The following is a 57,671-nucleotide window of genomic DNA, read 5'->3' as shown; positions in this document are numbered from 1 at the left end:
ATGCCGAGGCCCAGCCGGGTCCCGGTGCCGCCGGCCAGCACCACGGCCACTGTCCGCGACGGCCGCCAGGGTACGGGGGTCTCCGTTGCGGCGTCCGGGCCAGTGGTCTGGTCCTGCGTCATTGCCGGATCCTCACTCTCGTCGAATGCGTTAACGGAAGGTTCCGCCCGAGCGGCGACGGAATGAACCTTAACGCGCGGACCGCGCCGCCCCAACGCGGGCGGCGCGGTCCCCCTGGTGCCGCGTCGGTGCTACTTCTTGTTCGCGTACGCCTCGTATGCCCGGATGACCTCGTCGGTGGGGCCGTCCATCCGCAGGACGCCCGATTCCAGCCAGAGGGTCCGTTCACAGGTGTCGCGCACCGAGGAGAGCTGGTGGCTGACGAGGAACACGGTGCCGGCACCTTCGCGCAGCTCCCGTACCCGCTGCTCGCTGCGCTTGCGGAAGCCCTTGTCGCCGGTGGCGAGCGCCTCGTCGATGAGCAGCACGTCGTGCTTCTTGGCGGCGGCGATGGAGAACCGCAGCCGGGCCGCCATGCCGGAGGAGTACGTGCGCATCGGCAGGCTGGCGAAGTCACCCCGCTCGTTGATCCCGGAGAAGTCGATGATCCCCTGGGCCTGCTTGGCGACCTCGTCGGGATGCATGCCCATGGCCAGGCAGCCCAGCACGACGTTGCGCTCACCCGACAGGTCGTTGAGCAGGGCGGCGTTCACGCCCAGCAGCGACGGTTGCCCCTGGGTGTGGATGGCACCTCTGTTGACCGGCAGCAGGCCGGCGATGGCCCGCAGGATCGTGGACTTGCCGGAGCCGTTGCTGCCGATCAGCCCGATCGCCTCGCCCCGGTACGCGGTGAACGAGACGCCCTTGACGGCGTGCACCTCGCGGATGTTCGGCGCGTTCGTGCGCTTCACCAACCGGCGCAGCGCGGCCACCGGCGTGGTGCCACCACCGGCACCCTGGTGCACCCGGTAGATGATGTGCGCGTCGTCCACCACAACTGTGGGGATCCGTTCCGGCGTCAGCACGGGCAGGGCGACGGTCGCCTCGTTGGCGGCGTGCAGGGAATCAACCACGGCCGTACTCCTGTTCGCCGCGCCAGAAGTAGATGAAGCCACCGATGCCGGCCACGAGTGCCCAGCCGGCGCCGACCAGCCAGAGCTGGGTCAGCGACTCGTTGAGCAGCGGCGGCTCGTCCAGCAGCGCGTAGCGGGCCAGCTCGATGTAGACGAGCAGCGGGTTGTACTGGACCAGCGTCGATGCCCAGCCGGGCAGCCGCGAGAAGAGGCTGACGCTGTAGAGCACGCCGGAGCCGTACATCCAGGTGCGCATGAGGAACGGCATTACCTGCTTGAGGTCGCTCGCCTTGGAGCCCATGCGGGCGACGAACAGCACCACGCCGGCGTTGAACACCGCCTGTAGCAGCAGGGCCGGCACGAGTATCAGCCACTTCCACGTGATCGGCTCGCCGGTGACGAGCACGATCCCGATGAGCACCACCATCGAGGCCAGCAGCTGCTGGAACTGGGTCACAGTGGTGGACAGCGGCAGGCTGGCACGGGGGAAGTGCAGCGCCCGGATCAGCCCGAGGTTGCCGCTGATCGACTGGGTGCCCGCCAGCACCGCGCTCTGTGTGAAGTTGAAGATGAACAGACCGGTCGTCAGGTAACCGATGAAGTTCGGGATCCGGTCGTTCTGCGCCAGCACCACCCCGAAGATCAGGTAGTAGACGGCGGCGTTCGTCAGCGGCGTGAGCACCTGCCAGAGCTGGCCCAGCTTGGCGTTGCTGTACGAGGCGACCAGCTTGGCGTTGGCGTACGCGGCGATGAAGTGCCGGTAGGCCCACAGTCGGCGGCTGTACTCGACCAGGGACGGGCGCTCACCGGCGACCCGTAGTCCGTGTCGAGCGGCCAGCTGCGCCTGGGTCAGGCCCGTGTGGGGGTCGACCAGCGCGGTGGTGGCCATGGAAATGGCGCTCCGATCTTTCGTGCAGACGGGGTGGCTCGCGACGATGGAATCCTAGTGGGAAGTGTGCGCGGGGCGCCGCCTCGTCGCTGCCAGGACAGTAGTCCGAAACACGTCGGGACGCAACCGTACCGTCGTTGCGCTACGCTGGTCGGCGTGACCTGCGAGAAGAGTCTCTGGTGACGACCGAAAAGAGGCGTGCCCCTGCCGGCGCGGCGGTGCTGCGTGACGAGATCACCACCGCCATCCGCCGCGCGCTGATGCAGGAGCTCGCCGCTGTCGGCTACGGCCGGCTCTCCATCGAGGCGGTGGCCCGCCGGGCCGGCGTCAGCAAGACCGCGATCTACCGACGGTGGAACTCCAAGCTCGACCTGGTGGTGGAACTCGTCGCCGCGGCGGCGCACGGCAAACTGCCGGTGCTGGACACCGGCACCCTGCGCGGCGACCTCGCGGTCCTGTTCCAGGCGGTGGCGCACGCGCTGCGCCACCCGCTGGCCTCGCAGATCATCCCGGACCTGCTGGCCGAGGCCGCCCGCAACCCGGCCATCGACCAGACCCTGCGTGAGGTGCTGCACGCCCGTCAGCAGGAGATCGGCGGTCGCCTGATCACCGGGGCCGTGCAGCGAGGCGAACTGCCCGCCGACACCGACCCGGACGCCGCCGTCGACCTCATCGTCGGCCCGCTCTACTGGCGGCTCGCCATCGCCCGGCTGCCGCTCACCGACAGCTACCTGGACAACCTTGTCGAATCAGTTGCCGTCGCGCTCGGCGCGGGCGTTTCCCTGCCGCAGCCGAGGGTGGCGCCAGCCTCTGGCTGAGCGGCCGCGCGACACCCGCCGCGCGAGGGCCGACCATCCCGTTCGCCTCGGCTAGGCTGCCCCCTTGACACTTGGCCGTCACCAGGCCGACACCTCCCTTGATCCCCGCCCTGACGAGAAGGACGCCCGTGGCCAACGTCGACAGCATCGCCGTCGCGCCCACCGATTCGGACCCACCGTCGCGGTCCGCACAGGCACCCGGGCCGGCCGTCGGCCCCGACCGAAGCCCGGCAGCGCGGGTACGCGCGCTGGTGGCCGCCGCCCCGGCGCTGCTCACCGATGGCGCCGTTGTCGCGTTCGCGCTCTTCACCGTGATCTATCACGCGGCCTTCATCTTCGCCCTGCGTCCGTCGGTGACCTTCCGGATCTGGCTGCTCGCCTGCGTGGTGCTCGCTGTGGTGGCGCTGGTGCGTGCCCGCCGCCGCTCGGCCGCCACCGGCGCGGAAAGTGAACAGCCCGAAGCTGTCGCGTCGACCGACACGCGACCCGCCGTCGACCGCCGACTGCTGATCGGCGTGCTCGTCGCCGCCGCGGTGGCCGCGCTCACCGCCGGTGTGATCGGCACCGGCGCTGGTGTCTCCTGGTGGATTCCGGCGGTGTTCGGCCTGCTCGCGGCCATCGGGGGGATCCTGCTGCTGCGCCGGGTCTGGCTGGCTGGCCCGACGTCCACGTCGATCGGGCCGGCGCCGACCGCGGCGCAGTCGGCGTACGCGCTGGTCGTGTCGGTGCTGGTGGCGATCTCCTCGTTCTTCCTGGCCCGGAACACGCCCGACGACGTCTACTACGTCGGGAAGTCGGTCTGGATCGCCGAGCGGGATCTCATCCCGCTCAACGACTTCCTGTTCTCCGAGAACGTCCTGCCGGCGATGGGTTCGCAGCCGCCCATCCCGTCGATCGAGGTGTTCAACGGCGCGCTGGGCAACGTGCTGGGCATCCACGCCGCGTCGGCCACCTGGTATCTGATGCTGCCGATCCTGGCGGTGCTCGCGGTGCTGGCGCTGTGGCGGCTGACCCACAGGTGGGCCCCGCGCCGTCCGGTGCTGGCCTTCACCGTGGCCATCGCGTACCTCTACCTGGTCGTCGGCGGGGACGCCGCGCTGGGCACGTTCCACCTGCCCCGCCTCTACGAGGGCAAGGGCATGTTCGTCTCGGCCGTCATCCCGCTGATGTGGCTCTACCTGACCGAGTGGTTCGACACCCGGTCCCGGCGCAGCCTGGTGCTCATCGTGGCGCTCTCGATCACCGCGATCGGCCTCACCACCACTGCCGCGATCATCCTGCCGATGCTGGTCGGCGCCGCAGGCTTCGCCATGCTGCTGGTCGGGCGGTGGAAGGCCGCAGTCGTGGCGGGCGTGGCGGCGCTCGCGTACCCGATCGGCTCGCTCGTGGTGTCCCGCCTGGTCCTCGGCGGACTGAGCGCGGACGGCGCGGACGACGCCTTCTTCGACGCTGCCTACACCTACAAGCGGACGCTGACGGTCGGCGTGGTCGGGGTGATCAGCGGCCTGGCGCTCTGGTGCGGCCCGCTGCTTGCCCGTCGACGTACGCCCGCGCTGCTCACCGCCGGTGCGACGCTCGCGTTGAGCGTGCTGTTCGTTCCCGGTGTGCTGGAGACGCTGAGCGCGCTGAGCGGCATCTCGGTGGTGCTGTGGCGTGTGCCGTGGTTGCTCGCCCTGCCCACGCTGATCGGGCTGCTCTGCACGGTGCGGGTGCCGGCGCCCACGCCGTTGCTGCGACGCGCGGCGGCGGGCGGGCTCGCGGCAGCGCTGGTCGCCTCGTTCGCCATCTTCGCCACCCCGATGTGGTCGGCGACGAGCTGGGTCGAGGTGCACGACCGGCCCACCTGGAAGCTGCCCCAGCAGCGCCAGTCCATCGCCTTCTGGATCAAGGGGCTGGAACGGCCGCCGGGACTGCTGCTCGCCCCGAAGACGATCATGCGGGCGTCCCTGATCGTCACCAGCGAGGTCCGGGTCGTCCTGCCCCGCGACTTCTACCTCGTCGAGTACGACCTCGAATCCCAGTTCGCCAAGGACCGGCTGCTGCTCGCCGCTTTCGCCGACGGCACCGAGAAGCCGACGGCGACCGAGTTGGCACCGGCGCTCGACCGGCTCGACGTGGGCACCATCTGTGTCTACAACGGCAACGAGTACGCCCGTGAGATGGCGCCGCAGCTCGGTTACCAGGAGTTCGCGAAGCGGCGGGCACCCGGCGCGACGACCTGTTTCCGGCGGGCCGGCTGAGAGCATCGTCGATCGGTTCGGCCGGGCCCTGCTGCGGGGCCCGGCCGGCCGAGGTACGAGCTTTGACCGAAATGATGGTGGATACCCGAGCGACGCCTCCTTGTCCCCTCGCGTTAAGGTCGCAGTCACGCGCTGCCGGCCGTCGCACGGGAATCCGGACCACAGCCGCCGTGACCTGCCGCGCCCATGGGCATGGTCGCCCGTGCGCGGTGGGGAGTGCCGTCGACCCACCGAGGGCTCCGGCCCGTCCTGGAAAATCGTAGGGAGCGAACTCTTTGTTCGGCACGTTGACAGGCCGCCTCGGAGTGGCCGCATACAGCGCGTTGCTGGTGCTGACCTATCTGCTCATGCTCGTCGGTGGCGTATTCGGCTGGGTCGGCCTGTTCGCCGTCGCCGGGCTGGCCGCCATCCTCGGCGAGTTCGCCGTCGCCCGCTGGTCACCGTCCTCGCAGCTGCTCCTGGAGAAGGTCGGCCTGCACTGGTCGTACCGGCAGCTGACCCGCGACCTCGCGGCCGTGCTCCTCGTCGCCGCCGAGGTGCGCTTCAGTGGCGGAGAGCTGACCCTGCTGCTGGCGCTGCCTGCCGCGGTGTGGGTCGTGTCGGTCTTCGCCGGGGCGTTCTCCACAATGATCGAGCGTCGTAACCCGCTCTCGGCGATGGTGCGCAACATCGAGCTGGGCCCGCTGCGCGCCGCCCCCCAGCCGCCGGCCTGGGCGGCAGCGGTCGCCGGGGACCGGATGCCCCTGCTCAACCTGCTGCTGGTGCCGGCCGCCGTGGCCGCCGCGGTGCAGCACGATCCGACGCCGTTCTTCGTCGCTGGCGCGGTGGCGGTCGCGGCGACCGGTGTGGTGGGTGCGATCGTGGCGCTGACCTGGCTGCGCGGTCGGGGCCAGAAAGCCGGCCAGGGCACGCTGATGGCCGCCGTGCAGCGCTGGCTGGACACCAACCAGCCCGAGGTGGCGCTCTACTTCGCGGGGCCAGCCAAGGACGTCTACCAGGCCAACATGTGGCTCGCGCCGACCGAGGCGCTCAACCAGCGCGCTGTGGTCCTGCTCCGCAGCAAGGAGGCGTTCGCCGAGCTCGCCGACACCCGGCTTCCGGTGATCTGCGTACCGGCCGGGGTGGACTTCATGAACCTCGAACTCGGCAGCGTCCGTGTGGCGCTCTACGCCGCGAACGTCGGCGCGAACATCCACATGCTCCGCGAGCCGGGCACGAAGCACATCTTCGTCGGGCACGGCGACAGCGACAAGCAGGCGAGCGTCAACCCCTACAGCAAGGTGTACGACGAGGTCTGGGTCGCCGGTCTGGCGGGCCGGGAGCGGTACGCCCGGGCCGGGGTGGGGGTGCTCGACTCGGACATCGTCGAGATCGGCCGGCCGCAGCTCGCCGGTGTGCACACCTTCGGTGCCGAGTCGGTGGACCGGCCGTTCACAGTGCTCTACGCCCCCACCTGGGAGGGCTGGCTCGACGACGACCCGTACCACACCTCGCTGGTGTTGATGGGTGAGCGGATCGTCAAGGGGCTGCTGGCCACGACTCCCCGGCTGCGCCTGATCTACAAGCCGCACCCGCTCACCGGGTCGCGCTCCAAGGCGGCCCGGGCCGTGCACGAGCGCGTGGTGGCGGCCATCCGCGCCGCCGGCGGCAACCCGGATGCGGCCTCCCTGGACGGCACCGCGCACCTGGTCGTGACCGGCCGGACGCCGGCGCTGTTCGACTGCTTCAACCAGACCGACCTGCTGATCAGCGACGTGTCCAGTGTGGTCTCCGACTTCGTGCAGAGCCAGCGGCCGTACGTGGTGGCAAACCCCGCCGGCCTGCCGGAGGACGAATTCCGCAGGCAGTACCCGACGGCTCGGGCCGCGTACCTGCTCTCCAGGGACTGCGGTGAGCTGGAGAAGATCGTGACAGTGACCCGGGCCGGCGACGACCCGATGACCGAGGCGCGCCGGGAGCTGAAGACCTATCTGCTCGGCCCCGCCGAGGCGAACCCGATGGACCGGTTCCAGGAGGAGATCGCCCGCCTCTGCCGCTGACCGTACGACGACCCGCGCCCGGCCCGACACCTGTCGGACCGGGCGCTGTCGTGTCAGCCGAGCAGCGCGGCCACCGCGTCGGCGACCGGAGTGTCTGCCGGTAACGCCTGCGCCGCCACCACCGCCGTCACCGGCAGCGGACCGTACACGTGCGGGAACAGCTGCCCGCCCCGCGACGGCTCCCAGCGCAGCGCGTCGCCCAGCGGCTGCTCGTCGACGCTGAGCAGGGTGAGCCCGGTGGCGCCGGTGAAGTGCCGCCGGGCTGTCTCCACCACCTGGTCGGCGGCGGACAGGTGGATGAAACCGTCCTGCCGGTCCACGGCCGAGCCGGTGAAGCTGCCGGAGGCCCGGGCATCGTCCCAGTCGACCGTCGGCAACAGCTTGTAGATCATCTCCGCAGCCTACGTCGGCCGGTAGGCGCGTTTCGGCCGTACCGCCGCCGACGCCGGTCGCGGCCCGGCATGCTCAGGTGGAGCGGCCGTGGAGGGATGGACGATGGCGAGCTACGACGACGACTGGACCGACACCCAGCGTGCGCTGTACGACGAGTGCTACCGGGCCGGCGGTGAGTGGGCCGAGGACCCGGACACCCCGTCCGACGACGTGCAGCATGTGATCAACCTGGCCGAGGCGGACGACGACGCCTTCAACGACGCCGAGATCGACTACCCACCTCTTGTCGACGCGGTCACCCAGGCCAGCGGAGTCGACGTCACGAGCGTGCCGGCCCGCCACGACGATCCGGGGTTCCGGGGCTTCGCCGACGGCGTCCGGGACGCTGTCGCCGACGACGTCTTCGGTCTCTGATCGCGGGCGGCCGGGAGGCGGCCCTCCCGCTCGCAATGCCCTTCTGCGACCATTCGCAGGACGGCGCTGCGAGGGATGGAGGGCACGGGTGCGGATCCTGCTGGTGGAGGACGACCGTCGGGTGGCCGCAGCGCTCTCCTCCGCCCTCACCCGCCGCGGCTACGAGGTCGAGCACGCCGCCACCGTCGCCGCAGCGCTCTCCGCCGCCCCGTGCGACCTGGTGCTGCTCGACCTGACCCTGCCCGACGGAGATGGCACCGACCTGTGCCGGGAGTTGCGGCGGCGCAGCAATCAGCTCGGCATCATCGCGGTGACAGCGCGGGGCGAGGAACGCGACCGGGTGCTCGGCCTGCGCCTGGGCGCCGACGACTACGTGGTCAAGCCGTTCTCGATGGTCGAGTTGCAGGCGCGGATCGAGGCGGTGCTGCGACGGGCCGCGAACGCCGCCCCCGAGCGGCACCTCATCGAGGCGGGGACGGTACGCATCGACGTGGCTGCCCGCGCGGTGACCGTGGAGGGGCGTGCTGTCACGTTGACCCGCAAGGAGTTCGACGTGCTGCTGTCGCTGGCCCGCCAGCCGGGGGTGGCGGTGCCCCGCGACCGGATCCTGCTCGACGCCTGGGGCACCACCTGGGCCGACCGGCACACCGTCGAGGTGCACGTCGGGTCGTTGCGCGGCAAGCTGGGCGACCCGCGCCTGGTCGAGACGGTACGCGGGGTCGGCTACCGGTTGCGCGATGCGTGAGGGGCTGCCGTGCGCCGTCGACTGGTGATCAGCTACCTCCTGTTGATGGTGCTCGTCCTCGTCGCGTTGGAGAGCCCGCTGGCCATCACCCTGGCCAGTCGGGAGACCGAGCGGGTCCGCGCCGACCGGCTCGCCGACGCCACCCGGTTCGCCTCGCTGGCCGGGCCGGCGCTGCGCGGCGGCGTGCCCGGCCCGATCGCTGCGGAGCTGCGCAGCTACGACGAGTTGTACGGGATCGGCGCGGCCGTCGTCGACCGGGACCGGGACATCGTGGTCGGCTCGGCGCTCTGGCAGGCCGCCGATACCTCAACGGTCCTGGACACCGCGCTGTCCGGCCAGCAGGTCAGCGACCCCGATCTGGTGTGGCCCTGGTCGACCGGCCCGGTGGTGGTGGCGGTGCCGATCAACGACGGCGGCGAGGTGCTCGGCGCGGTGGTGATCGTGACGCCGGCCGACGAGATCCGACGGGCCGTCGTCACCTGGTGGCTGCTGCTCGCCGTGGCAGGCCTGCTCGTGGTGTTGGCGTGTGTCCTCACGGCGTTCGGGCTGGCCGGGTGGGTGCTGCGCCCGGTCACCGAGCTGGACGCGGTCACCCACGAGATCGCCGAGGGTGACCGGCGTGCCCGGGTGCAGCACCGGCTCGGCCCTCCGGAGCTGCGCCGGCTCGCGACGAGCTTCAACCACATGGCCGACGTGGTGTCCGACGTGATGGACCGGCAGCGCGCGTTCGTCGCGCACGCCAGCCACCAGCTGCGTAATCCTCTCACCGCGCTGCGGCTGCGGGTGGAGGAGCTCGGGCCCAGCCTCACCGACCCCGACGGGCGCTCCGAGCACCGGTTGGCGTTGGAGGAGACCGACCGGCTGGCGCTGGTGCTCGACGCCCTGCTCACCCTGGCCCGGGCCGAACGCGAGGAGAACGAGCGGGTCACGGTGGACGCCGCCGCGGTGGCCGCGTCCCGGGTGGCCGCGTGGACGCCGCTGGCCCGGCGTGAGTCGGTCACGCTGCGGCTCGCCGTGACGGACGCTCCGGCGTACGCCCTGACCGTGCCGACCGCCGTCGACCAGGCGTTGGACGCCCTGATCGACAACGCGGTGAAGTTCAGCGGGGCCGGCGGGGTGGTGACGGTGGCGGTGGCCTACCAGGACGAGGGGGTGGCCCTGGAGGTGCGCGACACCGGCCCGGGGATGACCGAGAGTCAGCTCGGTCAGGCCACCGAGCGGTTCTGGCGGGCGCCGGACGCGCAGAACGTCGACGGCGCCGGGCTCGGCCTGACCATCGTCGCCGTGCTTGTGGACGCGTCCGACGGTCGGCTCACCATGCGGTCGGGAAAGCCGCAGGGGCTCGTTGCCGGCCTGTGGTTTCCAGCGCCCGCACCCGTACCGCCTGCGGACGCTGTGGACGAGGAGAACCTGGCGGTCGACCTGCGGCCCACCTCGGCGCGGTAGCGAATCAGGGTTTCGCCGCCCGGTACCAGGCGGCGGCACCGGGGTGCAGCGACAGCGGGGCGGTGGCGATCGCCGAGCGGGGGCTCATCCGCCCCGCCGCCGGATGCGCGGCGGCCAGCTCGGTCCGGCGTTCCATAAGCAGCCGGGTCACCTCCCGCACCAGGCGTTCCGGCAGGTCGGCCCGGACGATCAGATAGTTCGGGTTGGCCACCGTGGTCACGGACATCACGCCGTACACGGAGCGGGGGATGTCCCGGGAGACGTAGACCTGCCCGTAGCGGACGCGCAGCAGCTCGGTCCACTCACCGAGGTCCACGATCCGGGTGGCTCTCTGCCCAGCCAGGTCATCGATGCCCCGCACCGGCAGACCGCCGGAGAAGAAGAACGCGTCGATGCGTCCGGAGCGCAGCGCGGCCACCGAGTCGTCCAGCCCGAGACGCTCCCTGTGGACTCCGTCGGGGCCGCCGAGCGCGGCCACCTCCAGCAGTCGCATGGCGGTGATCTCGGTGCCGGAGCCGGGTGCGCCCACGGAGACCCGCCGGCCGCGCAGGTCCTGGAGCGTTCGGACCGGCCCGCCGTCGGTAGTGACCAGGTGCAACTGGTCGTCGTACACCCGGGCGACCGCGTCCACCAACGGGACGTCCGCCGGGTTGGTGGGCAGCACGTCCGCCTGCGTGAAGCCCAGTTCGGCCGCACCGGAGCCGACCAGGCGGACGTTCTCCGCCGAGGCGGCGGTGACCACCACGGTGGCCCGTACCCCGGGCAGTTCCCGGTTGAGGATGGTCGCCAGGGACTGTCCGAACGCGTGGTAGACGGCGGTGGGGCTGCCGGTGGCGATGCGGATGGCCACGGGTTCGGCGCGGGCCTCCCGGCAGCCTGCGGGAAGGAAGGCCGCGATCAGCAACAGCGCGGCCGTTCCCGCGCGGCGGTGACCGACCCGGCCCGACGAGGTACGACTCACGCGGTGCACTGTGCGCCGTCGAGCGGCGGTGCGCAAGCTCGTCCCGGCGGCCGGTCGGCACGGCGGCGCGGCGTTGCCCGGTTCAGCCGGCGCGGAGTGTCACCTCCGACACCGTGCCGCGAGCCGCCTCCATCGACGCACTCCGCAGGATGCGCTCCCGGTCCGGGCCGTCGGCCACGCTCACCAGGCAGCAACCGGTACCCGCGCGGAGCACTGCCGGCACGTCCAACACGGCCGCGCCTCGGACCAGCACGGCGGCCAACTCCCGGTCGGTGATCCGTACGCCGAGGATGTGCCGCCGCACGTGGCGCCCGCCGGCCAGCAGCGCCGACCGCCACGCCGCCGCCGCGAGCCGGGACACCCACAGCCTACGGGCCGGCGAAGCGCCCGGCAGGGGACCGCCCAGCAGCTCCCGTCGGCCCTGCCACCAGCCGGCGTTCATGAGCCGGGTGTACGAGCCCCGGTGCGCCGGGGACACCTCGAGGCGGTGCAGTTCGTAGCGGCGGCGCAGACCGCCGACGGCCACCTCCTGGGTGACGGGGATGTCGAGGCGGCCGAGCAGTTGCCGCATCCGCTGGGCGGCGTCCTCCCTGTTGAATTCCACATACGGTGAGTGCGAGGGGAGCGTGGCAGCCGGCCGGGTGGTGGTGGGCGGTGCCGCGCAGCGCAGCAGGCAGGCGGCCTCGAACGCGTCGCCCAGGGTCAGCCAGTCCAGCGGAGGTGGTGTTGTCACCGGTGGGCGGGGCCGTTCGAGCAGAGCGGGATCGCGGGCCAACGGGGCTCCCTCGTCGGAGTCTGGGTTCCCCTACCGTGGCGTCTGCAGGGCCGTTGCGGAACCGTTGCCGCCCAGCCTTGAGGAAAATTTGCGGCAGCCGCCCCTACAGGTCGGTGACAACGAGGTCCACCTGCCGCATTCGGCCCGCGGTGGGTGCTTCCTCCTCGACTGTGTACTTCAGCTCGCGCAGCACCTCGACAAGCCCTGCGGCGGTTCGTGGCCGTGCCCCGGCAAGCAGCAGATCACGGACCAGCCGACCCTTTGTGGCCTTGTTGAAGTGGCTCACCACCGAGCGCACCGGAACACCGTCGACGTCGCGCTCGTGCAACACCCGCACGGTGACCGTCCGCTCGGCCAGGTCGCCGCGGGGCGTCCAGGTCGCCGCGTACGCGCCGGAGCGCAGGTCCAGCACCGGGCCTCTGCCTGCCGCGCCGGCCAGGACCGGCGCCAGCTCCCCACGCCAGTACGCCGACAGCGCCCCGATGCCGGGCAGGCGCGCTCCGATGGGGCAGCGGTACGGCGGGATCCGGTCGGCGAGACGTACCGCGCCCCACAGCCCGGAGCTGACGAGGATCGACCGGCGTGCCGCCCGCTGCGCCTCCGCCGGCAGCGACGCCAGGTCCAGCGCCTCGTAGAGCACACCTGTGTAGATCTGCGCGGCCGGCGCGGTGGCGGCCACCCGCAGTCGGGCGTTGCGGCGCAGCTCGCCGCGCTGGCCCTCGCTGAGGCCGAGCGCGGCCCGGGCCGCCTCCTCGTCCGGCCCGTCGCTGAGCGTCACCAGCGCGTCGAGAACGCGCTCGCGGGCCGGGTTCAGCTCGGGCAGCGAGAGCTTGTCCGGGTTCCACCGTCGTCCGGTGCCGGCGTCGGCCTTCCCCTCCGAGGGCGGCAGCAGGATGAGCATCGGGGTCTCCTCGACGGGCGGTACGGCGCCCCACGCGCCGGCCCGGCCAGCGTACGACCCGTCGTTACCGCCAGGGCCGTACCGGGGTGTCAGGGTGGTACACGCGATAGCCACCGACCTCCCGCACCAGCGCGGTGTCGGCCCGGTCGGCGAGCAACCCGCGCAGCCTCCGGTCCATCGGCGAGTCGGCCTCCACCACATAGCCCGGCCGCTCGGACCGCCCGACCTGCCGCCAGTACGGCCGGTAGCGGTTCTGCCCGGGGGACAGGTCGCCGTCGAGCACAGCGCACACCACCGTCTCGTCGGTGTTGAACACCAGCCGGTTGCAGGTCCAGTAGTCCCCGTACACCTCGTGGGGGCCGTGGGCGCGCAACGCGGCGGCCAACTCCCGGGCCTGGCGCTCCTCGGTCCTGGGCGCGGCGACGCCGGTGGTCGCGAAGAGCACTGTGACCACGAGCGTGGTCACCGTCAGCGCGACCAGTGCGGCGGTGGCCAGCGCGCCGGTGAGCCGGCCGAGCGCGCCCACAGTGCCCCGCCAGGCGGCGACCGCCGCCAGCCAGAGGGGCCAGAGCACCGCCGGCAGCGACAGTTGCAGCACCGACAGGTAGCGGGCGTTGTCCAACGGGCTTGTCGCCGCGAGAGGGCTGCGTACGTACGACAGCAGTGTCAACGCCGCGCCGGCGACCAGCGCGAGGTGCACCACCGGCCCGACCCGCGCGCCGCGTGGCGTGTTCGTGGCCCGGCGGTACGCGACCACCGCGAGCACCGCGGCGGCCACCAGCAGCACCGGGTAGAGCAGCCCGAACCACTGCTGCCAGCGGCCGCAGCCGTCCACCGGGCAGAGCCCGTGCGCCAGCGGCACCCCCTCCAACAGGCCACCCCGGATCCGTTCCGACCACTGCGGCATCGGGCCGGCCTTGGTGCTGACCTGCCGGAACACCGACAGGGAGTCCTCGCCCGGACCGGCCCGCAGGTTGTCCCAGAGCATCGGTGCCACGCCGACGGCGAAGCCCGCCACCAGCAGCAGACCGGACCAGCCGAGCAGGTCCCGCCGCAGCGCCCAGACCAGCGCCAGCCCGGCCACCGCCAGGTACGGAAGGATCAGCCAGTCCGACCAGGCTGCCAGCCCGACGAGCAGGCCGAACAGGGCGACGGCCAGCCGGCGGTGGCGTACGGTGCCGGCGGCCAGCCCCACGGTGATCAGCAGCATCAGCAGCACCGCCGGCTTCACCTCCGGCCGACCGCCGACGACGGTGAGCTGGTCGCGCACCACCCGTTCGGCCCCGAGCGCCAGCAGGCCCACGACGAGGACGGCGAACCACGGCGTGCAGATCCGCCGGGTGAGCCGGTAGATCAGGTAGAGGAACACCGCGTACAGGGCGAGCATCGGCAGCCGCAGCACCGGCCAGCTCGGCCCGGTCACCGCGAGCAGCGGCGCGGCGAGATACGACTCCAGCATGCCCATGTAGTGCTGGCCGTAGAGGAAGACCGGACGCTCCCGACCCTGCCCGATATGCAGGGCGGCCAGCCCGAAGGTCGCCTCGTCGCTGTTCGACGACGGCACTGTGTACAGCGTGAGGACCAGCCGGTACCCGACGCCGATCAGCCCGAACAGCAGCGCGACGAGCGCCGGCCGGTCGAGTCGCGGACGCCACCGCCCACGGTGCAGCTCTTGATGTGACACGACCACGCCCCCGTCGTCGCCCCGACGGAGTGTTTCACGTTCGCCGGGGTCGCCGAGGTGGATCGCCGCAGCCGGCCCGCTCGCGTGGCCGCTGCCGCCGACGTGTGGCAGGGTTGGCGGGTGCCACCCACTCCCGCCGGCCAGTTGGCCGTGCCGAACCTGCACCGGGCCGCGCGGTTCGAGGACGCCGTGCACCAGCTCGTGGAGCGTCGGTTGCGGCGCACCGGCTGGCGGATCAACATCATCGCGTACGCCGGCTACGGCCGCCCCGGTTGGGTACGCGTGATGTGCCGGGTGCTGCTGGGCCGTCCGGACACCCGTCAGCGGGGTCGCCTGGACAAGGTCCGCGGCTGGCGCAGCTTCACGACCCTGCCCGCCAAGCACGTCACGGTGCAGATCGAGGCCGGCGGGGTGCGGTGTGAGGCGCAGGCCGACCGCAGCGGCTTCGTCGACACGCTCGTCGAGGCCGATCTGCCGCCCGGCTGGGGTTCGGTGCGGCTCAGCGTGCCCGACGCCGAGCCGGTCGACGCGCCGGTGCGGATCCTCGACCCGGACGTCACGTTCGGCATCCTGTCCGACATCGACGACACGGTGATGGTGACCGCGCTGCCCCGGCCGCTGCTCGCCGCGTGGAACACCTTCGTCCTCGACGAGCACGCCCGCAACGCCGTGCCCGGCATGGCGGTCCTCTACGAGCGGCTTGTCACCGCCCACCCCGGCGCCCCGGTGTTCTACCTGTCCACCGGCGCGTGGAACGTCGCGCCGACGCTGACCCGGTTCCTCTCCCGGCATCTCTACCCGGCCGGGCCGCTGCTGCTCACCGACTGGGGTCCGACCGCCGACCGCTGGTTCCGCAGCGGCATGGAACACAAGCGCAGCACCCTGGCTCGGCTGGCCAAGGAGTTCCCCGACGTGAAGTGGCTGCTTGTCGGCGACGACGGCCAGCACGACCAGGAGATCTACCGCGAGTTCGCCGCCGCCCACCCGGAGAACGTCGCCGGGGTGGCGATCCGCAGGCTCTCCCCGACCCAGGCGGTGCTTGCCGGTAGCCTGCCGGCCCCGGCCGGCGCCTCGTCGGCGGGGCCGGTGGGGCAGAAGTGGCTGTCCGCGCCGGACGGCGCGGGGCTGTGGCAGTTGCTCCGCGACGCCGGCCTGGTCTGACGTCGGGTCAGTTCCTGCGGAGCCACACGGCACCCAGCGGGGGCACCTGGAGGGCCGCCGACGCCACCATTCCGTGCCACGGCACGTCTTCGGCGTGCACCGCGCCCAGGTTGCCCACGCCCGACCCGCCGTAGTGGTGGGCGTCGGTGTTGAGCACCTCGATCCACGTCCCGCCGGCCGGCAGGCCGATCCGGTAGTCGTGCAGCGGCTGGGCGGAGAAGTTCGCCACGCACACCAGCGTCGAGCCGTCCGGGGCGATCCGGATGAACGACACGGTGTTGTTGGCGACGTCGTCACCGGCGATCCAGCGGAACCCGGCCGGTTCGGTGTCCTGTGCCCACAGCGCCGGCGTGTCCCGGTAGACCCGGTTCAGGTCGCCGACGAGCCGCTGCACGCCCGCGCGGGCGGGGTCGTGCAGCAGATACCAGTCGAGGCCGAGTTCCTCGCTCCACTCCCTGTCGTCGGCCAGCTCGGAGCCCATGAAGAGCAACTGCTTGCCCGGGTGCGCCCACATGTACGCCAGCAGCACGCGCACGTTTGCCAGCCGCTGCCAGGTGTCGCCGGGCATCTTGCCGGCCAGTGACCCCTTGCCGTGTACGACCTCGTCGTGGCTGATCGGCAGCACGTAGTTCTCGCTCCAGGCGTACGCCAGGGAGAACGTGAGCTGATGGTGGTGGTGCTGGCGGTAGATCGGGTCCTTCGAGGTGTAGAGCAGGGTGTCGTGCATCCAGCCCATGTTCCACTTGAACCCGAAGCCCAGCCCGCCCTCGGCCGTGGGCTGGGTGACCCCCGGCCAGGCCGTGGACTCCTCGGCGATCATGACGACGCCGGCGTGGTGCTTGTAGACCGTCGCGTTCACCTCCTGCAGGAACGCGATGGCCTCCAGGTTCTCCCGACCGCCGTACTTGTTGGGCTCCCACTCGCCGTGGTTGCGGGAGTAGTCCAGGTAGAGCATCGAGGCGACCGCGTCCACCCGCAGCCCGTCGATGTGGAACTGGTCGCACCAGTAGAGCGCGTTGGCGACCAGAAAGTTGCGCACCTCGCGGCGGCCGAAGTCGAAGACGTACGTGCCCCAGTCGGGGTGCTCTCCGCGCCGCGGGTCGGGGTGCTCGTAGAGCGGGGTGCCGTCGAAGCGGGCCAGGGCCCACTCGTCCTTGGGGAAGTGGGCGGGAACCCAGTCCAGGACTACGCCGATGCCTGCGGCGTGCAGCTCGTCGACGAGGTGGCGGAACTCGTCCGGGTCGCCGAAGCGGGACGTGGGCGCGTAGTAGCCGGTCACCTGGTAGCCCCAGGAACCGCCGAACGGGTGCTCCATGACGGGCAGGAACTCCACGTGCGTGAAGCCCAGTTCGGTGACGTACGCGGTGAGCTGCTCGGCCAACTCGCGGTAGCCGAGGCCGGGCCGCCACGAGCCGAGGTGCACCTCGTAGACGCTCATCGGCTCCTGGTGCGGCTGCCGCTCGGCGCGTCGGGCCAGCCAGTCCGCGTCGTTCCACCGGTACGTCGAGTGGTACACCACCGACGCGGTGGCCGGCGGCACCTCCGCGTACGCCGCCATGGGGTCGGCCTTGTCGCGCCACTGCCCGTCGGCGCCGAGGACCCGGAACTTGTAGCGGGCGCCGACGCGGGCATTGGGCACGAACAGCTCCCACACGCCGCTGGACCCGAGCGAGCGCATCGGCCACCCGTCGTCGGGCGCCCAGCCGGTGAAGTCGCCCACCACCCGCACGCCCCGGGCGTTGGGTGCCCACACGCTGAACGCCACGCCCTCGTCGAAGACCCGCGCGCCGAGCGCGTCCCACAGCCGCTCGTGCCGTCCCTCGCCGATGAGGTGCAGGTCCAGTTCGCCGAGGGTCGGCGGGTAGCGGTACGGGTCGTCGTGGACGGCCCCGTCGACCTCCACCCGGTAGTCGAGCACTGTGCCGTCGACCTGCGCCTCGAAGACGCCGACGTCGTGCACCCGCTTCATCGGGTAGCGCTCGTCGCCGACGAGCAGCACCACGTCGCCGGCACCCCGGCGCATCGTCCGGACCGTCGTCGAGGAGTCGGTCGGGTGCGCGCCGAGCAGTGCGTGCGGGTCGTGCGTCGCGCCGGTGATCAGCTGGTCCATCGGGCGTCCTTCGGGGCGGCGTCGGTCGGGGCGGCTGGTGCCGGGGTCGTCGGTGCGGTGCCGCCGGAGAGCTCGTCGGGCACCTCGGCGACGGTGAGGTCCGCCGGCTCGGCGCCCGCCGGTTCCGGCGTGGTCGGCGGGGTGGGGCGACGCACTGTCAGCACGTGCGCCGGTTGCAGGTACGGGTCGAGTCGCACCGCGTTGCGCTGACCCCAGTCGTAGCTGGTGCCGGTCAACTCGTCGTGCACTGTGAACCGCTCGTGCCAGTCGAAGCCGAGCGCCGGCATGTCCAGTGTCGTGTTGCCCCACTGCACCTCGCGCGAGTCGAACGAGCAGACCACGATCACCGTGTTGCCGGTCGCCGGGTCGTGCTTGGACCAGCAGAGCAGCGCCGGGTTGTCGATCTCGTGGAACCGCAGGTTGCGCAGCTGGTGCAGGGCCGGGTTGTTCCGGCGTACCCGATTGAGGGTGGTCAGGAACGGTGCCAGCGAGCGGCCCTGCGCCTCTGCGGCGGCCCAGTCGCGGGGCCGCAGCTCGTACTTCTCGTTGTCCAGGTACTCCTCGGCGCCCGGTCGGGCCACGTGCTCGAAAAGCTCGTAGCCCGCGTACAGACCCCAGGAGGGGGACAGCAGCGCGGCAAGCACCGCCCGGATCTTGAACATCGGCGGGCCGCCGTGCTGCAACGACTCGTGCAGGATGTCCGGGGTGTTCGGCCAGAAGTTCGGCCGCATGTAGTCGGCCGACGCGACCAGTTCCTCGCAGTACTCCCGCATCTGCGCGGCCGTCGTGCGCCAGGTGAAATAGGTGTACGACTGCGTAAAGCCGATCTTGCCCAGCCCGTGCATGATCGCGGGCCGGGTGAACGCCTCGGCCAGGAAGAGCACGTCCGGGTCGACGGTCTTGACCTCGGCGATCAGCCAGTGCCAGAAGTCGAACGGCTTGGTGTGCGGGTTGTCCACCCGGAAGATCCGGATGCCCTCGCCCACCCAGTGCAGCACGACCCGCAGCACCTCGGCCCGGATGCCCTCGGGGTCGTTGTCGAAGTTGACCGGGTAGATGTCCTGGTACTTCTTGGGCGGATTCTCCGCGTACGCGATGCTGCCGTCGGCCCGGGTGGTGAACCACTCCGGGTGCTCGGTGACCCACGGGTGGTCCGGCGCGCACTGCAACGCCAGGTCCATGGCGACTTCCAGGCCCTGCGCCGCCGCCGCCTCGATGAAGGCGCGGAAGTCCGCGGGCGTACCCAGGTCGGGGTGGATGGCGTCGTGGCCGCCCTCGGCGGCGCCGATGGCCCACGGCGAGCCCACGTCGTCGGGCCCGGCGGTGAGCGCGTTGTTGCGGCCCTTGCGGTTGATGCGGCCGATCGGGTGGATCGGCGGCAGGTAGAGCACGTCGAAGCCCATCGCGGCCACACCCGGCAGCCGGTCGGTCGCGGTGGCGAAGGTGCCCGACCGGCCGCCCGCCGCACCCTCCGAGCGGGGGAAGAACTCGTACCAGGCCGAGTAGAGCGCCCGCTTGCGGTCAACCCAGACGGTGTACGCCTCACCGGCCGTCACCAGCTCCCGCACCGGGTGCTCCCAGAGCAGGTCGGCCAGGCTCAGCGCCGGGCCGACCCGCTGCGGCAGCGGCAGGTCGGTGTCGGCGAGCGCGGTGAGCGCGTCGGCGAGCCTGGGCCGGTCGCTCGCCGGCACGAGGTCCCGGGCGGCGGCGAGCACCCGCGTGCCCTCGGCCAGGTCGTTGGCCAACTCGGCCGGTCCCTGCCCGGCGGCGATCTTCTTGGTCACCGCGTTCTGCCAGGTCAAATACGGGTCCTGGAACGCCTCGACGGAGAACGTCCACTCGCCCACGGCGTCCGGCGTGATGGTGGCGTGCCAGCGGTCCTGGCCGGGCTCGCCGGGGCGCATCCGGGTGAACGGCCGGGTTTCGCCGTCCGGGCCGGCCCACACCACGTTGCAGCCCAGCGCGTCGTGCCCCTCCCGGTAGGCGCGTGCCGACACCGGAACCGGTTCGTCGACCACCGCCTTCGCCGGGTACCGCCCGCACGAGACGACGGGGGAGACGTCTTCGATCGGGAACCGTCCAGTCACCCCGCCAACCTACTGTGCGAGATCGGCTCGCGCGCGGCCAAGCAAGCCTGTCTCCCCCTGCGGCCGGGCCCACGGTCGGTCTCACGTCCGGTCGGCCCCCGCTGCCGTCTGGTGGGCCGGTCCTGTCGGGTGGCGCGGCCAGTGGTGCGTTCACGCCGGCCAGGTAGCCGTCCAGGCCGGTGCCCCTGATCAGCAAGCTGCAGCATGTAGCCCTGCAGCAGACTGAGCATGGCGGCGCCGACCTGGTCCGGGTCCGCGTCGGCGGCCAGCGTTCCGGCCTGCTGCCAGCGGCGGGCGATCTCGGCCGACGCCGTCGCCAAGGCGGCATCCCGGCCCGCGGCGCACGCCTCGGCGTGACCGTCGGGTTCCCCGTGGACCAGGCAGCCCGGCGCCCTCGCGACCGACAGGGTCGGTGGCCATGCGTCGGTGGCGGTCTGGGGCAGCGGCTATCTGCGTCGTCCGCTATCTGCGTCGCCCGCTATCTGCGTCGGTGGTAGTGGTTGCGGCGGGGGAGTTGGTCCGGATCGAGCCAGGCCGGCGGAACAAACTCGGGGTGGCCGTCGCCGCCGAGACGCACGGCCCAGTCGCCGCGGTGGATGTGGCGGTGGTGGTGACCGCAGAGCAGCACCGCGTTGGCCACGCTGGTGTCGCCGCCGTCGGCCCAGTGCCGGATGTGGTGGCCGTCGCACCAGCGTGGCGGGCGGTCGCAGCCGGGGAAGGCGCAGCCGCCGTCGCGCAACACGAGTGCCCGACGGAGCGGACCGCTGATGAGGCGTCGCTGTCGACCGACGTCGAGTGGTTGGCCGGCGCCGCCGAGGACGGCGGGCAGGATCGCTGCGTCGCAGGCGAGCCGACGTACGGCCTCGGGGGTGAGCTGCTGACCGAGGTCCAGGGTGCCGGTGCCCAGGAGCCGTGTCAGCCCGTCGTAGCTGGTGGTGACGACGATCTGGGCGACGTCACCGCCGTTCTCGGGCAGGTCGCCGGTACGCAGGGCGAGCCGGCACACGTCGGCGAGCGCGTCGTGGCGGCGTTGCCCGGCAGTGCGGGTGTCGTCCTGCCCGGAGGGCGTGGTCAGCGGGTCGATGGCGGCGCGCAGCAGGGCGGCGGCTTCGGTGTCGAGGACGCCGGAGAGGCGCAGGCGCCCGTCGGGCTGCTCGCTCACTGTCACGTGCCGGTCGCGGGCCTCCCGCGCCTCCTGTGCCCGTAGCGCCGCCTCGGCGGCCGCGTCGGCGACCTCTGGGGCCACGTGGTCGAGGATCCGGGTGCCGAGCTTGCGCAGCAGGACGGCGTCGAACTGCGTGGCCCAGTCGACGAGGACACCGACGGCCTTGTCGGCGGCCTCCGCACCGGCGGCGCTGTGCACGGTCTTGACCGTGTCGGCGATGACCTGGACCTGTTCCACGGTGACCGCCCCGCCGGCCAGCGCGTCACGCACCCCGGCCGGAGTGGCGTCGAGCAGGGCGGCGAGCTCGACCAGACGGCGCGCGGCGCCGACCCCGAGGCGCAGGCGGTCGCGCAGCCACACCGCCGTCGAGGACGCACCTTGCGCGGTGGCGGTGCCTCGACCGTCCAGCTCGCGCACGAGGGTCAGCTTGACCGCGGCCAGGCGTTGCTCCAAGCGGTGGGCGGCGTCCAGGGCGGCGACGAGGTCCTGCTCGTCGGCGGCCAGGTGGCGCGGTCGAGGCAGGCCGCCACAGCGGCCTCTGCCTGCGCCAACGCATCGATCACCCACAAAGACTAGAACAGGTGTACGACAATTCCGGGCGCTGTCGACACCGACCAGCGACCCTCAACGGATCCGTTCAGGTGGCGGTGTCCGGGGTTGGCCCGTCGACCGTACGGGTGACACCTTCCGCGCTTGGGTGGTCACGGCGTACGCCGATGCGTGAATGGGTGCATGACCCATCCTCGCCATCGTCGTTGGCGGTGGCATCGGTGCCACCTTGCGGTACCTGCTGGGGCTCGGGCTCGCGCCGTCCACACCACCACACTTCCCCTGGGTCACCTTCGTGATCAACATGGTGGGCGCGTTCGCGCTCGGCGCCGTGATGACGCTGCTCGCGCACCGGCTGCGCGGCCCGTGGGGCAAGCCGTTCCTGTCGACCGGGCTCATCGGCGGGTTCACGACCTGGTCGCACTTCATCGTCGAGTCCGATCAACTGATCGGCGCGCGGCGCAGTGGGATAGGGATCGTCTACCTCGTGGTGTCCATCGTCGGAGGCGTGCTCGCGGCGGCGCTCGGCGCCCGTCTCGTGGAAATGCGGGTGGGGCATCCGGCGGGTAGGGGCGCCTGATGTGGGTGGGCATCGGCGTGTTCCTGGCCGGCGGGCTCGGCGCGTTGAGTCGCGCCGGCGTCGACGCGCTGGTGAAGCCGTGGTGGAGTAGGCGGGCCACCGGGTCCAGCAAGGCGTTCCCGGCGAGCACGTTCCTGATCAACGTCTCCGGTGCGTTCGTGCTCGGCATCGTCACCGGTTACGCCGTGAAGAATTCGGCCGCCGGGGCCCAGGACTTCGCTGCGGTCGTCGGGGTCGGCTTCCTCGGCGCCTACACCACCTTCTCCACGGAGGAGTGGCACACCCTGGGGCTGCTGCGTAAGAACGCGGCCGTCGAGGCGTTCAACGTGCTCGGCAGTCTCTGCGCCAGCCTCGTGCTGGCCGCGCTCGGCCTGTGGATCGGCAGCCTGCTGTAGCCCGCCAAGCTCGACTACCGCAGCGCGCTCGGGTCAGTGGATGACCCGCCGCACGGGCGCCCGCCGCACGAGGCGCCCGCCGCACGAGGCGCCCGCCGCACGAGGCGCCGCCCCACGGGGCGCGCCGGGCACCCGACGCGAAGGTGGCCGGGCACCCGACGCGAAGACGACCGTGCACCCCGCGCGGCGGACGCGTCGTCACCTTCCGATCTTGTCCAGGTCGGCGAGGTCCTCGTCGGAGAGCGACAGCCCTGCGCCGGCGACGTTCGCGCGCAGGTGCGCGACTGACGACGTACCCGGAATGAGCAGGATGTTCGGCGAGCGCTGCAGCAGCCAGGCCAGGGCGACCGACATCGGCGTGGTGGCCAACCTGGCGGCCACGGCCGACAGGGCAGCGGACTGGAGCGGGCTGAAGCCGCCGAGCGGGAAGTAGGGCACGTAGGCGATGCCTTGTTCGGCGAGCGTGTCGATCAGTTCGTCGTCCTGGCGGAAGGCCAGGTTGTACATGTTCTGCACGCACACGATCGGTGCGATCGTCTGCGCCTCGGCGACCTGCTGCGCCGTCGCGGTGCTCACACCGAGGTGCCGGATCAGGCCCTGCCGCTGGAGGTCGACGAGCGTCTCGAACGGTTCGGCGAGCGAGCCGGGTTGCGGGCCTTCGGCGTTGCCGAGCCGCAGGTTGACCAGGTCGAGCACCTCGACGCCGAGGTTCTCCAGGTTCTCGTGGACCGCCCGGCGCAGGTCGTCGGGCTTGCGGGCGGGGGGCCAACCGCCCTGCTGGTCGCGGGTGGCGCCGACCTTTGTGACGATGTGCAGCGATTCGGGGTACGGGTGCAGAGCCTCCCGGATCAGCCTGTTGGTGATGTATGGCCCGTAGGCGTCGCTGGTGTCGATGTGGGTGATGCCGAGTTCGACGACCTCGCGCAGGACGGCGAGCGCGCCGTCGTGGTCGGCGGGCGGCCCCATGACCCAGGGGCCGGCAAGCTGCATGGCGCCGTAGCCGAAGCGGGTGACGGTCAGGTCGCCAAGCATCCAGCTGCCGCCGGGAAGGGAAGCGCCGCCGCCGGGAAGGGAACGGGCGTCGTCGGGATGGGACGTGGAGCGCATGTGCAGACCTCGGATTCCAGGTGGAGTACGGCGCGATCGGTGCCGCGCAGGTGCCTGCTTCACTCTGGTCGGGTAACTTCCTGCCGGGAAGTAGGCACTTTGAAGTGCGTAACACACCGACAGGTGGGGGAGTGGCGGGGATGGCGACGACGACGGCGGCCCAGCAGAGAGCACAGACCAAGGAGGCGTACGACGTCTTCCTGGCCGAGTGTCCCAGCCGCAAACTGCTCGACCGGATCTCCGACAAGTGGGTCACGTTGATCCTGGCCGCGCTGGGCAGCGACGGCTCCCACCGGTTCGGCGCCGACTGCACCGGTGAACCCCGCCCGCTGCGCTACTCCGAGCTGTCGCGCCTCCTGGCCGGCATCAGCCAGAAGATGCTCACCCAGACGCTGCGCTCCCTGGAACGCGACGGACTGATCACGCGCACGGCGACGCCGACCGTGCCTGTCACTGTCACCTACGAGCTGACCGACCTCGGCCTCTCGCTGCACCACATGATGCGCGGCCTCAAGGGCTGGGCCCAGACGCACATGGACGAGGTGCTCCGCAACCGAGCGACGTACGACGGCCGTTCCTCAGCCTGATGACCGGGGCGGGTCAGCCCGCCGCGCCGACCGAGCGGTACACGTCCAGGGTCTGCCGGGCGATGGCGTCCCAGGAGAAGTGCTCCACAGCGCGCTGACGGCCGGCCAGGCCGAACCGCTGGGTGCGCGCCGGGTCGGTGAGCAACGTGTTGATCGCCGCCGCCAGGTCGGCCACGAAACGGTCCGGGTCCAACGGGGTACCTGACCCGTCGGTGGCCTGCTCGATCGGCACGAGCAGACCCGTCTCACCGTCGGCCACCACCTCCGGGATGCCGCCGGTGGCGGTCGCCACCACAGCCGTCTCGCAGGCCATCGCCTCCAGGTTGACGATGCCCATCGGCTCGTACACCGAGGGGCAGACGAAGACCGTCGCGTGGGTGAGCACCTGGATCACCTCCGGCTTGGGCAGCATCTCGGCCACCCAGACCACGCCGGACCGGTTGGCCCGCAGTTCGGTGACCAGATCCTGCACCTCGGCGGCGATCTCCGCGGTGTCCGGTGCGCCGGCGAGCAGCACGAGCTGAGTGTCCGCGGGCAACTCCCGGGCGGCGCGCAGCAGGTAGGGCAGCCCCTTCTGCCGCGTGATCCTTCCCACGTACACCACGCTCGGTCGGGCCGGATCGACGCCGAGCCGTTCCAGCACGTCGATGCCGGCGTCCGGGGCGTACTGGAGGGTGTCGATGCCGTTGTAGACCACCCGTACCCGGTCCGGGTCGACCTGCGGGTAGGCGGTCAGCACGTCGCGTCGCATGCCGGCGCTCACCGCGATGATCGCGTCGGCGGCCTCCATGGCCGTGCGCTCGGCCCAGGACGACAGCGCGTATCCGCCGCCGAGCTGCTCGGCCTTCCACGGCCGCAGCGGCTCCAGGCTGTGCGCGGTCAGCACGTGCGGCACCCCGTGCAGCAGCTTCGCGGTGTGCCCGGCCATGTTCGCGTACCAGGTGTGGCTGTGCACCACGTCGGCGCCGGCCGCGCCGGCGGCCATCTCCAGGTCCACACCGAGCGTGCGCAACGCGGCGTTCGCGCCGGTCAAACCAGGCGGATCGGAGTACGCGGTGACGCCCGGCTCGGTGCGCGGCAGGCCGAAGCAGTGCACCCGCACGTCGGCGAGGTGGCGCAGCTCCCGGGCCAGGTACTCGACGTGCACACCGGCGCCGCCGTAGACCTCCGGCGGATACTCACGGGTCAGCAGGTCGACGCGCAGCGGGGTGGGTTCCGTCATGACCTCGCACCCTAGTGCAGAAGACTCCCCGTACGAGTGGTGAAGTCCGACGCGGATGGATAGCGTCGGGGCATGGCTGCCAAGGTGCTCGCGATCGTCCTGGCGGGTGGTGAGGGCAAGCGCCTGATGCCACTCACCGCCGACCGGGCCAAGCCGGCCGTCCCGTTCGGCGGGATGTACCGCATGGTCGACTTCGTCCTCTCCAACCTGGCCAACGCCGGCTATCTCAAGATCGTCGTGCTGACCCAGTACAAGTCCCACTCCCTCGACCGGCACATCACCAAGACGTGGCGGATGTCGACGTTGCTCGGCAACTACGTCACCCCGGTGCCGGCGCAGCAGCGTCGCGGCCCCTGGTGGTTCGCCGGCTCGGCCGACGCCATCTACCAGAGCTTCAACCTCATCCACGACGAGCAGCCCGACTATGTGATCGTCTTCGGCGCCGACCACATCTACCGGATGGACCCGCGGCAGATGGTGGAGGACCACATCGCCTCCGGCGCCGCGGTCACCGTCGCCGGCATCCGTCAGCCGCTGTCGATGGCCGACCAGTTCGGCGTCATCGAGGTCGGCGAGGACGGCCGGCGCATCCGGGCGTTCCGCGAGAAGCCCACCGACGCGGTCGGCCTGCCGGACGCGCCGAACGAGATCTACGCCTCGATGGGCAACTACGTCTTCACCACCCGGGCGCTGTGCGAGGCGGTCGAACGCGACGCGGAGGACAAGACCAGCAAGCACGACATGGGCGGCAGCATCATCCCGATGCTCGTCGAGCGGGGCGAGGCGAACGTCTACGACTTCCGTGACAACGAGGTGCCGGGCAGCACCGACCGGGACCGCGGCTACTGGCGTGACGTCGGGACGCTCGACTCGTTCTACGACGCGCACATGGATCTGATCAACGTGCACCCGGTGTTCAACATGTACAACTTCGACTGGCCGATCTACACCGAGCAGCTGCCGTGGCCGCCGGCCAAGTTCGTCCACCAGTGGGGTGAGCGGGTCGGTCGGGCGGTCGGCTCGATGGTCTCCCCGGGCGTGGTGATCTCCGGCTCGCTGGTGGAGAACTCGATCGTGTCGCCGAAGGTGCGGGTGCACTCCTGGGCGCACGTCGAGGGTTCGGTGTTGATGGAGGGTGTGGAGATCGGCCGCCACGCGGTGGTCCGGCGGGCCATCCTGGACAAGAACGTGTTCGTCCCGGAGGGCGCCGAGATCGGCGTCGACCTGGAGAAGGACCGGCAGCGCTACACCGTCTCCGACAACGGCGTCGTGGTGATCGGCAAGGGCCAGAAGATCGAGCCGTGACCACCCGTACCCGTACCTGCTCCAGGAGGATCCCGCAGTGACCCATCCCCGTGCCGGCCAGCCCGCCCAGCCCGCCGACCTGGTCGACGTGCCGCGCCTGGTGACCGCCTACTACGCCGAGCACCCCGACCCGGCGGACCCGGCGCAGCAGGTCTCCTTCGGCACCTCCGGCCACCGGGGTTCCAGCCTGCGCAACGCGTTCAACTCCGACCACATCCTCGCGGTCACCCAGGCGCTCTGCGACTACCGCCGGGAGCAGGGCCTCGACGGGCCGCTGTTCCTCGCCCGGGACACCCACGCGCTCTCCGCGCCGGCCGCTGTGGACGCGCTGGAGGTGCTCGCCGCCAACGGTGTGACCGTGCTGGTGGACAGCCGCGACGGTTACACCCCGACGCCGGCGCTGTCGCACGCGATCCTCACCCACAACCGGGGCCGCACCAGCGGCCTCGCCGACGGCATCGTGATCACGCCGTCGCACAACCCGCCAGACGACGGCGGCTTCAAGTACAACCCCACAAACGGCGGGCCCGCCGACACCGACGTCACCCGGTGGATCCAGGACCGCGCCAACGCGATCCTCTCCGCCGGGCTCAAGGAGGTCCGCCGGATCACCTACGCGCGGGCCCGGGCCGCCGACACCACAGGGGAGTACGACTTCCTCGCCAACTACGTCGACGACCTGCCGGCCGTGATCGACGTGGACGCGATCCGCGACGCCGGTGTGCGAATCGGCGCCGACCCCCTGGGCGGGGCGAGCGTCGCGTACTGGGGTGAGATCGCCGAGCGGCACCGGCTGGACCTGACCGTGATCAACCCGACGGTCGACCCGACCTGGCGGTTCATGACCCTCGACGGCGATGGCAAGATCCGGATGGACTGCTCCTCGCCGAACGCGATGGCGTCGCTGATCGCCGCACGCGCCGACTACCAGATCTCCACCGGCAACGACGCCGACGCCGACCGGCACGGCATCGTCACCCCCGACGCCGGCCTGATGAACCCCAACCACTTCCTCGCGGTGGCGATCGACCACCTGTTCCGTACCCGCGCCGACTGGGGTCCGGCCGCCGCCGTGGGCAAGACGCTGGTCTCCTCGTCGATGATCGACCGGGTCGCCGCCGACCTGGGCCGGCCGCTGCTGGAGGTGCCGGTCGGCTTCAAGTGGTTCGTGCCGGGGCTGCTCGACGGCGCTGTCGGCTTCGGCGGCGAGGAGAGCGCCGGCGCGTCGTTCCTGCGCCGGGACGGCTCCACCTGGACCACCGACAAGGACGGCCTGCTGCTCTGCCTGCTCGCCGCCGAGATCCTGGCCGTCAGCGGGCGCAGCCCGAGCGAGCACTGGGCGGAGTTGGCCGACCGGTTCGGCGCACCCGCGTACGCCCGCATCGACGCCCCTGCCACCCGCGAGCAGAAGGCAGTGCTCGCCAAGCTCTCCCCGGACCAGGTCACCGCCACCGAGTTGGCCGGTGAGCCGATCACCGCGACGTTGACCACCGCGCCCGGCAACGGCGCCCCGATCGGCGGTCTCAAGGTCAGCACCGAGTCCGGCTGGTTCGCCGCCCGACCCTCCGGCACCGAGGACGTCTACAAGATCTACGCCGAGTCCTTCCAGGGCCCCGACCACCTCAAGCGCATTCAAGAGGAAGCCAAGTCCCTGGTAGACCAAGCCCTGACCAACACCTGACCCTGCTCTTGCCCCCTATAGACTTCGTTGATCATGAAGTTGGCGGGTGGCGCTCGGTGTGTCGCGCCCGCTAACCCCATGATCGACGGCCGAAACCAGAGGTGGGGGACGCGGCGGGGTGTGGTGGGTGGGTGAGGTTCAGCGGCGTGGGGGCATCTCCCGGTCGTGGCTTCGCTGGGCTCCGTCGGGCAGCAGCTCGCGGAGCTGCTCGGGCAGGAACGGCAGGTCGAGCAGGGTCATCTTCAGCTGGTTGCGTTCCTGGTAGCGCTGCCGGTCGAAGCGCACCACCAGACCGGCGTTGCGGCGGTAGCTGATGTCGACGGCCCCCTCGGTCGCCGCGTCGCGGAACACCAGACCGTCCATCTCCACCACGACCGCCGACGAGTGGGGCTCCAGTTCGAGGCGGACCTTCTCGTCCGGCGACAGCACCACCGACCGGGAGATGCCGGCCATCGGCGCCGACGGCGTGATCACCACCGCGTCCGTCGCCGGAGAGATCAGCGGACCGCCGGCGGCATAGCTGTACGCCGTCGAACCGGTCGGCGTGCTCACCACAACGGCGTCGGCGCGGTAGTAGCCGTACTGCTGGCCATCGACGGCGAGGGTGGCGGTGACGAAACCCGACCCGGGCTGGCGGACCAGCGCGATGTCGTTGAACGCCACCACGTCGTCGCCGCACACGTCGCAGGCCAGGCAGGCGTGCGACTCGATGGTGAAGTCCTTGGACAGCAGCCGGCTCAACGCCTCGGGCAGCGCCGGCGGCTCCACCTCGACGAGAAAACCGAGCCGACCCAGGTGTACGCCGAGCACCGGCTTCGGGTCGAGGACGGCCGAGCGCAACGCCCCGAGCATGGTGCCGTCGCCGCCGATGCTGATCAACGCGTCGGCGCGGGTGGCCACCTCGCACTCCGGCACCGGCTCGACGCTTGTCGGCACGCGGTGCCTGTCCTGCGCGCGCACCATCAGCGACTTGTTGTGGCGCGTCGCCCACCGTTCGATGATCTCGACCACCTCGGTGACATCCCGGGTGGGGTGCAGCACCAGTCCCAGCCCTGACATTCGTCCAGCTCACCACATCGGCGGGGGACGCGCCCGGCGTACCGTCGAAGGTGCGCCGACGGTCCGGGGACCGTCGGCGCACCTCGACGCCGTCAGCGGCGGGGTCGGCCGGTCAGGTGGGTCAGCGAGCGGGCGACCAGGTCGTCGCGGGCCGCGGGCGACAGTCCTTCCAGCCCGAAGCCCAGGTAGACGGTGTCGGCGGTGACCACCACCGAGCCCTCCTCGAACGCCTGCTGGCTGCGCGACCAGTCGTTGGGGTTGCCCGCGGAGCCTGCCGGTGCACCGGCCACCGTCCAGCCTCCCAGGTCAGCGGACTCGAACGACGTCTCCGCGACCGTTGACCCGTTGACGATCACCCGGGCGTCGTCCACGAACACGCCGAGTCCCTGGGTGGCCCAGTCCGAGACGTACGAGATCGACACCTCGACCTGCTTGCCGGCGTACGCGGACAGGTCGACGACGAACTCCTTCCAGCCGCCCGAGGAGCCGGTCGCCGCGTTCCAGCTGCCCGTGCTGCCTGTCGAGGAGCAGTCCGCGCCCTGGTAGTGGGCGAGGAACGGGTGCAGCTGCTCCACCCAACCCGAGGCGCAGCTCTCCCCGGTGGCCGTGCTGGTCTTGCCGTTGGCGTCCGGCAGGGTCGTCCAGCCGTCACTGCCCACCTCATGCGCCTCGACGATGAGGAAGTCCCAGTTCTGCTCGATCTCGTACGACGTGAAGAAGCGCAGCTCGCCGCTCGTCGCCCCGGTCAGGTCGACAGTGCGGGAGAGCCGCTTGTACGACTCGTCGGACTGGCCGCTGTGCAGGTACCACTCACCGGTACGCGGGTCGAACGGCGCGCCGCCCGGCCTGGTCCAGCCCACCGGCGCGGAGCTGGCGAACTGGGGGAACTGGTCCGGCGGCAGGAAACTCGACGTGGTCAGGAACGAGGCGGTGTGCGCCTGGTTCTGCGCCGACCCGGGAGCGTTGAGCTGCCCGGTGAAACCGGTGAACGGCGCGCTGCTCCCGGCGACCGGGTACGGCTCACCCTCCGGCGACGTGCCGCCGTCGGAGACGTAGGTGTGGGCACCCAGCCAGTACTGCTGGAAGTCGTTCAACAGTGGCAGGCACGTGGGGTCCTCGGCGTCGGTGCACTCCGGCGGCGCGTCCGGGCGGTACACGTACGACCCGTTGGCGCCCTGCGCGTACAGCGCGTACTGCCCGCTGACCAGCAGCTTGCCGCCCTCGTTGAGGTAGTCCCGGACGGCCAGCTCGGTGTCCAGCGCGGCCTTGGCCGCCGTGCCGGGCACCTGACCGGCGGAGCGCGGGATCACGTCGTCGCCGGTCTCCCAGACCACCGTCTTGTAGTGCGACAGCACGCCGAGCGGATGCGGCGCCGTCCGCCCCTGCGCGTCGAAGTCGTACACGTCACTGCTGCGCCCGGCGGCGGTCAGGGACGCCGCGATCTCGTCGGCGTACTTCGCCGTGGTGCCCGTCTGCGTCGGGCTGAGCCCCGTGACATCCTCCATTGCGAGGACCAGCACGTCGCCGCCGATGTCGCCGTGCACCCGGTAGGTGAAGTGTTCGCTTGCCACCACCCCGGCCCGCTGCTTGACCCCGGTGAACCAGACCTCCACCCGGTCGCCCGGCTTCGCCCCGGTGACAGTGCCGCGCAGCTCGGCGTAGTAGGCGTCGTGGGTGTCGCCGTACCGCTCACCACCACGCCACTCGCGGACCGCCGTGGTCTTCGGCCGGCCGCCGTTGACGACGTAGTGCATCCGTACGTTCTTCAGCGCCCGGCGGGTGATCGCGGCGACCTGCTGAGTGCGCCCGTACGAGGTGTCGAACGCGTCCACCACGAAGTCCGGGGTGGTGCGGCCCACTACCGACACCGGGTCGTCCGGGTCCGCCGCGGAGCGCGCCACCGACAGCGCGAACGGCAGGTTCTTGCTCACCTCACCGGCGATCAGCTTCTCGTCGTCGGGGAAGATGAAGCCGCTGACGCAGTCCTCCGGGCGCCACTGGTCGTCCGGGTCGACGGCCGCGGCGGCCTCACATGTCGACATCTCCGGGGTGAAGCCCAACGTGCCGTACTTGACTGTGGCGTGGCTGTCGGTGTCACCGTTCGTGGTGTACAGCTCGGCGGAGATGTCCGGGTCGTAGCCCGGTACGGCCGGGTTCGCGTCGTCGCCGGCCATCGCCTCGTAGATCACGTCGTCCGGGGTGGGGGTGCTCACCTGCCAACCGACGCCGTAGAGCAGCAGTTGGGCCGCCGAGTGGTAGTTGACGAAGAACTCGAAGCCGACCCGACGGAAGAGCCTGTCCAGGGCTACGGTCTCCGGCTCCGAGTTCGGCTTGGGGCCGCGGTACGTCTCGCTGCTCGGCTCCGGCGACGAGCCCTCGTTGTCGTACCCCCACTTGTAGGCGAAGTTGCGGTTCAGGTCGACACCGTCACCGGAGGTGATCTGCCCGTCGCCGTTGTTGTCACGCAGGTTCTTGCGCCACAGCCGGTTGCCGGGGGTGAACGTGAAGTCGTAGCCGTCCGGGTTGGCCACCGGCAGGAACCACAACTCGGTGGTGTCCAGCAGACGGGTGATCTCCCGGTCGGTGCCGTAGCGATCCAGCACGTGGTGCATCAGCCGGCGGGTCATTTCCGGCGTGATCCACTCCCGGGCGTGCTGGGCGCCGGCGTAGAGCACCGCCGGTCGCTTGCCATCCGGGACGGTCCGCGCGTTCTTTGTGACCTTCATTGCGAGGATCGGCTGACCCTGATGGGTGCGGCCGATCGTCTCCACCTTCGTGAGCTTCGGGTGACGGGCGGCTGTCGCGTTCAGCTCGTCCCGGATGCCGCCGGGCTCCCCGTAGGGGCGAAACGACGTCCAGCCGGCGGCGGCCTGCTCCCGCAGCGCCTGCGAGGCCTCCCTGCCGCGGACCTTCTTCACCGACAGCGGGACACCCTTGTCGGTCAGCCGCTTCGCCTGCCGTCGGCTGAGGACCGTCTCGACAGTGGTGCGACCGGCCGAGTCCGTCTTCGCGTCGTGGCCGAGGTCCACCCCCGCCGCGCGTAGCTGGTCGCGTTGCTTCGCGTCGACACTGCCGACGTACACCTCCAGGCCGTCGCGGGCGCCCGGGTCGGACGGTGGCCGCGCGCTCGCCGGTGGGGCCAACGCCAGTGCGCCGAGCAGGGTGACCACGCCGGCGATAGCCAGTCGTCTCGGTCTCATCGCGCCTCCTTGGGTGAAGGACCTGTAGGCGCGAGCCTTCCGGTGCGAGCTGATCAATGTCAATCGGTCGATGGGAGCGCGGTGGCTGGCCGTGTCGGCGTCACCGCCGCACGTGACGGTCGCGCGACTCGACTCGTAACTGGCATTTTGTCGCATCGTTGAACGGGGGTGCTGATGAACGAGCAGGGCTGGCGGACGTCACCCTGCTCTCAACGGGGGCAGCGGAGCCGGGAGGCGACTTGACGTGTGTGCGCTGATGAAGCACGGGTGGCTGTTCCCGGAACGCCGCCGGCGACTCGAACGGAAGATCGCCCTCTACAGCACGCCCCTGTCCCGCGCGGAGATCGAGCGGATCCAGGTCGAACGCTTCAACAAGATGTGGGCGTACTGCCTGACTCGGGTGCCGTTCTACCGGTCCTGGCGCAAGGAACACGGCCTGCCCACCGGCATCTCACGGCCGTCGGACCTTCGCCACTTTCCGACGCTGGACAAGGAACTGCTGATCAGCCGCGCCGCCGAGGTCTTCGCAGGTGGTTCGACGAAGCAGGCCTACAGCACCGGCGGAAGCACCGGCCAGCCCACCAGGTTTCCTCGGGGGCGGGGCGAGTCGACCGATCGGTGGGCGAACAACTATCTCGGGCGGGCGTGGCGGGGAGTCCAGCCGTTCGAGCCGCAGGTCCTGCTGTGGGGGCACTCGCATCTGTTCGGCGACGGGATCGGTAGCCGGGTCGCTCGGTTGAAGCGTGACGTCGCCGACCGCCTGGTGAACATCACTCGGTTGAACGCCTACGACCTCAGCGATCCTGCGCTTCGAGGGCACTACGAGGCGATCCGGTCCCGGCGACCCGTGTTGCTGGTCGGATACACCTCGGCGATCTTCAAAGTCGCGCGCTACATCGAGCGCAACGCGCTGGACCTGGGCGACATGAGTCAGTTGCGGGCCGTGATCCTGACAGCGGAGACGGCCAGTGACGCGGACATCGCGATGATCGAACGGGTCTTCGGGGCAGGAGCGGTCATCGAGTACGGCGCTGCGGAGACCGGCCTGATGGCGATGTCCCGTGGGCAGGCGCGGTCCATCCAGGTCATCTGGGACAGCTTCATCTGTCTCGTCGCCGACGATGGTTCGCTAACGGTCACGACCCTCGACGACCGACTGTTCCCACTGGTCAACTACGCCATCGGGGACCGGGTCGAACCAGCTGATGCAGTGGACGGCAACGCATTCGCGTTCCGCTCGGTCCTCGGTCGACGGCAGGACATCGTTCAGGTCGGCTCGGCGCGCGGGACGCTCGACCTCTCTCCGATCCTGCCGGTGCACATCCTCAAGACCCTTCCGGGAATCGTCGGCGTTCAGTTCCGCCAGGAACGAGCTGATGCCCTGCACATCTACGTACAGGCCGACCACGAGCTTGATCTCGACGCGGTGAGCCTGTACTTCGCTCGGGAGTTGCGCAAGGACCACCCTGATCTTCGCGCCGAGTCGATCACGTTCCACCAGGTGACCGACCAGGGTCGCACTCGCGCCGGCAAGCACGCCCTGTTTGTTTCCTGATCCCGAGCGACACCGCGGCACCTACCTGCCGAGGAGGTCGACCGGCGGCGCCGGGTCACGCTCCTGGGCAGAGGCTGCAGACGCGAGCCGGTGAGATCTGCGCCGCCGGTATCGACGCGACACCGCGGCCAGCACGAGGATCCCCGCGACCAGCATCTCCGCGACGGTTGTGGCGACGGCGGCACCCGTCGGTCCAAGTGTCGCCGCCTGGATGAGCAGCGCGCCGCCCAGGAGCAGGGCGATCGACAGGGCGAGACGGGTGGCGGCGGTGTAGTTGCCGTCGCCGATGCGGTTCAGCGTGTAGGCCCGGTTCACGGTGGTGAACGGTAGGGCGAGCGCCAACAGTTGCAGCCAGAGCGCCGATGCAGGTATCGGCAGCGAGAGCAGGCTTGTCGTGAGCCACGGCGCCGTGACGATGACCCCGGTGGCGATGATGGTCGCACCGATGACGGCGATCACCTCGCTCTCCCGGCTGATCGCCGCCGTGGGACCGAGATTGTGCCGCCGCCGGGTCCGGATCGCCATGGGCACCCGGAGTCCGCTGAACGTGACCGCGACCAGCGCCTGATAGATGTTGACCAGGGCGCCATAGCAGCCTACGACCTGAGGGCTCGCCACCAATGAGAGGGCGATCGTGCTGGCTCGGCCGGTGAACGCCTCGCCGAGGCTGTAGGCGAACAGCTGACGGCTCAACCGGAATGCGCGTCCAGCGGCCCGCAGCGACAGCCCTCTCCACATCGGAAGTGCGGCGCCGGGGCCGCGACAGGCGAGTATCTCCGTGCTGAGGAGGTAGACGGCGGCGCCGATCAGCAGCGCGGTTGTGAGCGGAATGCCGGCGATCAGCAGCGCCATGGACAGAAGGCGGGTGCTCGCTATCGCAGCCGAGGCCGCGAGGAAGCGCATCTGTCGGGCGAGGTCGCTGAAACGCAGGTCGGCAAGGCTGTTGAGAATCATCACGCCGCCAGCGCTGATCAGGGCTGCCGCACCGTATCCCTGGTCGGTGTAGAACGCGGCGATCAGCAGGGTGGCGGTGGCCATGACCGGCACCGCCACCAGGAGCCGCTGACTGTGCGCCGCGCGGCGTTCCTCGTCATTGCCTGACACATACAGAAGGGTCGATCCACCCATCACCAGGTTGGCCGCCCAGGTCAGCGCGGCCGTCATCACGCTGTAGGCCGCGATTTCGGCGGTTTGACCCTGCCGCGCGCTGTACGCGAGTATCCCGGCGTTCAGCAGGCCGCTCACCAAACTGGACACCGAGGCCACGATGGTGTTGGACCGCACCCCTGGCTGGCGGCTTCTGTCGGAGCGGGCAGCCTCGGTGGGCCTGGCCAGCGTCTGCTCCGAAGTCGAGGGTTCCTTCAACCGTGGTCCTTTCGCGGCCGGCTGGGCACCGCCCGTCGGGGCGGGGGTCAGCGATCCGCGACTGTCAACCTGATCCGGTCGAGGATGTTCGGCCCGTCGGTCTCGGCCCGCCAGGACCGGTAGACCTGCCCCGCCGCCCGGCGTGCCGCAAGCCGTTGCTCCCGGCTGCGCTGCGCGAACTGGTCAATCTGGTGAGCCAGAGTCGCCACTGTGGCATCCGTCAGGACGGCTCCACCGCCTGCCCGGAGCACCGGGCTCCAGGGAGTCTCGTCCGAACAGATCACCGGGCATGACGCGGAGAGGCTCTCTGCGATCACGTGGCCGAAGTTCTCCCCCTGGGTCGGAAAGGCGAACATGTCGTATCGCGCGAAGGTGGACCGGACCTCGCTGGGCGCGAGCTCTCCCCGATAGGAGAACGTCACGGACGCCGGCAGGCGCTGGGCGAGCAGTTGGCACTCAGCCCAGTAGGACCTGTCCTCGATCGGGCCGTAGACATCGAACACCACCGGCCGCGTCACCAGTGCGAGGGCCTCGACCACCTTCGCCAGATTCTTGATCGGGCTGATGCGACCGATGAATACGAGACGCGGAGGGCCACCGATCTCGGCGGGTGGGATTGGCTCTGGCGGAAGTGACACCTCATTGCGTCGCGTCTCGATCCGGGCCCAGGGAAAGACGTCCCTGATCAGCTGCGCTTCGTGCGGGTTGGTGGCGTGCCAGTGGACCCTGAGTCGTCTGAGGATGGGTCGCCACACGCGTAGGAACAAGCGCTTCTTCCGGCTCTTTACCCCGAGCGCGCTCGCCGCTAGCTCACCTCGTGGCGCGAGGAGTATCCGATCGACCTGGACGATGCGTGTTTGCGCGGCGAGAATCGGAAGAATCGACGACATCGCCCAAAGGCTGTTGACGTAAAGAAGGTCGAACTTGCTCGATCGGAGCGCCCTCAGCATCGTGTACCACTGGCGGATCCGGCCCGGATCAAGGTAATAGATGCGGGCGGGACCTCGGTGCGCCCAGCGACCCGACAGGCCCGGATAGGGCTCCGTTGAGCCGAGATCGCGGTCTCTCGTCACCATCATCACTTCGATCGCCGGCGATACGGTGTCGAGCAGTTGGGCAACCGATCGAACAGGGCCGCCGGCCCGGAATCCCGGTTCGAAGAAGTCGCACGTCAACAGGACGCGGTACGGCTGTGCAGGGCTTGATTCGCTGGAATGTGTGACGCCACGCGGGTCGTGAACCGTCAAGGATGAATTGTGAATGCTTTTCGCGGCTGCGGGGTTGCTGTCGTCGCGCAGGGTGTCGAAGGTGTCAGCCACGTCCGGCTAACGATCAGCGGTGCAAGTCGGTCACGGCGTCGGTGTCGGCCTGACGTGATGTAGCGAAGTCTGGTCCGAAATTCATGAGACAAGCGGCCGAATTGGATATCCGAATATATGCTCCGCTCTCATGGAGTCAGTGACAGCGGCGCGTGCGATGGCAGGTGGGAATCAAGGCGCGCGCCCGCGTCACGCGCGTGGTGTGCCCGACGATCGCCTGCAGACCTCGACCAGCCCACTCCGGCGCTGCCTCCTCGGGCTGGCCTGGCTCGCGTTGGGCCTGGCGTGCCTGCTTGTCCCAAAGAGCCCCTCGGCCGCGTGGGACAGGGACGGAACCCTCGCGATGAGCTTCCTGGCGACTCTCTTCGGCGCGTGGGTCTTCTGGCGGGACGGCGGTCGGCGGATCACGGCGGTGGGGCTCTACAACCTTGCCTTCGCATTCTTTGTCGGCTTCAGCGGCCTCTACCAGACGGTGAAGGCGTGGACGCTCGATCCCGGCATCCCGCTCTTCACCGCCGTCGCCATCTGCTACTTCGTCCAGGTGGTGACGTGGTTGCTGTTCTGGAGCGGCGGTGTTCCGCATCGGCTGCCGATGGATGCCGGACAGGCAGACGGCAGGACGGCCGGATGGGCGGTGAAGTCGGGCCTGCTCCTGCTGGTGCTCGCCGTGGCGATGGCGACGATCGCTCCGGATTCGATGCCGCTGGCCAACCCGGTCGGCTTTGTGGGCGTCGTGCTCCTCGCCGTGGGGCTGTTGCGAGGGCCGATGGCGCACCACAGGTTCCTTTGGGGCGTGGTCCTCCTCATCGCCTTCGCGGTCTACTTCACCTACCTCTTCACCGGGTTCGGACGGATTGTCGTCGGCACGTTGGCGCTCGCGTTGCTGGTGATGTCGGCCCACAGTGACCAGCGGCCGTACACCAAGCTCCTCATCCTCGGTGGGGCGGCCCCGGCACTGCTGTTCCTCGCCGGACTCCGCGCCACCGCCTCACAGGGCTCGCCGTTCACGACCGACCAGGATGGCTTCGGGTCCGCGATCAGTCCGCTTCGCTCATTCGCCCAACTCCTGCATCTGGATGAGGTTGGGCTGCTGCCCCGGGCCTGGGGGGAGACATTCGCCAACGCGGCGGTCGGTCTCGTGCCCCGTGCCGTGTGGGAAGGCAAACCGATCGGCTTCGGCGCCGACCTCGTCCCGTTCCTGTCACCTGAACTGGTGGGTACGGGACACTCCGCGGCGGCGCTCGCGCACGGGGAGTGGTTGTACAACTTCGGTCTGCTGGGACTGGGCTTGATGGTCCCGGTGATCGGCCTCGCCGTCCGACTCATCGACAGGATGTTGACCTGGGCCTCGTCCAGCTCGCTCACCACGCCGTACGCCATTGGCGCCTACGCCGGCGCGATCGTCACCGCGGTCGGTCTGTTCGACCTCCTCTGGGTGGGCAGCTTCACCTACGTGGTGCGTGGCGGTGCTCGTCTGCTGGTGCTGGCCGCGGTGATTCTGCTGATCGGCTGGCGGGTCTCGAGGCAGGAGATGCCGAACCACCTGGTCGATCAACGCCGACCAGCCGCTGCCCGTCGTCCCCGGCCGACGACGCGTGCACGATGACCGCGATACACGCGTCGACCGTCGGCACCCGCCGAAAGGGCTCGGGATCCTAGCGAACCCGCTGTGCCGTTAGTCCGATTTATGGGCGTTTCTCGAGTGGGCTTTCGCTCGTTGCCGCAGTTGTGGCCGTAGTGCGGCCTTGACCAGCACGGCCTTTGAACCACCATGAACGAACGGAGCGTCAGTGAGCTACTTGACTACCGGACGCCGGGTGCTGATCACCGGAGGCACGGGTTCCTTTGGACAGACGATGGTCCGCCGACTGTTGAGCCGCGGCGTCGGCGAGGTCCGGGTGCTCAGCCGGGACGAGGCCAAGCAGGACGCGATGCGTCGGCTGCTCGGCGACGAGCGGGTCCGCTACTACGTCGGGGACGTCCGGGACTACGACTCGGTGCTCAAGGCCAGCCGGGGCATCGACTACATCTTCCACGCGGCCGCTCTCAAGCAGGTGCCGTCGTGCGAGTTCTTCCCCCTCGAAGCGGTCCGCACCAACGTGCTGGGCAGCAGCAACGTCGTCGAGGCTGCCGAACGCAACGGCGTGAGTTCGGTGGTCGTCCTCAGCACCGACAAGGCCGTCTACCCGGTGAACGCGATGGGCATGAGCAAGGCGATGATGGAGAAGGTCGCCCAGGCGCACGCCCGCAACAACCCCAACAGCGCCACCACCGTCTCCTGTGTGCGGTACGGCAACGTCATGTACTCGCGTGGGTCGGTGATTCCGCTCTTCATCGAGCAGATCAAGGCGGGCCGGGCTCCCACGGTCACCGACCCGACGATGACCCGGTTCCTCATGTCGCTGGCCGACTCGGTCGAGTTGGTCGAGCACGCGTTCCGCACCGCCCGACCGGGCGACATCTTCATCCGCAAGGCCGCCGCCTGCACGGTGGGCGACCTGGCCGAGGCGGTGTGCCAACTCTTCGACGCGCCGGTCAAGCTCGACGTGATAGGCGTACGGCACGGCGAGAAGCACGCCGAGACGCTTGCCAGCCGGGAGGAACTCGCCCACGCCGAGGACTTCGGCGACTTCCTGCGGGTGCCGCTGGACGCCCGCGACCTCAACTACGCGCTCTACGTCTCCGAGGGCGGGCTCGGCGAGGGGCCCATGGAGGACTTCAACTCGGCGAACGCGCCGCAGCTCGGCGTACCCGAGATCGTCGAGCTGCTGAAGACGCTGCCCGAGGTGCGCGCGGAGCTGGCGCTGCGGGATCCGGTGCTGGCGTGCTGAAGCTCGCCGTCACCGGCGCCGGGGGATTCCTCGGCTGGCACGTACGGGTGCTGCTGCGCGCCATGGGTTGGCCGCAGCCGGTGGTGCTGGGCCGGGGCGACCTCACCGACCCCGGGGTGCTCGCGGCGAAGCTGGCCGGGGTCGACCGGGTGCTGCACCTGGCCGGCGTCAACCGGGGCGAGCCGGCCGACGTGGCCGCCGGCAACGTCCAACTGGCCGCGCAGCTCGCGGACGGTCTGAAGCACTGTGCCGACCCACCGGCGCGTCTGGTCTACGCCAACTCGGTGCAGGCCGGCAACGGCACGCCGTACGGCGACGCCAAGGCCGAGGCCGCGCGGGTGCTGGCGGACACCGGCGTCGGCTTCGACGACGTGTTGCTGCCGAACCTGTACGGCGAGCACGGTCGTCCGTACTACAACTCGGCGGTGGCGACCTTCTGCCGGCTGCTCGCCGAAGGTGGGCGGCCCGAGGTGCACGCCGACCGTGAGCTGAGCCTTGTGCACGTCACCGACGCGGCGGCCCGACTCGTCGGCGTTCCGGCAGGTGGATCGTGGGATCAGGCAATGCCGGCGCTGCGCATCGGCGTCCAGGCGCTGGCGGACCGGCTCACCGACATGGCCGTGACCTACCGGACGGGGGAGATTCCGTCGCTGCCGGACCGGCATGACGTACGCCTGTTCAACACCTACCGGTCGCACTGCTTCCCGGCGCACTACCCGCTCGCGCTGCCCCGCCGGGCGGACGACCGAGGTGAGTTGGTCGAGACGGTCAAGGCACACGGCGGCGCCGGGCAGACGTTCTGCTCCACGACCCACCCGGGCATCACCCGGGGCGAACACTTCCACCTGGCGAAGGTGGAGCGGTTCGTGGTGCTGCGCGGCTCCGCCGAGATCAGCCTGCGCCGGGTCGACGACGCTGAGGTGCTGCGGTTTCCCGTGAGTGGCGACGAACCGGTGCTCATCGACATGCCCACGATGTGGGCGCACAAGCTGGTGAACACCGGTTCGGACGAACTGGTGACGATGTTCTGGACCAACGAGCTCTTCGACCCGGACCGGCCGGACACCTGGCCTGAGCCGGTGGAGGCGGCGGTCCGGGCGGTGCCGATGACGGCCAGCGCGTGAGGCGCGGCGGCCCTCGGACCTGCCCGGCCCAGGCGGCAGCACAGGGAGGACGGGAATGACCCGGGTCATGACGGTGGTCGGCACCCGACCAGAGATCATCAGGTTGTCGCGGGTACTCGCCCGGCTCGACGACACGGTGGACCACACGCTCGTGCACACCGGCCAGAACTGGGACACGACCCTGTCGGACGTCTTCTTCAAGGAGTTGCGCCTGCGGGAACCGGACCGGTTCCTGCGCGTCGACACCTCGTCGCTGGGCCGGGTCCTCGGTGGGGTGCTCGTCGGCATGGAAGCGGCAATCGCGGAGGTCCGCCCGGACGCCCTCCTGGTGCTGGGCGACACCAACAGTTGCATCGCCGCGCTGATGGCCCGCCGGATGCGGGTGCCGGTCTACCACATGGAGGCCGGCAACCGTTGCTTCGACCTGAACGTGCCGGAGGAGACCAACCGGCGGCTTGTCGACCACGTGGCCGACTTCAACCTCGTCTACACCGAACACGCCCGGCGTAACCTGCTCGCCGAGGGCCTGCACCCGCGCCGGATCCTGCACACCGGCTCGCCCATGCGGGAGGTGCTGGAGCACTACCGGACGCCGATCGCCAGCTCGACCATCCTGCGCCAGCTGGAACTCGACAGGGGCCGGTACTTTCTGGTCAGCGCGCACCGCGAGGAGAACGTGGACCGGCCCGATCGGCTCCAGCTGTTGCTGGACTGCCTGGTGGCGGTCCGTGAGCGGTGGGGCTTCCCGGTGCTGGTCTCCACCCACCCGAGGACCCGCAAGCGGTTGGAGGCTCTGGCCCCGGACGCCACAGCCCTGGACGGCATCGCCTTCCACGACCCGTTCGGCCTGCTCGACTATGTGCATCTGCAGACGGCGGCGTACTGCACGCTGTCGGACAGCGGGACGATCAGCGAGGAGGCCGCCATCCTCGGGTTCCCCGCGGTGACACTGCGCGAGTCGATCGAACGCCCCGAGGCGCTCGACGCCGGCGGCATCATCATGACTGGCCTCGACCCGCAGGGTGTGGTCGAGGCGGTCGAGGTGACGGTGGCGCAGGTCGCCGCGCAGGGCGTGCCCTGCCCTGTCGACTACCAGGTGCCCGACACGTCCCGCCGGGTGGTCGACTTCATCCTCTCCACGGTGCGCAGACACCACGACTGGGCGGGCATCCGCCGCTAGACAGCCAGCCACCAGGAACCGGCGACCGCGAAAGGTGCGGTCGCCGGCTCCTGCGTCTGTGCTTCGGCCCGCGTCGTTCGCTCGGGGCCTCCAGGCACTTGCCGGGCCGGCGCCGTGGCCGCGACGGGATTCGTCGCACGACAGAACGGGGCGACGCCGGCCGGCGTCGCCCCGTCGAGCCGCCGTGGCGGCTGGGTGATCAGTGTGACTGCAGGGGTACGCCCCGAGGACCCTCCACCACCGGACCGTCCACTGTCCGGCCGACCGGCTGAGCGCAGAGCAGCGCGAGGTGCTCGACGATCTTCGCCGGGTCGTCGTACGGGTCGAGCCCGCTCACCTCCATGGGGTCGAGGGCGGGCACGCCCACGTGGGACACCAGCGGGTGGAACGGCCGTGTGTCCACCTCGCCGGTGCCGAGCAGGTCCTCGTGCAGCTTCTCGCCGGGCCGCAGACCCGTGTAGACGATGGGCACCGAGCTGGACGCCTGGTCGGCCATCTGGCGGGCCAGGTCGAGGATCCGGACCGGCTCACCCATGTCAAGCACCAGCGCCTCGCCGTCGCGGCCGATCTCGGTAGCCTGGAGCACCAGGTGAACGGCCTCCTGGAGGGTCATGAGGTAGCGGGTCACGTCCGGGTGCGTGACCGTCAGCGGGTTCCCGTCCTCGATCTGGCGCTGGAAGGCCGTCACCACGGAGCCACGGCTGCTCAGCACGTTGCCGAACCGGACGCTGAGGAACGTTCCGGGGAGCCGGGACGCGGCGTGTGCGGTCAACCGCTCGGTGATCCGCTTCGAGTAGCCGAGGACGCTAATCGGGTTGGCAGCCTTGTCCGTGGAAATGTTCACGAACTTCGCCACGTCCTGGCAGGCGTCCAACACCGAGAGCGTGCCCCAGACGTTGGTCTTGACTGCCTCGCCCGGATGCCGCTCCAACAGGGTCAGGTGCTTGAGCGCCGCCGCGTGGAAGATGATCTCGGGACGGCGTTCCCTGATGATCCGTCGGATCCCCTCGTCGTCCCGCAGGTCGGCGAGGATCAGTTCGGGGCCGTCCAGCATGGCCCGACCGGCGAGCGACATCTGAAGGCTGTGCAGGGCGGACTCGTCCCGGTCCAGCATCATCAGCTCGCCCGGGTTGGCCTTCATCACCTGGCGGCAGAGCTCAGAACCGATCGACCCGCCGGCGCCGGTCACCAGGATCCGCCGGCCGGTGAGGCTGTTGGTGCTCAACGGCAGGTCACCGATCACCTGGCGGCGGCCGAGCAGGTCGTCGATCTGGACGTCCCGGACGTCGGTGACCGTGATCCGGTGGTCGACCAGGTCCCGCACCGGGGGCAGCACCTTGAACACCGCGCCCGACTCGAGGGTGGCCTCACGGATCTGGCGGATCAGCCCTGCGTCTGCGTTGGCCACCGAGAAGATCACGGTGCTGGCGCCGGTACGCCGGACCGAGGCGGCGACGTCGTGCCGGCCGCCGAGCACGCGTACCCCGCCGATGCGCAGGTCGCGCTTGTCCGGGTCGTCGTCCAGCGCCCCGACCGGCAGGTACCGGCCGCGCGGGTCGCTGAGCAGAGCCCGCAGCAGCCCCTGGCCGGCGTCACCCATCCCGAACAGCAGCACAGGTGTCGACGACCGGACGTCCGGGCGCAGGGCGAGGTCACGACGGTGCCGGTACGCGAACCGGGCGCCGAGCATGAACAGCAGGGCGAGCGCCCCGCCGACCAGCGGTGTGCTGGCGGGGACCGGCCGGTCGGTGGACGGGATCAGGCCGAGCAGCAGGAGGCCGGCAGTGGTGATCGTGGTGCCGGCGACACCCTGCACCTCCTGGAGGCTGCCCAGCGGGTGCCGACCGGAGTAGAGCCGGCGCAGCGCCGCCACCGCCACGTGCAGGAGCGCCGCCACTGCTCCGACCGCGGCGGCCCGCCCCAGTTGGCCGGGCGGGAGTTGGAACTCGAACCGGGTCCAGGCGGCCGCGACCAGACCGCCGACCCAGGCAGTCGTGTCGACCGCGAGGAATCCGGCGGCGCGACGACGTGCCCTGGCCCGTCGTGCACGGTGGTCCGACCGCTCTGTGTGCTCCGTGTCCTGCGGCATGTAGTGGCTCCCTGTTCCGTCATCCGACTGCTTCCGCCGCCCGGGCAGAAGGAGGTTTGATGCTCTCTGTCCTTGTTACATGGGCTAAGAAGTGGTGATGGCGGGTTTCGGGTTATCTGAGCCGAACATCCGGTTATGCGTTTGGCCGCCTGGTGACCGCTTCCTCCAGGTGGCGGGCGAGGGCCACGCTGCCGACCCGCTCCGAGAGCCGTTCCAGGTAGAACTGGCGGCCGCCCCGGCCCAACTCCTCGCGCTTGTCGGCGCCCAACTCGTACATCCGGCGGATCGCGTCGGCCAGCGCCGGGGCGTCGCCGGGCGGGGCCACGAACCCGGCGCCGGACTCGTCGACCAGTCGGGCCGCGTCGCCGGCCAGCGCCGCCACGATGGGACGTCCGCACGCGAGCGTGCTCTGCACCTTGCTGGGCATGATGGAGCGGAGGAAGGGCTGGTCGCTCAGAGAGATCAACTGGACGTCGCCGAGCGGCATCAACTCGACCATCCGCTCGATCGGCTGCTGGCCGAGGAAGACCACCCGGCCGGGCGCGAACCGTGCCGCCCGCTCGCGCAGCCGGGCCTCCTCGACGCCGCTGCCGGCGAACACCAGCGTCAGGTCCGGGATGTCGGCGAGGTATTCCAGCGCGTCGACGGCGACGTCGAGCCCCTGGAGGTTTCCCATGCTCCCCGCGTACATGACGACGAAGCCGTTCAGCCCGAAGGTGGCCGCCAACTGCGGATCAGGCGCTGTCGGCCGGAAGACACGCTCGTCGACCCAGTTGTAGACGACCGAGATCTTGTCCCGAGGGACTCCGCGGCTGGCCAGGATGTCGGCCATTCCGGGCGCGATGACGGCCACCGACGACGCCGAGCGGTACGCCGCGTCACAGAACCGGTGCAGTGACCGGACTATCAGGTCGGTACGCCGGCCAGGGCGGACGTAGTCGCTCTCCGCCAGCGTGTCCGGCCAGAGATCCTCCACGAGGATCACGTACGGGCGGCCGTGCAGTCGCCGGGCCACGATCGCGGGCAGTGCCACCGTCGCCGGCGAGGAGTAGACCAGCCACACGTCCACCTTGCGGAGCAGGTCCAGCCGGACCGCCGCCGACGCCGCGAAGCTGAGATAGTTCGCGGCCCGCCCGATCGCCGAACGATCGTGATTGGGCACCAGCGGCACCCGGTGCACCGAGATCCCGTTCATCATCTCGAACTGGTACGGGCGGATCCGGTAGCCGGGAGACAGCCGGCCGGACGGATAGTTCGGGAAGCCGGTGAGCACGTGCACCTCGTGCCCGAGCGCGGCCAGCGACCGGCTGATGATCCCCGGCAGGACGGCCGAGCCACCCTCGGGGTCGTACCACTGGGTGATGATCCCGATCCTCATGACGTCACCACCACGGCCCGAACCGACCACCTGGCCACGATCGACCCGTCCTTGCCCGACACGCGGGTGAGAGCCATGGAGAACCTTCCTGGTGGGGGAGTGGATGCGTCAGATGCCTCGGGTCGCGTCCGCCCGGCTGGATCGCTCGGCCGCCGACTCGTCGATGTCGTGCGGCTGCGATTCGCCTGCCCTCGGACGCGCGACGCTGTCCACGCCGGCGGCGGACACCTGGGGGCTGCCGGCCGTCCTGAGCCGCTCCCACGCCTCGGGCCGTAGCTGTGGCGCCAGCCCCTGCTCGGCCAGCCAGCCGGGCACCTGCGGCTTGCCGAACAGCAGCATGTCCACGCGCCGCGCGTGCGCGTTGGCCCGCAGGCTCGTCTTCCCGTACGCGTTGATGCCGCTCGTCGCGTACCGTGCCAGCCGCGCGGGGATGTGCCGTGGCTCGCGGCCACCGAGCAGGCGGAGCAGGAGCCCTGTCGTCATCCCGTTGGGAGGTTGCAGCACGATGGGCGGCACCGGTCCGTTCACGAGGCCGAGGTGGACGATCGAGGCGACGACGTCCTCGATGAGGACCTGTGGCGTCGGCGCGTCACCTGCCCCGGCGACGCAGCTCAACCGCGACTGGGCGAGCCGGACGAGCGCGCGGGTGTTCGGCCGGTCCACGTCGTGGACCCATGTCGACCGGTAGATGACGGTGTCGATGCAGTCCTCGTGGCGCAGCATGCGCTCGCCGATCGCCTTGGAGCGCGAGTACGGGGAGAAGGGCATCGTCCGCGCGGTCTCGTCCAGCGCCAGAGCCCCCTGCGCTGCCGCCGAGCTGACGTGCACCATGCGCGTGGCGCCGACAAGGGCGCTGGCTCGGGCGACAAGGGTGGGCAGGAGGGCGTTGCCCCCGTACAGCTGCGCGCTGTCCGGCGCGGACCCGTTCGGCAACCCGGCCGTGTTGATCACGACCTGTGCGCCGTCGAGCTGTCGGGCGAGGTCGGCGACCGCCTCGTCGTCGCGACCCGAGGGCACCGAATCGACGCGGAGGGCCTGGGCGAGCGGCCACGACAGGCGCGGCGCGGGCACGGTCTGGACCTCGATGCCCCGGCTACGGAGTTCGGTGACTACCGCTCGGCCGACGAAGCCGCTGCTGCCGAGCACCGCGATCCGCTTGACCGGCTGGGGCCCGAGGCCGTCCAGGTCACCGACTCGGGGAGTTGACAGTTCTGGCATGGATCGGCCTTTCGTCTGTTGGGGGCCCTGACCGCTGGGCTGCGAGCCACGCGGGGGCGGCGAGATAGCCGGCGAGGATGGCGACGGCCGTGACATCGAGCGCGGCGCGCAGAAGTGGCCCGCTGAAGGACGCGGCCACCAGGCAGGCGGCGACGGTTGCGCCGATGCCGGCGGTCAGCGCGGTGACCCGTTGATGTGACCACCCGCTGTCGGTCAACCGTTGGTAGGCATGGTTGCGATGGGGGCGGTACCAGGCTTCGCCGTTACGGATGCGGCGCAGCAGCGTCCAGCCGGTGTCGGCGAGGTAGAGGGCGAGCGGCGCCACGGCTGCCTCCGGCGGGATGCCGCGCACGATCGCGTACGCGGCGAGCGCACCGAACGCGCCACCGAGGGCGTACGACCCGACGTCACCGAGGAACACCCGGGCGACCCAGGCGTTCCACGGCAGGAAGGTCAGGGACGCGGCGGCGATCAGACTGCCGCTGGCGGTGAGCAGCGGAAGGTCCCGCAGCACGCCGAGGGCGGCGTACACCAGTCCGGCGAGGATCGCGTGGACGGCCGAGATCCCGTTGATGCCGTCCATGAAGTTGAAGGCGTTCACGTAGGCGGTCAGCCACGCCGCGAGGGCGACGACAAGGGCCACCTGGAGGTACGCCGGGTGGCCGCCTGGCACCAACGCCAGGCTCGTGGCCACGCCAACGAGCAATTGCAGGAGCAGCCGGACCCGGACCGGGACGCCCCGGATGTCCTCCAGGAGGCCGATGGCCGCGAACAGCAGCAGCGGCACGGCGATCGACCGCGCGTGCTCGTTCAGAAGGAGGGCGAGCCCGGCCGCCACGGCGACGCCCACGCCGCCGCCGCGCGGGATCGGGGTGTCGTGCGAGGACCGATCGGACGGTATGTCGAGGACGGAGGCCGCGGTCAGCAGCCGCAGGATCAATGGTTGCAGCAGGGAGCCGACGATGAGTGCGAGCAGGATTCCGCCGGCAAGCGGAACGCTCACCGTGGCCTGGTGGCAGCATGCGGCCGCCCGCGATAGGGGGAAATCCGTATGAGATTCACTAATGGGACCTTCAGGTAGAACTGTTCATGGGGGGATAAATCAATCATAGGAGGTCGCTACTAGGGACAAACGACCTTTACCTGTATTCGGTGTGCGACACGCAGCGGAAACTGCCCGCACGGAGATCAGGCCGACCGGGCTTATGACTGCCCGGCTACGAAACGGTCCGGCCCGCGTCGGAAAACCGACACGGACCGGGGTGCGAAAGTGTTCGCCTGCCGCGCTAGCGAACGCCAGCGGCGGAATCCGGCCCGGCGGAATCCGGCCCGTCCGTGCCGTCGCCCAGCCGGCGGGTGAGCAGGGTCCGCAACGGGATCGACTCACCGTCGCGCCCACCCGCCCCGACGACAAGTGGCGCCGGGCTGGGCTGGGGGTCGACGCCGAACAACCACGCCCGCAGACCGCCCGACACGGTCAGCAGGTGGAACCTGCCCGCCACGTCCACCGCCCGCGTTTCGGCCTGGTCGACGTACCAGCCGGTCAGCCCGGTCCGGTAACGCCCGCGCCCGTCGTAGCCTCGGGCGACCAGCCGGGTGGTGGGCAGCCCGCGCCGGGTCGCCTCAGCCACGAACCAGGCCACCAGCTCGGCGGCCTGGGACTGCTCGGCGGCTCGCCGCCGCGCGTCCGCGTCAGCGTGCGCCCGCACGGCCCGCTGCCGCTGCTCCCGCCACTCGCGGTCGTCGCCCTCGCCCACGAGCCGACGGTACGCGACGGACTCAGCCGAGCACCGCCCGCAGGGTGCGCCGCGCGATGTCGGCCATCACCGGATTGGTGTCGACGTAGTAGGGCAGGGCGTTCACCGCCTGGCCCAGGGCCCAGCCGCGTCCGCGTTCCCACGTCGCGTCGTCCACGCCGAGCGCCCGCCGGTAGGTCTCCCGCGCCCCGGCGTCGAGCAGGTTCCACGCCGGCATCAGGTCGACCGCAGGGTCACCCACGCCGACCGCGCCCAGGTCGATGACCGCGACCAGTCGTCCGTTGCGTACCAGAAGGTTGCCCGGCATCAGGTCGGCGTGGATCCACACGTCGGTGAGATCGTCGCGGGGGGTGTCCCGGCAGCGGGTCCACAGCTCGGTGAGCGCGACGGTGTCGGTGAGCCCGCCGCTGACCGCCAGAGAGGCGCGAACGTCGGCGTCCTGGCTGGACAGTGGCCCACCGCGACCGGTGCCCGACCAGGACCGGCCGCCGGTGTCCATGCCGCGTAGGGCGACCACGACGTCGGCGAGGTCACTGGCGAAGGCGTCGGAGTCGCCGACCTGGTCGGCCGCCGCGGTTTCTCCGGCGATCCAGCGGTACGCCGTCCACGGCCCCGGGTAGCCAGCGCCCGGCGCTCCGAGGCCGAGCGGCTCCGGCACCTCGACCGGCAGGTGCGCGGCGAGCAGCAGCGCGTGTTCCTGCTCCCGCCGCAGCTCGGCGTCCAGCCCGGGGTCGGCGAAGGGCCGCAGCGGAAACCGCAGCACGATCTCCGTGCCGAGCCGGAACAGGGCGTTGACAGTGCCGGTCGAGGCGAGCGGTCGCACCGGCAGCCCTCGCCAGCGCGGAAACTGCTCGGCCACCAGCGCGGCGACCACGTCCGCACCCACGTTTACCTGATCGGCGTGCATCTTCACCGCGAGATCATCACCCGCAGCCCCGCAGCCCCGCAGCCCCGCAGCCCCGCAGCCCCGCGATCCGATTTCACCCGCCGCCGCGAGACGTGGCGGGGTCGCGAATCTTGGACAGTTTCCGTCACGTGCTGACGGAAACTGTCCAAGATCTCGTGCGGTGCGGTGCGGTGCGGTGCGGCGCGGGCGCGGGCGCGGGCGCGGGCGCGGGGCAGCGTTCGCGGGAACCCTGGGGGAGGCGCGCCAGGCTCGGGTCAGGCCAGGCCGGCCCGGCGTAGGGCCTCGGCCATCGCGTCGTTGGCCGGTGGCGGGCTCTGCCGCTGTTGCCCGCCGCGCCCGCCCTGTCCACCGGACCTGCCCTGTCCGCCAGACCCGCCCTGTCCGCCAGACCCGCCCTGACCACCGGACCCGCCCTGACCGCCGGACCTGCCGTGTCCGCCGGACCTGCCCTGTCCACCAGACCGCCCCTGGCCGCCAGACCGGCCTTGACCATCGGACCCGCTGCGGCCCCCCGGTCCGCCACGTCCGGTGGGCTCGTCACGGCCAGTCTGGCCGTCGCGGCCACTCTGGCCGCCGGGTCCGCGTTGCGCCGGGCCGCCGCGTCCCTCCTGACTGGTCCGGCCGCCGCGGCCGGCGTCGGCGCCCGGCTCGTCCTCCAGGCGCAGGGTCAGCGAGATCCGCTTACGGGGTACGTCCACGTCGAGCACCTTGACCCGGACCACGTCGCCGGACTTCACCACCTCGCGGGGGTCCTTCACGAAGGTGCGGGACATCGCCGACACGTGCACCAGGCCGTCCTGGTGCACGCCGACGTCGACGAACGCGCCGAACGCAGCCACGTTGGTGACCACGCCCTCCAGCACCATGCCTGGCGTCAGGTCGCCGATCTTCTCCACCCCTTCGACGAAGGTGGCGGTGCGGAACTCCGGTCGCGGGTCGCGGCCCGGCTTCTCCAGCTCGGCGAGGATGTCGGTGACGGTGGGCAGGCCGAACCTGTCGTCGACGAAGTCGGTGGCCCGCAGCCCGCGCAGGATGCTGCTCTTACCGATCACCGAGCGCAGATCCTGGCCGGTGCTGGAAAGGATCCGGCGCACCACCGGGTACGCCTCGGGGTGCACGCTGGAGGAGTCCAGCGGGTCGTCGCCGTCGGGGATGCGCAGGAAGCCCGCGCACTGCTCGAACGCTTTCGGCCCGAGCCGGGCCACCTTCTTCAGGTCGGTACGCGACCGGAACGGCCCGTTGGCGTCCCGGTGCAGCACGATGTTCTCGGCCAGCCCGGCCCCGATCCCGGAGACCCGGGTCAGCAGCGGCGCGGACGCGGTGTTGACGTCCACACCGACGGCGTTGACGCAGTCCTCCACCACCGCGTCCAGCGAACGGGACAGCTTCACCTCGGACAGGTCGTGCTGGTACTGGCCGACGCCGATCGACCGTGGATCGATCTTGACCAGTTCGGCGAGCGGGTCCTGGAGCCGGCGGGCGATGGACACCGCGCCGCGCAGCGACACGTCCATCCCCGGCAGTTCCTGCGAGGCGTACGCGGACGCGGAGTAGACCGACGCGCCGGCCTCGGAGACCATCACCTTCGTCAGGTTGAGCTGCGGATGCCGCTTGATCAGGTCGGCGGCCAGCTTGTCGGTCTCCCGCGAGGCGGTGCCGTTGCCGATCGACACCAGCTCCACCCCGTGCGCCCCGGCCAGCCGGGCGAGCGTCTCGATCGACGCGTCCCACTGCCGGCGCGGCTCGTGCGGATAGATCGTGTCGGTGGCGAGCACCTTGCCGGTGGCGTCCACCACGGCCACCTTGACCCCGGTGCGCAGGCCCGGGTCCAACCCCATCGTGGGACGGGTGCCGGCAGGCGCGGCCAGCAGCAGGTCGCGCAGGTTCATGGCGAACACCCGCACGGCCTCCTCCTCGGCGGCCTGCCACAACCGCATCCGCAGGTCCGCGCCGAGGTGGATGAGGATCCGGGTACGCCAAGCCCAGCGGACCGTGTCGATCAGCCAACGGTCAGCGGGGCGGCCGGCGTCGGACACCCCGAACCGGCCGGCGATGGCCGCCTCGTACCGGCTCGGGCCGGTCGGCACGGCGTCCGCCTCGCCGGCCTCCTCCGGCTCCATCGTCAGGTCGAGCACGCCCTCCTTCTCGCCCCGGAACATGGCCAGGATCCGGTGCGAGGGCAACTTCGGGTACGGCTCGGAGAAGTCGAAGTAGTCGGCGAACTTCGCGCCGGTGGTCTCCTGGCCGTCGCGTACCCGGGAAACCAGCCGGCCCCGCGACCACATCTGCTCGCGCAGCGTGCCGATCAGGTCGGCGTCCTCGGCGAACGTCTCGATGAGGATCGCCCGCGCGCCCTCCAGCGCGGCGGCGGCGTCCGCGACGCCCTTCTCCGCGTCGACGAACCCGGCGGCGGTGGCCTTCGGGTCCTGGCTGGGGTCGGCGAGCAGCGACTCGGCCAGCGGGGCCAGCCCGGCCTCGCGGGCGATCTGCGCCCGGGTCCGCCGCTTCGGCTTGTACGGCAGGTAGATGTCCTCCAGCCGGGACTTCGAATCCGCCGCCATGATCTGCGCTTCGAGGGCCTCGTCCAGCTTGCCTTGGCCGCGGATCGACTCCAGGACGGCTGCCCGCCGCTCGTCCAGCTCCCGCAGGTAGCGCAGCCGCTCCTCAAGGGTGCGCAGCTGGCTGTCGTCGAGCAGGCCGGTGGCCTCCTTGCGGTAGCGGGCGATGAACGGCACTGTGGCGCCGCCGTCGAGCAGCTCCACGGCCGCCCGCACCTGGCGCTCGGCCACGCCGAGCTCGTCGGCGATCCGCTGATGAACAGACTGGGTCACGATCTCGATCCGCCTTCGACTCGATCCGCCTTCAAAGAGCGGGTAACGCCTGCATTCTGCCGGGCGCTCCCGCGCGCTGTCGCCGCACCCGGCCGGGGCGCGGCGGCCCGCTCTGCCGCACCCGGCCGGGCTGATCCGTCGGCGGCCCCGGTCGCGCCTGCGCTAGCGTGGCGATCATGGAATCACCTGCGGGGCCGCGCACCCGGCGGCTCTTCGGCGGCAGCGCCCGCGCTCTCGGCGACCTGACGGCGAACCCGTTCCGCGCCGACCGGGACCGGATCGTCGCCTCGCCCTTCTTCGCCCGCCTCGGCGGAGTCACCCAGGTGATCAGCCCGGTCGGCTCCGGGCTGCTGGTGCACAACCGGCTCACCCACAGTCTGAAGGTCGCCCAGGTGGCTCGCTCGATCGCCGAGCGGCTGATCGCCGACGACAGGTGGCGCGACCTGCTGGACAGGCTCGGCGGCTGCGACCCGGACGTGGTGGAGGCAGCGGCGCTCGCCCACGACCTCGGTCACCCGCCGTTCGGGCACCTGGGGGAGCGGGTGCTCGACCGGCTGGCGCGCCAGCGCCTCGGCCTCGCCGACGGTTTCGAGGGCAACGCCCAGTCGTACCGGATCGTCACCAGCACCGAGATCCGCGGCGCGGCCACTACCGGCCTGGACCTGACGGCCGCGGTCCGCGCGGCCCTGCTGAAGTACCCGTGGACCCGGCTGGACTACCCCGACCCGCACCCCCGCCTGCTGGACCCGCCGCCGCGCGGCGCCACCCCGCCGCCGAACGACCCGGAGAGCGGCTCGTTGAAGTTCGGCGCGTACCGCACCGAGCTGGACGACCTGCGACAGGCCCGGGAACCGTTCGTCGGCCGCATCCCGGACTGGCAGCAGACCGTGGAGGCGTCCGTTATGGACACCGCCGACGACATCGCGTACGCCATCCACGACGTGGAGGACTTCTACCGGGTCGGTGTGCTCCAGCAGGGGTCGGTCTCGGCGGAGCTGATGGCCTGGCAGCGCGAGAGCGGACACCTCCGGGCGATCACCGACGCGGCGCTTGCCAGCGCGTTCCGCCGGCCCGGCGCGGCGATCGAGCGGCTGCGGCGGCAACTGCACCGCAAGGACGCCTGGATCGCCGACGACGACGCGTTCGCCGCCGCTGTCGAGCACGTCCGCGAGGAACTTGTCGACGGGCTGCTGGCGATGCCGTTCGACGGCTCGATCGAGGCGGAGCAGTACGTGTCGCGGTTCTCCGCCCGCTGGTCGACCCGCTTCGTCGACGCGATCACGATGACCGACAGCCCGTCGATCCGCTCCGGCTACGTGCTGCTCGGCTGCGCGCAGTGGCACGAGGTGCAGGTGCTCAAGTTCGTCCATCACCGGTTCGTGCTGGCCCGTCCGGATCTCGCCCTGCACCAGCGCGGCCAGGCCCGGCTGTTGGGCACCCTCGTCGAGGCGCTGTGGGAGTGGCTGCTCGATCCGGAGGAGGAGTCCCGGCTGCCCCGCCGGCTGCACGACCTCGTTGAGCTGGCAGAGGCGGAGTTGCACCCGCGTACCCCGGATCGGATCGGCCGGGCCCGGGGACGGGCGATCGTGGACTTCGTGGCCCAGCTCACCGACGGTCAGGCGGTGGCCATGCTGGACGCCCTGTCGGGCCGGTCCGGCGCGCTCTGGACCGATGCGTTCGTGCTCTGAGGTGAAAGGAAGGGCCCCTTGTTAATCGCCAGGCGTTAACAAGGGGCCCTTCCTTTCACTAGGCGATCGCCTGCCACCATCCGTCCACGGCGGGCGGGTCGGCGACGACCACCCGCTCGCCCGGGCGGGGCACCGCCAGCTGGACGTCGCGTGCCTTCGCCTCCGCCCACAGCCTGTTCACCGGTTCGGACCAGTCGTGCAGGGCCAGGTTGAACGTCGCCCAGTGCACCGGGATGAGCAGCCCGCCACGGAGATCCTGGTGGGCGTCGACAGCTTCCTCAGGGAACATGTGGATCGTCGGCCACGCCCTGTCGTACGCGCCGATCTGGATCAGTGTCGCGTCGAACGGCCCGTGCTCCGCGCCGATCGCCGCGTACCCGTCGAAGTAGCCGGAGTCACCTGTGTAGAAGACCCTGCGCCGGGAGCCGGCGACCACCCAGGAACTCCACAGCGTGCCGTCGCGGCGCAGGCCCCGCCCGGAGAAGTGCTGCGCGGGGGTGGCGGTGATCTCCAGGCCGGCGACCCGGTGCGACTCGGCCCAGTCCAGCTCGATGATCCGCTCGGCGGGTACGCCCCAGCGGTCCAGGTGCGCGCCCACGCCCAGCGGCACCAGGAACGGCGCGGACTGCCCGGCCGTCAGCGCCTGCACGGTGGCCATGTCCAGGTGGTCGTAGTGGTCGTGGGAGATCAGGATGGCGTCCAGCGGGGGGAGTTCGTCAAGGCGTACCGGGGGTTCGTGCAGCCGCCGTGGACCGACCAGCCCGGACGGCGAGCAGCGGTCGCTCCACATGGGGTCGAGCAGCACCCGCCGGCCCTCGATCTCGATGAGGGCGGTGGCGTGGCCGTACCAGATGATGGCGAGCTCGTCGGTGGCCTGCGGCGCGCTCGGGCGCAGCAGCGGCACGGGCGCGGTTGGCCGCCGCTTCTGCTTGCCGAAGATCAGCTCGCGGAGCAGGTTGCGGCCCGGGTCGGCGACCATCGTTCGGGTGCCGGCCCGGTTGTGGAAGGTGCCGTCGCGGAACTGCGGCGAGCGGGCAGCCCGTTCGGCGCGGGCGCCAGTGAGCCGGCCGCCGAGGGCCGCCGGCACGTCCCGAGCCACCCAGGCCAGGCCTGCCAACGCGGCCAGCCCTGCCGTGCCTCGCAGCAGTCGCCCGAGCGACCGTTCTTCGTCCGTACGATTCGCTGGCGCCATCGCCGTCCCTCCGCCGTGTCCGCACTACACGGTAGTCACCCGGGGCCGATCGCGCCGGGGCGGGCCGATCGCCGTGCGACGATCGGCCCGCCGCCAGGTCAGCCGCCGTTGCTGGGCCGGCGAGCGGTCGTCCGGTACGCCGTGCCCGTGCCGCTGAGCCGGTCCACCGCCGCCAGGAAGCGGGGGCCCATGGAAGCGCGGGCCTGCACGGCCGGGTGGGTGGCGCCGAAGTCGTCCGGGTTGGCCTGCCCGTCGGCGAAGAGCGCGTAGGTGAGCACCGCCGCCCCGGACCGGTCGAAGATCACCCCTGCCTCGTGCCGCGCGTCGGCGAACCAGCCCGCCTTCGTGGCGATGCGCGCCCGGTCGTCGGAGGACATCGTGCGCCGGATGCCGTCGGTGAACGCCACAGGCGCGCGCAGCAGCCCGAGCAGGAACGTCGTCGAGGCCGGCGAGAGCAGGCTGCCCCCGACCAGGGCGCGCAGCAGGTCGTGCGTCTCGCGCGGGGTGCTGGTGCCAAGGAAGAAACGGTTCGGGTTGGCGACCGGCTCCACCTGGGTGTTCGGGAAGCCCTTGGCGACAAGGATGGCGTTGAGTTCGGCGGCCGGGCAGACCGACCCGCACAGCCGCACCGCCGTGTCGTCGGAGACGGTGAGCAGATTCGCCAGGACGTGACCGAGGGTCACGCTGCTGGGGTACGCGCCGTCCAGGCTGAAGATGCCGTCACCACCGGGTACGACGATGGCGGCGGTCACCTCGACCCGCTGGTCCAGGGTGAGCAACCCCCGGTCGACCTTGTCCAGCACCGCCGTGGCAACCGCGATCTTGTTGACGCTGTACGCCTCGATCCGCTGGTCGGCCTGAGCCGTCACGGCGACCACAGGCGGGCCGTCCGGGCTGGCCACGCTGACGTACGCCTGCCAGTTTCCGCCGGCCTGCGTGCTGAACTTGGTGTAGCTGGCGGCGACCCGGCGGGCGGCCCGCGCGGGGGTGGTCGGGGCGGTCTCGGCGGCGCTCGCAGGTGTCACCGCGCCGAGTACCGTGCCGGCGGTGGCCACGGTGCCGAGCCCGAGCGCTGTCCTGCGGTTCAGCCGGATAGTCAATCTTCTCTCCCGTCGTGCGGCGCCGGAGTGCTTGCCGGCCCACCACACTATGCGAGTTGATCGATACACGGTGTCCCCGGATTCCCGCTCAGCCGAGCCCTCGGCGTGGCGCGGCACCGACCGTCCAGACCCGCCCGGACACGTGCCGGGCGAGCCGCCGCAGGTCAGGCTGATGGCTCACGGCGCGAGGACGACCTTGATGCAACCGTCCTCCTTCTTCTGGAACATCTCGTACGCCCGCGGTGCGTCGCTCAGCGGCAGACGGTGGGTACGCAGGTCCTCCACGCCCAGGGGATCGTCGTCGCCGGAGAGCAGCGGCAGGATCTCGTCGGTCCACCGGCGTACGTGGCACTGCCCCATCCGCAGCTGGATGCCCCTGTCGAACATCTCCATCAGCGGCATCGGGTCGGCCTCGCCGCCGTAGACGCCGGAGAGGGAGACGGTGCCGCCACGGCGCACCCCCTTGAGCGCGGCGTGCAGGACGGAGAGCCGGTCCACACCGACCCGGTCGGTCATGGTCTGGGCAAGCTTGTCCGGCAGCAGTCCGGCGGCGGTCTGGGCGAGCTTGCCGACCGGTGAGCCGTGCGCCTCCATGCCGACGGCGTCGATGACGGCGTCCGGCCCGCGCCCGTCGACAAGGTCGATGAGCGCGCTGGGCACGTCGGACATCTCGCTGACGTCGAGCACCTCGATGCCGTGCCGGCGGGCCAGGTCCAGCCGCTCCGGCACCAGGTCCAGCCCGATGACCCGGCCGGCGCCGAGGTGACGGCCGATCCGGGCGCAGAACTGGCCGACCGGCCCGAGCCCGAAGACGGCAAGGGTGCCGCCGGGCGGGGTGTCGGCGTACTTCACGGCCTGCCAGGCGGTGGGCAGGATGTCGGAGAGGTAGAGGTAGCGCTCGTCGGCCCCGCTCTGCGGGATCTTGATCGGTCCGAAGTGGGCCTGCGGGACGCGCAGGTACTCGGCCTGGCCGCCGGGCACCGAGCCGTAGAGCGACGTGTACCCGAACAGCGAGGCGCCCTTGCCCTCGCTTGTGACCTGGGTGGTCTCGCACTGGGCGTAGAGCTGACGCTGACACATCCAGCAGCTGCCGCAGGAGATGTTGAACGGGATCACCACGCGGTCGCCGGGCTTGAGCCCTGTCACTCCCGACCCGACCTCCTCGACGATTCCCATCGGCTCGTGGCCGAGGATGTCACCGGGCTTCAGGTACGGCCCCAGCACCTCGTACAGGTGCAGGTCGGAGCCGCAGATCGCCGTCGATGTGATCTTCACGATCGCGTCGGTGGGCTCCTCGATCCGGGGGTCCGGCACCTCTTCGACTCGTACGTCCCGCTTGCCCTGCCAGGTCAACGCCTTCATGTCTGGTTTCCTCCTTCGGTCCCTGCCTTTCTGCTACCCGGGCTCGGACGGTTGAACCGGCCGCACGTCGCCGGGTGGCCGCCGCGGTTCAGAGGGTGGTTTCGCCGTTGAGGCCGAAGTGGTCGTGCCATTTGGTGCTGGGGGCGAATCCGGTGCCGGTGGAGAGGGCGACGTAGATGTCGTTTGTGG

46 protein-coding genes (1 of these 46 running past the window's edge) are annotated in these 57,671 nt (G+C 70.9%); 19 read left to right on the top strand and 27 right to left on the bottom strand.

Going from position 1 to position 57,671, the window contains the following annotated elements; translation table 11 throughout:
* From ADK66_RS05070 to ADK66_RS05060, 3 genes are all read right to left on the bottom strand, one after another.
* Positions 1-122 carry the 5' portion of a bifunctional cytidylyltransferase/SDR family oxidoreductase gene (locus ADK66_RS05070; RefSeq protein WP_053652721.1) on the bottom strand. Its footprint begins 1,399 nt before the window's first position, so the window shows 122 of its 1,521 coding nt (coding positions 1-122); it begins with the start codon at positions 120-122; its stop codon lies beyond the left edge, outside the window.
* A 129-nt stretch (positions 123-251) separates the two neighbouring features.
* Positions 252-1,061, bottom strand: a complete 810-nt coding sequence (locus ADK66_RS05065) for an ABC transporter ATP-binding protein (RefSeq protein ID WP_157552259.1) — start codon at positions 1,059-1,061, stop codon at positions 252-254.
* A gap of 4 nt (positions 1,062-1,065) precedes the next feature.
* On the bottom strand, positions 1,066-1,962 hold the full coding sequence (locus ADK66_RS05060) for an ABC transporter permease (protein WP_053652719.1): 897 nt from the start codon (positions 1,960-1,962) through the stop codon (positions 1,066-1,068).
* 179 nt (positions 1,963-2,141) lie between these two features.
* Between ADK66_RS05060 and ADK66_RS05055 the strand changes: the two genes are divergently transcribed.
* From ADK66_RS05055 to ADK66_RS05045, 3 genes are all read left to right on the top strand, one after another.
* Entirely contained in the window at positions 2,142-2,780 is a 639-nt protein-coding gene (locus ADK66_RS05055; protein WP_157552241.1) for a TetR/AcrR family transcriptional regulator, read from the top strand.
* Positions 2,781-2,908: 128 nt separating this feature from the next.
* Entirely contained in the window at positions 2,909-5,020 is a 2,112-nt protein-coding gene (locus ADK66_RS05050; RefSeq protein WP_053652717.1) for a DUF6077 domain-containing protein, read from the top strand.
* Between the two features lie 275 nt (positions 5,021-5,295).
* Positions 5,296-7,059, top strand: coding sequence for a CDP-glycerol glycerophosphotransferase family protein (locus tag ADK66_RS05045; protein WP_053652716.1), 1,764 nt, complete (start codon positions 5,296-5,298; stop codon positions 7,057-7,059).
* A 53-nt stretch (positions 7,060-7,112) separates the two neighbouring features.
* Here ADK66_RS05045 and ADK66_RS05040 read toward each other — a convergent pair whose 3' ends face one another.
* A complete protein-coding gene (locus ADK66_RS05040; RefSeq protein WP_053652715.1) occupies positions 7,113-7,451 on the bottom strand; it encodes a DUF952 domain-containing protein in 339 nt (112 codons plus the stop codon).
* Between the two features lie 103 nt (positions 7,452-7,554).
* Here ADK66_RS05040 and ADK66_RS05035 point away from each other — a divergent pair, with 103 nt between their 5' ends.
* The 3 genes from ADK66_RS05035 (at position 7,555) to ADK66_RS05025 (ending at position 10,057) form a co-directional block, all read left to right on the top strand.
* The gene (locus ADK66_RS05035) at positions 7,555-7,866 is read left to right on the top strand and encodes a hypothetical protein (RefSeq protein ID WP_053652714.1); all 312 of its coding nucleotides are present in this window, start codon (positions 7,555-7,557) and stop codon (positions 7,864-7,866) included.
* Positions 7,867-7,954: 88 nt separating this feature from the next.
* Positions 7,955-8,611, top strand: a complete 657-nt coding sequence (locus tag ADK66_RS05030) for a response regulator transcription factor (RefSeq protein WP_053652713.1) — start codon at positions 7,955-7,957, stop codon at positions 8,609-8,611.
* Positions 8,612-8,620: 9 nt separating this feature from the next.
* Positions 8,621-10,057, top strand: coding sequence for a HAMP domain-containing sensor histidine kinase (locus ADK66_RS05025; protein ID WP_053652712.1), 1,437 nt, complete (start codon positions 8,621-8,623; stop codon positions 10,055-10,057).
* Positions 10,058-10,061: 4 nt separating this feature from the next.
* Here ADK66_RS05025 and ADK66_RS05020 read toward each other — a convergent pair whose 3' ends face one another.
* From ADK66_RS05020 to ADK66_RS05005, 4 genes are all read right to left on the bottom strand, one after another.
* Entirely contained in the window at positions 10,062-11,018 is a 957-nt protein-coding gene (locus ADK66_RS05020; RefSeq protein WP_053652711.1) for a TAXI family TRAP transporter solute-binding subunit, read from the bottom strand.
* A gap of 82 nt (positions 11,019-11,100) precedes the next feature.
* Positions 11,101-11,793: a hypothetical protein gene (locus ADK66_RS05015; RefSeq protein ID WP_053652710.1), complete on the bottom strand. Its 693-nt coding sequence runs from the start codon at positions 11,791-11,793 to the stop codon at positions 11,101-11,103.
* Between the two features lie 103 nt (positions 11,794-11,896).
* Complete coding sequence (yaaA, locus tag ADK66_RS05010; RefSeq protein ID WP_053652709.1) at positions 11,897-12,694, bottom strand: peroxide stress protein YaaA; 798 nt, start codon at positions 12,692-12,694, stop codon at positions 11,897-11,899.
* 64 nt (positions 12,695-12,758) lie between these two features.
* A complete protein-coding gene (locus ADK66_RS05005; protein WP_053652811.1) occupies positions 12,759-14,378 on the bottom strand; it encodes a glycosyltransferase family 39 protein in 1,620 nt (539 codons plus the stop codon).
* Between the two features lie 120 nt (positions 14,379-14,498).
* Here ADK66_RS05005 and ADK66_RS05000 point away from each other — a divergent pair, with 120 nt between their 5' ends.
* Positions 14,499-15,539: an App1 family protein gene (locus ADK66_RS05000; RefSeq protein ID WP_053652708.1), complete on the top strand. Its 1,041-nt coding sequence runs from the start codon at positions 14,499-14,501 to the stop codon at positions 15,537-15,539.
* 7 nt (positions 15,540-15,546) lie between these two features.
* Here ADK66_RS05000 and glgB read toward each other — a convergent pair whose 3' ends face one another.
* Positions 15,547-17,649: a 1,4-alpha-glucan branching protein GlgB gene (gene glgB, locus ADK66_RS04995; protein WP_053652707.1), complete on the bottom strand. Its 2,103-nt coding sequence runs from the start codon at positions 17,647-17,649 to the stop codon at positions 15,547-15,549.
* Complete coding sequence (locus ADK66_RS04990) at positions 17,637-19,736, bottom strand: alpha-1,4-glucan--maltose-1-phosphate maltosyltransferase (RefSeq protein WP_053652706.1); 2,100 nt, start codon at positions 19,734-19,736, stop codon at positions 17,637-17,639. The genes glgB and ADK66_RS04990 overlap by 13 nt, the downstream gene beginning before the upstream one ends.
* Positions 19,737-19,964: 228 nt before the next feature.
* Between ADK66_RS04990 and ADK66_RS32550 the strand changes: the two genes are divergently transcribed.
* The gene (locus ADK66_RS32550; RefSeq protein WP_255353009.1) at positions 19,965-20,093 is read left to right on the top strand and encodes a hypothetical protein; all 129 of its coding nucleotides are present in this window, start codon (positions 19,965-19,967) and stop codon (positions 20,091-20,093) included.
* Positions 20,094-20,214: 121 nt separating this feature from the next.
* Here ADK66_RS32550 and ADK66_RS04985 read toward each other — a convergent pair whose 3' ends face one another.
* On the bottom strand, positions 20,215-21,468 hold the full coding sequence (locus ADK66_RS04985) for a DUF222 domain-containing protein (RefSeq protein ID WP_369814762.1): 1,254 nt from the start codon (positions 21,466-21,468) through the stop codon (positions 20,215-20,217).
* Positions 21,469-21,640: 172 nt separating this feature from the next.
* Between ADK66_RS04985 and ADK66_RS04980 the strand changes: the two genes are divergently transcribed.
* Positions 21,641-22,030, top strand: a complete 390-nt coding sequence (locus tag ADK66_RS04980; protein ID WP_082377225.1) for a CrcB family protein — start codon at positions 21,641-21,643, stop codon at positions 22,028-22,030.
* Positions 22,030-22,425 carry a CrcB family protein gene (locus tag ADK66_RS04975; protein WP_082377223.1) on the top strand — a complete coding sequence of 132 codons (396 nt, stop codon included), beginning with the start codon at positions 22,030-22,032 and terminating at the stop codon, positions 22,423-22,425. The genes ADK66_RS04980 and ADK66_RS04975 overlap by 1 nt, the downstream gene beginning before the upstream one ends.
* Before the next feature lie 198 nt (positions 22,426-22,623).
* On the opposite strand, the gene ADK66_RS04970 is transcribed toward ADK66_RS04975, so the two are convergent.
* A complete protein-coding gene (locus tag ADK66_RS04970) occupies positions 22,624-23,532 on the bottom strand; it encodes an aldo/keto reductase family oxidoreductase (protein WP_053652702.1) in 909 nt (302 codons plus the stop codon).
* 140 nt (positions 23,533-23,672) lie between these two features.
* Between ADK66_RS04970 and ADK66_RS04965 the strand changes: the two genes are divergently transcribed.
* Entirely contained in the window at positions 23,673-24,119 is a 447-nt protein-coding gene (locus ADK66_RS04965; protein ID WP_053652701.1) for a helix-turn-helix domain-containing protein, read from the top strand.
* 13 nt (positions 24,120-24,132) lie between these two features.
* Here ADK66_RS04965 and glgA read toward each other — a convergent pair whose 3' ends face one another.
* On the bottom strand, positions 24,133-25,341 hold the full coding sequence (gene glgA, locus ADK66_RS04960) for a glycogen synthase (protein WP_053652700.1): 1,209 nt from the start codon (positions 25,339-25,341) through the stop codon (positions 24,133-24,135).
* A 72-nt stretch (positions 25,342-25,413) separates the two neighbouring features.
* Between glgA and glgC the strand changes: the two genes are divergently transcribed.
* Both glgC and pgm read left to right on the top strand, forming a co-directional pair.
* Positions 25,414-26,646, top strand: coding sequence for a glucose-1-phosphate adenylyltransferase (glgC, locus tag ADK66_RS04955; RefSeq protein ID WP_053652699.1), 1,233 nt, complete (start codon positions 25,414-25,416; stop codon positions 26,644-26,646).
* Between the two features lie 37 nt (positions 26,647-26,683).
* The gene (gene pgm, locus ADK66_RS04950; protein ID WP_053652698.1) at positions 26,684-28,327 is read left to right on the top strand and encodes a phosphoglucomutase (alpha-D-glucose-1,6-bisphosphate-dependent); all 1,644 of its coding nucleotides are present in this window, start codon (positions 26,684-26,686) and stop codon (positions 28,325-28,327) included.
* A 138-nt stretch (positions 28,328-28,465) separates the two neighbouring features.
* On the opposite strand, the gene ADK66_RS04945 is transcribed toward pgm, so the two are convergent.
* Positions 28,466-29,386: an NAD(+)/NADH kinase gene (locus ADK66_RS04945; protein ID WP_053652697.1), complete on the bottom strand. Its 921-nt coding sequence runs from the start codon at positions 29,384-29,386 to the stop codon at positions 28,466-28,468.
* 92 nt (positions 29,387-29,478) lie between these two features.
* Complete coding sequence (locus tag ADK66_RS04940; RefSeq protein WP_053652696.1) at positions 29,479-32,586, bottom strand: M14 family metallopeptidase; 3,108 nt, start codon at positions 32,584-32,586, stop codon at positions 29,479-29,481.
* A 256-nt stretch (positions 32,587-32,842) separates the two neighbouring features.
* On the opposite strand from ADK66_RS04940, the gene ADK66_RS04935 reads away from it, so the two are divergent.
* Positions 32,843-34,141, top strand: a complete 1,299-nt coding sequence (locus tag ADK66_RS04935; protein ID WP_053652695.1) for a phenylacetate--CoA ligase family protein — start codon at positions 32,843-32,845, stop codon at positions 34,139-34,141.
* Positions 34,142-34,162: 21 nt separating this feature from the next.
* Here the strand turns inward: ADK66_RS04935 and ADK66_RS04930 are convergent, their stop codons facing one another.
* Together ADK66_RS04930 and ADK66_RS04925 are read right to left on the bottom strand one after the other, a co-directional pair.
* Positions 34,163-35,506, bottom strand: a complete 1,344-nt coding sequence (locus ADK66_RS04930; protein ID WP_157552237.1) for a hypothetical protein — start codon at positions 35,504-35,506, stop codon at positions 34,163-34,165.
* 47 nt (positions 35,507-35,553) lie between these two features.
* Complete coding sequence (locus ADK66_RS04925; RefSeq protein ID WP_157552235.1) at positions 35,554-36,825, bottom strand: glycosyltransferase family 4 protein; 1,272 nt, start codon at positions 36,823-36,825, stop codon at positions 35,554-35,556.
* 130 nt (positions 36,826-36,955) lie between these two features.
* Here ADK66_RS04925 and ADK66_RS04920 point away from each other — a divergent pair, with 130 nt between their 5' ends.
* From ADK66_RS04920 to wecB, 4 genes are all read left to right on the top strand, one after another.
* On the top strand, positions 36,956-38,431 hold the full coding sequence (locus ADK66_RS04920) for a hypothetical protein (RefSeq protein ID WP_157552233.1): 1,476 nt from the start codon (positions 36,956-36,958) through the stop codon (positions 38,429-38,431).
* Positions 38,432-38,615: 184 nt separating this feature from the next.
* Positions 38,616-39,656 (top strand): SDR family NAD(P)-dependent oxidoreductase, encoded by a 1,041-nt coding sequence (locus ADK66_RS04915; RefSeq protein WP_082377222.1) that lies wholly within the window; start codon positions 38,616-38,618, stop codon positions 39,654-39,656.
* On the top strand, positions 39,650-40,780 hold the full coding sequence (locus ADK66_RS04910) for an NAD-dependent epimerase/dehydratase family protein (protein ID WP_082377220.1): 1,131 nt from the start codon (positions 39,650-39,652) through the stop codon (positions 40,778-40,780). The genes ADK66_RS04915 and ADK66_RS04910 overlap by 7 nt, the downstream gene beginning before the upstream one ends.
* A gap of 55 nt (positions 40,781-40,835) precedes the next feature.
* Entirely contained in the window at positions 40,836-41,960 is a 1,125-nt protein-coding gene (gene wecB / locus ADK66_RS04905) for a non-hydrolyzing UDP-N-acetylglucosamine 2-epimerase (protein ID WP_053652690.1), read from the top strand.
* Positions 41,961-42,159: 199 nt separating this feature from the next.
* On the opposite strand, the gene ADK66_RS04900 is transcribed toward wecB, so the two are convergent.
* The 7 genes from ADK66_RS04900 to ADK66_RS04870 form a co-directional block, all read right to left on the bottom strand.
* On the bottom strand, positions 42,160-44,049 hold the full coding sequence (locus ADK66_RS04900) for a nucleoside-diphosphate sugar epimerase/dehydratase (protein ID WP_053652689.1): 1,890 nt from the start codon (positions 44,047-44,049) through the stop codon (positions 42,160-42,162).
* Positions 44,050-44,182: 133 nt separating this feature from the next.
* On the bottom strand, positions 44,183-45,427 hold the full coding sequence (locus ADK66_RS04895; RefSeq protein WP_157552231.1) for a glycosyltransferase family 4 protein: 1,245 nt from the start codon (positions 45,425-45,427) through the stop codon (positions 44,183-44,185).
* Between the two features lie 108 nt (positions 45,428-45,535).
* A complete protein-coding gene (locus ADK66_RS04890) occupies positions 45,536-46,645 on the bottom strand; it encodes an NAD(P)-dependent oxidoreductase (protein WP_053652687.1) in 1,110 nt (369 codons plus the stop codon).
* Positions 46,614-47,648 carry a hypothetical protein gene (locus tag ADK66_RS04885; RefSeq protein WP_053652686.1) on the bottom strand — a complete coding sequence of 345 codons (1,035 nt, stop codon included), beginning with the start codon at positions 47,646-47,648 and terminating at the stop codon, positions 46,614-46,616. The genes ADK66_RS04890 and ADK66_RS04885 overlap by 32 nt, the downstream gene beginning before the upstream one ends.
* A gap of 283 nt (positions 47,649-47,931) precedes the next feature.
* Positions 47,932-48,402, bottom strand: coding sequence for a hypothetical protein (locus ADK66_RS04880; protein WP_053652685.1), 471 nt, complete (start codon positions 48,400-48,402; stop codon positions 47,932-47,934).
* A 22-nt stretch (positions 48,403-48,424) separates the two neighbouring features.
* Entirely contained in the window at positions 48,425-49,309 is an 885-nt protein-coding gene (locus ADK66_RS04875; RefSeq protein ID WP_053652809.1) for an aminoglycoside phosphotransferase family protein, read from the bottom strand.
* A 254-nt stretch (positions 49,310-49,563) separates the two neighbouring features.
* Entirely contained in the window at positions 49,564-52,140 is a 2,577-nt protein-coding gene (locus ADK66_RS04870) for a Tex family protein (protein WP_053652684.1), read from the bottom strand.
* A gap of 176 nt (positions 52,141-52,316) precedes the next feature.
* Here ADK66_RS04870 and ADK66_RS04865 point away from each other — a divergent pair, with 176 nt between their 5' ends.
* A complete protein-coding gene (locus tag ADK66_RS04865) occupies positions 52,317-53,828 on the top strand; it encodes a deoxyguanosinetriphosphate triphosphohydrolase family protein (RefSeq protein ID WP_053652808.1) in 1,512 nt (503 codons plus the stop codon).
* A gap of 58 nt (positions 53,829-53,886) precedes the next feature.
* Here the strand turns inward: ADK66_RS04865 and ADK66_RS04860 are convergent, their stop codons facing one another.
* The 3 genes from ADK66_RS04860 to ADK66_RS04850 form a co-directional block, all read right to left on the bottom strand.
* Positions 53,887-55,020: an MBL fold metallo-hydrolase gene (locus ADK66_RS04860; protein ID WP_053652683.1), complete on the bottom strand. Its 1,134-nt coding sequence runs from the start codon at positions 55,018-55,020 to the stop codon at positions 53,887-53,889.
* A gap of 98 nt (positions 55,021-55,118) precedes the next feature.
* Positions 55,119-56,120, bottom strand: a complete 1,002-nt coding sequence (locus tag ADK66_RS04855; RefSeq protein WP_082377216.1) for a serine hydrolase — start codon at positions 56,118-56,120, stop codon at positions 55,119-55,121.
* Between the two features lie 177 nt (positions 56,121-56,297).
* The gene (locus ADK66_RS04850; protein WP_053652682.1) at positions 56,298-57,482 is read right to left on the bottom strand and encodes a zinc-dependent alcohol dehydrogenase; all 1,185 of its coding nucleotides are present in this window, start codon (positions 57,480-57,482) and stop codon (positions 56,298-56,300) included.
* Positions 57,483-57,671: the final 189 nt, after the last annotated feature.

This window comes from Micromonospora sp. NRRL B-16802 (assembly GCF_001279555.1).
Classification (GTDB): Bacteria; Actinomycetota; Actinomycetes; order Mycobacteriales; family Micromonosporaceae; genus Micromonospora; species Micromonospora profundi.
Note: the sequence above shows the minus strand (reverse complement) of the source record. Positions and strands in the feature narration are given on the sequence as shown.

Bases quoted from the DNA above. Each gene is read 5' to 3' on its own strand.
- ADK66_RS04970 (WP_053652702.1), bottom strand. From the start codon at position 23,532: ATGCGCTCCACGTCCCATCCCGACGACGCCCGTTCCCTTCCCGGCGGC.
- ADK66_RS04890 (WP_053652687.1), bottom strand. From the start codon at position 46,645: ATGCCAGAACTGTCAACTCCCCGAGTCGGTGACCTGGACGGCCTCGGG.
- ADK66_RS04900 (WP_053652689.1), bottom strand. From the start codon at position 44,049: ATGCCGCAGGACACGGAGCACACAGAGCGGTCGGACCACCGTGCACGA.
- ADK66_RS32550 (WP_255353009.1), top strand. From the start codon at position 19,965: ATGGCGGCGCCGACCTGGTCCGGGTCCGCGTCGGCGGCCAGCGTTCCG.
- ADK66_RS04935 (WP_053652695.1), top strand. From the start codon at position 32,843: ATGAAGCACGGGTGGCTGTTCCCGGAACGCCGCCGGCGACTCGAACGG.
- ADK66_RS04975 (WP_082377223.1), top strand. From the start codon at position 22,030: ATGTGGGTGGGCATCGGCGTGTTCCTGGCCGGCGGGCTCGGCGCGTTG.
- glgB (WP_053652707.1), bottom strand. From the start codon at position 17,649: ATGGACCAGCTGATCACCGGCGCGACGCACGACCCGCACGCACTGCTC.
- ADK66_RS04895 (WP_157552231.1), bottom strand. From the start codon at position 45,427: ATGAGGATCGGGATCATCACCCAGTGGTACGACCCCGAGGGTGGCTCG.
- ADK66_RS04875 (WP_053652809.1), bottom strand. From the start codon at position 49,309: ATGCACGCCGATCAGGTAAACGTGGGTGCGGACGTGGTCGCCGCGCTG.
- glgC (WP_053652699.1), top strand. From the start codon at position 25,414: ATGGCTGCCAAGGTGCTCGCGATCGTCCTGGCGGGTGGTGAGGGCAAG.
- ADK66_RS05040 (WP_053652715.1), bottom strand. From the start codon at position 7,451: ATGATCTACAAGCTGTTGCCGACGGTCGACTGGGACGATGCCCGGGCC.
- ADK66_RS04945 (WP_053652697.1), bottom strand. From the start codon at position 29,386: ATGTCAGGGCTGGGACTGGTGCTGCACCCCACCCGGGATGTCACCGAG.
- yaaA (WP_053652709.1), bottom strand. From the start codon at position 12,694: ATGCTCATCCTGCTGCCGCCCTCGGAGGGGAAGGCCGACGCCGGCACC.
- glgA (WP_053652700.1), bottom strand. From the start codon at position 25,341: ATGACGGAACCCACCCCGCTGCGCGTCGACCTGCTGACCCGTGAGTAT.
- ADK66_RS05060 (WP_053652719.1), bottom strand. From the start codon at position 1,962: ATGGCCACCACCGCGCTGGTCGACCCCCACACGGGCCTGACCCAGGCG.
- wecB (WP_053652690.1), top strand. From the start codon at position 40,836: ATGACCCGGGTCATGACGGTGGTCGGCACCCGACCAGAGATCATCAGG.
- ADK66_RS05035 (WP_053652714.1), top strand. From the start codon at position 7,555: ATGGCGAGCTACGACGACGACTGGACCGACACCCAGCGTGCGCTGTAC.
- ADK66_RS04850 (WP_053652682.1), bottom strand. From the start codon at position 57,482: ATGAAGGCGTTGACCTGGCAGGGCAAGCGGGACGTACGAGTCGAAGAG.
- ADK66_RS04940 (WP_053652696.1), bottom strand. From the start codon at position 32,586: ATGAGACCGAGACGACTGGCTATCGCCGGCGTGGTCACCCTGCTCGGC.
- ADK66_RS04860 (WP_053652683.1), bottom strand. From the start codon at position 55,020: ATGGCGCCAGCGAATCGTACGGACGAAGAACGGTCGCTCGGGCGACTG.
- ADK66_RS04865 (WP_053652808.1), top strand. From the start codon at position 52,317: ATGGAATCACCTGCGGGGCCGCGCACCCGGCGGCTCTTCGGCGGCAGC.
- ADK66_RS04965 (WP_053652701.1), top strand. From the start codon at position 23,673: ATGGCGACGACGACGGCGGCCCAGCAGAGAGCACAGACCAAGGAGGCG.
- ADK66_RS04920 (WP_157552233.1), top strand. From the start codon at position 36,956: ATGGAGTCAGTGACAGCGGCGCGTGCGATGGCAGGTGGGAATCAAGGC.